General features: G+C 62.3%; 40 protein-coding genes and 1 tRNA gene. 16 read left to right on the top strand and 25 right to left on the bottom strand.

Annotated elements, in window-relative coordinates:
• A partial coding sequence (locus tag J7557_RS17945) for a DUF1150 family protein (protein ID WP_291421402.1) occupies positions 1 to 276 on the bottom strand: 276 nt, incomplete at its 3' end.
• Between the two features lie 17 nt (positions 277 to 293).
• Entirely contained in the window at positions 294 to 713 is a 420-nt protein-coding gene (locus J7557_RS17940) for an Hsp20 family protein (RefSeq protein WP_291421401.1), read from the bottom strand.
• Positions 714 to 829: 116 nt separating this feature from the next.
• Here J7557_RS17940 and J7557_RS17935 point away from each other — a divergent pair, with 116 nt between their 5' ends.
• Positions 830 to 1,681 carry a glycosyltransferase family A protein gene (locus tag J7557_RS17935; RefSeq protein WP_291421400.1) on the top strand — a complete coding sequence of 284 codons (852 nt, stop codon included), beginning with the start codon at positions 830 to 832 and terminating at the stop codon, positions 1,679 to 1,681.
• Here J7557_RS17935 and J7557_RS17930 read toward each other — a convergent pair.
• Positions 1,678 to 2,220 carry a TetR/AcrR family transcriptional regulator gene (locus tag J7557_RS17930; protein WP_291421399.1) on the bottom strand — a complete coding sequence of 181 codons (543 nt, stop codon included), beginning with the start codon at positions 2,218 to 2,220 and terminating at the stop codon, positions 1,678 to 1,680. The two genes, J7557_RS17935 and J7557_RS17930, sit on opposite strands and share 4 nt — an antisense overlap.
• An 85-nt stretch (positions 2,221 to 2,305) precedes the next feature.
• Between J7557_RS17930 and J7557_RS17925 the strand changes: the two genes are divergently transcribed.
• Positions 2,306 to 3,820 (top strand): MFS transporter, encoded by a 1,515-nt coding sequence (locus J7557_RS17925; protein WP_291421398.1) that lies wholly within the window; start codon positions 2,306 to 2,308, stop codon positions 3,818 to 3,820.
• Positions 3,821 to 3,874: 54 nt separating this feature from the next.
• Here J7557_RS17925 and J7557_RS17920 read toward each other — a convergent pair whose 3' ends face one another.
• Positions 3,875 to 4,186 (bottom strand): hypothetical protein, encoded by a 312-nt coding sequence (locus tag J7557_RS17920; protein WP_291421397.1) that lies wholly within the window; start codon positions 4,184 to 4,186, stop codon positions 3,875 to 3,877.
• Positions 4,187 to 4,473: 287 nt separating this feature from the next.
• Here J7557_RS17920 and rpmI point away from each other — a divergent pair, with 287 nt between their 5' ends.
• The 6 genes from rpmI to J7557_RS17890 all read left to right on the top strand — a co-directional run bounded on the left by rpmI (position 4,474) and on the right by J7557_RS17890 (position 11,239).
• Positions 4,474 to 4,674 carry a 50S ribosomal protein L35 gene (gene rpmI / locus J7557_RS17915; protein WP_291421396.1) on the top strand — a complete coding sequence of 67 codons (201 nt, stop codon included), beginning with the start codon at positions 4,474 to 4,476 and terminating at the stop codon, positions 4,672 to 4,674.
• Between the two features lie 19 nt (positions 4,675 to 4,693).
• Positions 4,694 to 5,095, top strand: a complete 402-nt coding sequence (gene rplT / locus J7557_RS17910) for a 50S ribosomal protein L20 (protein ID WP_291421395.1) — start codon at positions 4,694 to 4,696, stop codon at positions 5,093 to 5,095.
• Positions 5,096 to 5,208: 113 nt separating this feature from the next.
• Positions 5,209 to 6,339 (top strand): phenylalanine--tRNA ligase subunit alpha, encoded by a 1,131-nt coding sequence (gene pheS, locus J7557_RS17905; protein WP_291421394.1) that lies wholly within the window; start codon positions 5,209 to 5,211, stop codon positions 6,337 to 6,339.
• A gap of 6 nt (positions 6,340 to 6,345) precedes the next feature.
• On the top strand, positions 6,346 to 7,389 hold the full coding sequence (locus tag J7557_RS21510) for an ASCH domain-containing protein (protein ID WP_367272911.1): 1,044 nt from the start codon (positions 6,346 to 6,348) through the stop codon (positions 7,387 to 7,389).
• Between the two features lie 11 nt (positions 7,390 to 7,400).
• Positions 7,401 to 9,824, top strand: a complete 2,424-nt coding sequence (gene pheT, locus J7557_RS17895) for a phenylalanine--tRNA ligase subunit beta (protein WP_291421393.1) — start codon at positions 7,401 to 7,403, stop codon at positions 9,822 to 9,824.
• A 119-nt stretch (positions 9,825 to 9,943) separates the two neighbouring features.
• Complete coding sequence (locus J7557_RS17890) at positions 9,944 to 11,239, top strand: folylpolyglutamate synthase/dihydrofolate synthase family protein (RefSeq protein ID WP_291421392.1); 1,296 nt, start codon at positions 9,944 to 9,946, stop codon at positions 11,237 to 11,239.
• A gap of 6 nt (positions 11,240 to 11,245) precedes the next feature.
• On the opposite strand, the gene J7557_RS17885 is transcribed toward J7557_RS17890, so the two are convergent.
• The 17 genes from J7557_RS17885 to J7557_RS17805 form a co-directional block, all read right to left on the bottom strand.
• Positions 11,246 to 12,916 carry a glycoside hydrolase family 3 N-terminal domain-containing protein gene (locus J7557_RS17885; RefSeq protein ID WP_291421391.1) on the bottom strand — a complete coding sequence of 557 codons (1,671 nt, stop codon included), beginning with the start codon at positions 12,914 to 12,916 and terminating at the stop codon, positions 11,246 to 11,248.
• A 117-nt stretch (positions 12,917 to 13,033) separates the two neighbouring features.
• Complete coding sequence (gene trxA / locus J7557_RS17880; RefSeq protein ID WP_291421390.1) at positions 13,034 to 13,357, bottom strand: thioredoxin; 324 nt, start codon at positions 13,355 to 13,357, stop codon at positions 13,034 to 13,036.
• A gap of 148 nt (positions 13,358 to 13,505) precedes the next feature.
• Positions 13,506 to 13,829, bottom strand: a complete 324-nt coding sequence (gene trxA / locus J7557_RS17875) for a thioredoxin (protein ID WP_035084460.1) — start codon at positions 13,827 to 13,829, stop codon at positions 13,506 to 13,508.
• 79 nt (positions 13,830 to 13,908) lie between these two features.
• Entirely contained in the window at positions 13,909 to 17,340 is a 3,432-nt protein-coding gene (gene addA, locus J7557_RS17870; protein ID WP_291421389.1) for a double-strand break repair helicase AddA, read from the bottom strand.
• Positions 17,337 to 20,357, bottom strand: coding sequence for a double-strand break repair protein AddB (gene addB, locus J7557_RS17865; protein WP_291421388.1), 3,021 nt, complete (start codon positions 20,355 to 20,357; stop codon positions 17,337 to 17,339). Before addB ends, addA begins: the two co-directional genes overlap by 4 nt.
• Positions 20,354 to 21,049: a nucleotidyltransferase family protein gene (locus tag J7557_RS17860; RefSeq protein ID WP_291421387.1), complete on the bottom strand. Its 696-nt coding sequence runs from the start codon at positions 21,047 to 21,049 to the stop codon at positions 20,354 to 20,356. The genes addB and J7557_RS17860 overlap by 4 nt, the downstream gene beginning before the upstream one ends.
• Positions 21,050 to 21,223: 174 nt before the next feature.
• Entirely contained in the window at positions 21,224 to 23,716 is a 2,493-nt protein-coding gene (locus J7557_RS17855; RefSeq protein ID WP_291421386.1) for a methyl-accepting chemotaxis protein, read from the bottom strand.
• 99 nt (positions 23,717 to 23,815) lie between these two features.
• Entirely contained in the window at positions 23,816 to 24,790 is a 975-nt protein-coding gene (accD, locus tag J7557_RS17850; protein WP_291421385.1) for an acetyl-CoA carboxylase, carboxyltransferase subunit beta, read from the bottom strand.
• Positions 24,791 to 25,020: 230 nt separating this feature from the next.
• Entirely contained in the window at positions 25,021 to 25,845 is an 825-nt protein-coding gene (trpA, locus tag J7557_RS17845; RefSeq protein WP_291421384.1) for a tryptophan synthase subunit alpha, read from the bottom strand.
• Entirely contained in the window at positions 25,845 to 27,059 is a 1,215-nt protein-coding gene (gene trpB / locus J7557_RS17840; RefSeq protein WP_291421383.1) for a tryptophan synthase subunit beta, read from the bottom strand. Before trpB ends, trpA begins: the two co-directional genes overlap by 1 nt.
• Positions 27,060 to 27,105: 46 nt before the next feature.
• Positions 27,106 to 27,753 carry a phosphoribosylanthranilate isomerase gene (locus J7557_RS17835; protein ID WP_291421382.1) on the bottom strand — a complete coding sequence of 216 codons (648 nt, stop codon included), beginning with the start codon at positions 27,751 to 27,753 and terminating at the stop codon, positions 27,106 to 27,108.
• 55 nt (positions 27,754 to 27,808) lie between these two features.
• Positions 27,809 to 28,171 carry a LapA family protein gene (locus tag J7557_RS17830; RefSeq protein ID WP_291421381.1) on the bottom strand — a complete coding sequence of 121 codons (363 nt, stop codon included), beginning with the start codon at positions 28,169 to 28,171 and terminating at the stop codon, positions 27,809 to 27,811.
• A gap of 46 nt (positions 28,172 to 28,217) precedes the next feature.
• Positions 28,218 to 28,499, bottom strand: a complete 282-nt coding sequence (locus J7557_RS17825) for an integration host factor subunit beta (protein WP_035084445.1) — start codon at positions 28,497 to 28,499, stop codon at positions 28,218 to 28,220.
• Between the two features lie 37 nt (positions 28,500 to 28,536).
• Positions 28,537 to 29,481: a signal peptide peptidase SppA gene (gene sppA / locus J7557_RS17820; protein WP_291421380.1), complete on the bottom strand. Its 945-nt coding sequence runs from the start codon at positions 29,479 to 29,481 to the stop codon at positions 28,537 to 28,539.
• Between the two features lie 87 nt (positions 29,482 to 29,568).
• On the bottom strand, positions 29,569 to 30,072 hold the full coding sequence (locus J7557_RS17815) for a GNAT family N-acetyltransferase (protein WP_291421379.1): 504 nt from the start codon (positions 30,070 to 30,072) through the stop codon (positions 29,569 to 29,571).
• Positions 30,073 to 30,144: 72 nt separating this feature from the next.
• Positions 30,145 to 31,899 (bottom strand): 30S ribosomal protein S1, encoded by a 1,755-nt coding sequence (rpsA, locus tag J7557_RS17810; RefSeq protein ID WP_291421441.1) that lies wholly within the window; start codon positions 31,897 to 31,899, stop codon positions 30,145 to 30,147.
• A gap of 143 nt (positions 31,900 to 32,042) precedes the next feature.
• Positions 32,043 to 32,696 carry a d(CMP) kinase gene (locus tag J7557_RS17805; RefSeq protein ID WP_291421378.1) on the bottom strand — a complete coding sequence of 218 codons (654 nt, stop codon included), beginning with the start codon at positions 32,694 to 32,696 and terminating at the stop codon, positions 32,043 to 32,045.
• Positions 32,697 to 32,885: 189 nt separating this feature from the next.
• Between J7557_RS17805 and J7557_RS17800 the strand changes: the two genes are divergently transcribed.
• Positions 32,886 to 33,290: a TIGR02300 family protein gene (locus J7557_RS17800; protein WP_035084442.1), complete on the top strand. Its 405-nt coding sequence runs from the start codon at positions 32,886 to 32,888 to the stop codon at positions 33,288 to 33,290.
• A 139-nt stretch (positions 33,291 to 33,429) separates the two neighbouring features.
• Positions 33,430 to 33,505 (top strand) — tRNA-Ala (locus J7557_RS17795).
• A 77-nt stretch (positions 33,506 to 33,582) separates the two neighbouring features.
• On the opposite strand, the gene J7557_RS17790 is transcribed toward J7557_RS17795, so the two are convergent.
• Together J7557_RS17790 and J7557_RS17785 are read right to left on the bottom strand one after the other, a co-directional pair.
• Positions 33,583 to 34,218, bottom strand: a complete 636-nt coding sequence (locus J7557_RS17790; protein WP_291421377.1) for a hypothetical protein — start codon at positions 34,216 to 34,218, stop codon at positions 33,583 to 33,585.
• On the bottom strand, positions 34,167 to 34,883 hold the full coding sequence (locus J7557_RS17785) for a hypothetical protein (protein WP_291421376.1): 717 nt from the start codon (positions 34,881 to 34,883) through the stop codon (positions 34,167 to 34,169). Before J7557_RS17785 ends, J7557_RS17790 begins: the two co-directional genes overlap by 52 nt.
• Positions 34,884 to 35,046: 163 nt before the next feature.
• Here J7557_RS17785 and J7557_RS17780 point away from each other — a divergent pair, with 163 nt between their 5' ends.
• The 3 genes from J7557_RS17780 to J7557_RS17770 all read left to right on the top strand — a co-directional run bounded on the left by J7557_RS17780 (position 35,047) and on the right by J7557_RS17770 (position 38,908).
• Positions 35,047 to 36,813, top strand: coding sequence for an alpha/beta-hydrolase family protein (locus tag J7557_RS17780; RefSeq protein ID WP_291421375.1), 1,767 nt, complete (start codon positions 35,047 to 35,049; stop codon positions 36,811 to 36,813).
• 66 nt (positions 36,814 to 36,879) lie between these two features.
• Positions 36,880 to 38,022, top strand: a complete 1,143-nt coding sequence (locus J7557_RS17775; protein WP_291421374.1) for a crosslink repair DNA glycosylase YcaQ family protein — start codon at positions 36,880 to 36,882, stop codon at positions 38,020 to 38,022.
• Positions 38,023 to 38,218: 196 nt separating this feature from the next.
• Positions 38,219 to 38,908 carry a PadR family transcriptional regulator gene (locus J7557_RS17770; protein ID WP_291421373.1) on the top strand — a complete coding sequence of 230 codons (690 nt, stop codon included), beginning with the start codon at positions 38,219 to 38,221 and terminating at the stop codon, positions 38,906 to 38,908.
• 55 nt (positions 38,909 to 38,963) lie between these two features.
• On the opposite strand, the gene J7557_RS17765 is transcribed toward J7557_RS17770, so the two are convergent.
• Positions 38,964 to 39,656 carry a TetR/AcrR family transcriptional regulator gene (locus J7557_RS17765; RefSeq protein WP_291421372.1) on the bottom strand — a complete coding sequence of 231 codons (693 nt, stop codon included), beginning with the start codon at positions 39,654 to 39,656 and terminating at the stop codon, positions 38,964 to 38,966.
• Between the two features lie 330 nt (positions 39,657 to 39,986).
• Between J7557_RS17765 and J7557_RS17760 the strand changes: the two genes are divergently transcribed.
• The 3 genes from J7557_RS17760 (at position 39,987) to J7557_RS17750 (ending at position 43,297) form a co-directional block, all read left to right on the top strand.
• Complete coding sequence (locus J7557_RS17760) at positions 39,987 to 41,138, top strand: Gfo/Idh/MocA family oxidoreductase (RefSeq protein WP_291421371.1); 1,152 nt, start codon at positions 39,987 to 39,989, stop codon at positions 41,136 to 41,138.
• Positions 41,139 to 41,306: 168 nt separating this feature from the next.
• Positions 41,307 to 42,476, top strand: coding sequence for a dihydrodipicolinate synthase family protein (locus J7557_RS17755; protein WP_291421370.1), 1,170 nt, complete (start codon positions 41,307 to 41,309; stop codon positions 42,474 to 42,476).
• On the top strand, positions 42,473 to 43,297 hold the full coding sequence (locus tag J7557_RS17750; RefSeq protein WP_291421369.1) for a sugar phosphate isomerase/epimerase: 825 nt from the start codon (positions 42,473 to 42,475) through the stop codon (positions 43,295 to 43,297). Before J7557_RS17755 ends, J7557_RS17750 begins: the two co-directional genes overlap by 4 nt.
• 50 nt (positions 43,298 to 43,347) lie before the next feature.
• Here the strand turns inward: J7557_RS17750 and J7557_RS17745 are convergent, their stop codons facing one another.
• Positions 43,348 to 43,734 carry a DUF2147 domain-containing protein gene (locus J7557_RS17745; RefSeq protein ID WP_291421368.1) on the bottom strand — a complete coding sequence of 129 codons (387 nt, stop codon included), beginning with the start codon at positions 43,732 to 43,734 and terminating at the stop codon, positions 43,348 to 43,350.
• Between the last annotated feature and the right edge of the window lie 141 nt (positions 43,735 to 43,875).

Genomic DNA, 43,875 nt, shown 5'->3' with positions numbered 1-43,875 from the left:
AGTTGCAAGCCCCAGATTCTTGTCGCCGAGCCATTCGGTGACGGCATCTTCCGTATCGGCCACCATCAGCGGCGTGCCGTCGGCGGACATGACGAGCTGATAAAGCTCGGTGTCGTTGAATTCTGCGTCGTGGATCATGTGCGAGAGCACGAGGCCGGAGACCGGCTTGATATAGGCCACCGCGCTGCCGCCAAGGGCAGCGAACTGGGCTTCGGTCAGGTGCCGAAGCGGGTGCACATCGGCCGGAACGGCGTCGGTATTGCGTCTATCCATCATTTTTTTGGCCCTTTCCTTTACAGCGAGCGAATGTCGATACGGCGGGCAAGCTTGGGCGCGCGAGGACGCTCAAGAGCAATAACGAGCATGCCATGGCTCAGAGTTGCATCTTTCACGATCATTCCATCGGCGAGGAGGAAGGTGCGCTGGAATTGCCTGGCGGCAATGCCCCGGTGCAGGAATTCCCGCCCCGGCTCATCCTTCTGCTTTCCGCGAACATTGAGCTGGTTGTCCTCGCTCATCACTTCCAGCTCAGATTCGGAGAACCCGGCAACCGCTATGGAGATGATGAAGCGTTCCGACCCGTCTTCGCCGACGGTGCGCTCGATATTGTAAGGGGGGTAGCCGTCCGCAGACCGGGCAAGCCGATCGATCCTTTCCTCAAAGCTGTCAAAGCCGAGAAGAAAAGGCGCGGAAAAGACCGATATACGCGACATCTACGCCGTCCTTGTTCAAGCAAGCAACGAATACTGTCGACCCAAAGTTCTGGCATCGACAGGCTGACGCAGATATGGGTCCTATGGCCTGCCTGTTCAAGCCTGAGAGGCCTCTCATGAGCCAGTCCCAGACCGTCGCTGTCATCACTCCTGCCTTTCGGGCCCAGGACACCCTGCCCACCACGGTGCAAAGCGTGCTCGCCCAAACCCATGCGGACTGGCAGCATTTTGTCATTGCCGATGACGGGTTCGACTATGCGGCGTTTCTCGATGGGCAGGGCCTGCGCGACGAGCGGCAGGTTTTCATGACCAGTGGCGGCACGGGCACCGGTGCGTCACGGACGCGAAACGTGGCGCTGGAACAGTTGACCGTGCCCTATGTCGCCATTCTCGATGCCGATGATCGCCTGAAACCGCAAAAGCTGGAACTGGCCGTCGCGGCGCTACAAAACCATGCGATCGTGACGACAGCGCTCGATGTCATGACGATGGAATTCGATCACCTGCGCTATGTCGGCGATGGCCCCGACCGGGAACTGACGCCGGGCGAGCACAAATGGGTGAGCCTTTCCATGGATTCCATGGTGGTCTGGGATCGGACGAAGACCGACGCCCGCTATGATCCGACGCTGAGCAATATGACGGACCTGGAATTGCTGCTGCAGCTTTATGGCAGGGCGCCGCTCTCCATGCATCTGGGTACGCCGCTGCATGACTACATCAAGCGCGATGGCTCGATGAGCAATGGCAAGGATGTGGCGGCAGGGATGATTGCCAGTAAAACCGAAATCCTGCGGCGGCTCGAAGCCGGCTTCTATGGGCTTTCGGCGGTGAATGTGGCTGGTGTCGCGCGATTCCTGCGCGTGTCGCTGGCAGCCGAGGCGGCTTACAATGCGGCGCTGGCGGAGCAGCCGGGCCTGCTGTTCGAAAATCACATCGAACCGATGCTGAAAGCGGCGCGCGCCTAGTCGAGCAAAAGCTCAAGAACGTCGGCGTGGATGTCCTGCCAGTCCTTTTCGCTGATCGGATAAAAATCGAAACCGCGCAGGGTGGCTGCGCCTTCGACCGCAAGCAGCGCCAGGCGCGCGCGGCGGCCTGCCGAGGTCGTCAGGTCGAGCCGGCTCATGACTTCGGCATAATAGTCCTGGGCGCCTTTGCGATATTGCGGCGAGCGCATGAAATTGGCGATCAGGGCCAGCGAGCGTTCGGTGACCAGTTCGCTTGCCCCCTTGCTGCCCAGCACATGGGCCCGCACCCGGTTTTCCGGTGTATCGCCGGCTGAAGCCAGAAAGGCGTCACCGATCGCATCCATGGCCGCGAAGGCACGGGTGAAGAGCGCGTCGATCAGCGCGTCCTTGCTGGGAAAAGCATAGAGCACGCCGCCCTTGCTCACGCCGGCTTCGGCGGCGACGGCATCCATCGTCAACTGGCCCGCGCCGTCCCGCAGCACTACGCGCTCGGCTGCATCGAGCAGGGCGCCGCGATCAATTGTCTGTTTTCGGCCCATAACGCCCTCTTTTCAATCCGTCCAGACGGATTTATATAGCCAGCCATCCGGCAGCGATAGGCTTGTCTGCCAAGAGGAACTGAAAATGTCATCCCCGCGCAACCGCTGGCTGGTGCTTTTGGCCGTCATGCTGGCTTTTCTTCCTGTCGTCATCGACATGACGATCCTGCACATCGCCGTGCCCTCCCTGACGCTGGCCCTCGGCGCGAGTGGCACCGAGATTCTGTGGATCATCGATATCTACCCGCTGATGATGGCGGGTCTGCTCGTGCCCATGGGCACTCTGGCCGACCGCGTCGGGCATCGGCGCATGCTTCTTACCGGCCTTCTGGTCTTTTTGGCCGCGTCCGTCTTTGCCGCCTTTGCACCAAATGCCGCGACGCTCATCGGCGCCCGCGTGGCCCTAGCCTTTGGCGCCTCGATGATCATGCCCAATGTGCTGGCCATCATTCGCCAGACCTTTGAGGATTCGAGGGAACGCGCCTTGGCGTTGGGCCTCTGGGGTACGGTCGGATCGGCCGGCGCGGCATTGGGCCCGCTGGCCGGCGGCGCCTTGCTCGAGCATTTCTGGTGGGGTTCTGTCTTCCTCATCAACGTGCCTGTCATGATGGTGGTCTGGCCGCTGGCCTTCTTTGTCATTCCCAAGCGCGCGGTGACCGCCAGCGGCAACTGGACCATCGGCCAGGCACTGGTGTTGATCGCCGGTCTGATTGCGACCGTCTATGCCATCAAATCCGGCTTCAAAGCGGGTAGTTCGCCCGCGGTGACTGGTATCACCCTTGTTGCCGGCATCGGCCTTCTCGCCTGGTTCGTGCGCCAGCAGATGCGGGCTGCCGAACCCATGCTCGACCTCAGCCTCTTTTCCCGCCCGGCGATCAGCATGGGCATGGTCATGGCCCTGGTGGTCTGCGGTTCGCTGGCAGGCGTTGAGCTGACGGTGGCGCAGGAACTGCAGTTCGTTGTCGGCTATAGCCCGCTGCAAGCCGGTCTTTTCATGCTGCCGCTGGTCATTGCCTCGGGCATTGGCGGACCGCTCGCCGGCCTTGCCGTGGGCTATGCGGGGCTACGTATAGTGGCTGTGGTTTCGCTGGCGGTTGCGGCGCTGAGCCTGGCTGGGCTGGGGTTCAGCGACTTTCACAATCCCGGTTTTGGCGTGATCTTGTTGATGGTCGCACTCGGGCTTGCCCTGAGCATAGGTCTCACCGCATCGTCGATCGCCATCATGTCGAGCGCCCCTGCGGAAAAGGCTGGTGTTGCGGGTTCGCTCGAAGGCACGGGCTATGAACTGGGGGCGGGCCTGGGCATCACCTTCTTCGGCGTGCTGCTGGCCTCAAGCTATTCGAGCGCCCTGCGCATCCCTGCCGATCTGGCGCAGAACCTGCCCGAGGGGGCAGCACACTCGATCGGGGAAACCATGTATGCGGCTGAACAGCTCGGGGCCGCAGGTGCCCCGCTGGTCGAAGCCGCGCGAATGGCGTTTTCGGATGCCCATGGCATGGTGTTGTTGAGTGCGGCGAGCCTGATCGGCCTGCTTGCTGTCGCGGTCTTTGTCGCGCTGCGGCACTATCGCGATGCTGATGCCACGGCAACAGCGCATTGATCGCAAGAAAAAGGGCGGCCGATTGGCCGCCCGCTTTCAAGATGAACGCCGCGCTCAGAGCGCGTAAAGCGTCACGCTTGCGCCGTCGTCGCTCCCATCAATGCCAACGATCTGGTTCAGCGTAAAACCCTGCTCCTGGATCGAACGGCTGATGGCCGGATTGTTCTTGATGCGCTGGTGCAGCGCGGCCACGTCGACGTCGATGGCGAGCGAACGGGCCTCGGCCGGGTTGACCGTCAGCACCGTGGCATAACTGGCATCGTCGAGCGACTGCAGCGAAACATTGGTATCAAAAGGGTTGGCCATGGCGGCGCCGGCAGAGGTGGCAAGGATTGCGGCAACGGCAACAGCTTTGATAAGACGCATGATAGTCTCCTGTTTGGAATTTACTGCTCTTTTTGGGAGCATGCAGGACTACGCCTGAGACCGTTGTCGGGTTTCATGAATGTTCGGTAAGGTGGAACACTGATTTGTGTGTGATCCATCTGCGCATTCAATCGTAGGCACGCACCAGCGCCAGAGGCCCTTGCCTTTACCCGTCATTCCCCCTATAGAGCGCCATCTCCGGATCGCCCGGCCAAAAGGCATGCCGTGGCGGTCTTTGAAAGCGATGGGCTCGCAAGAGCCTGTTAAGACCAATAAGGACCCGCAAAATGCCCAAGATGAAGACCAAATCCGGCGCCAAGAAGCGTTTCAGCTTCACCGCTACGGGTAAGGTGAAGGCCGGCGTCGCCGGCAAGCGCCACCGCCTGATCAGCCACAACGCCAAGTACATCCGCACCAACCGCGGCACCAAGATTCTGTCCAAGGGCGACGCGAATCTGGTGAAGTGGTACATGCCGTACAACCGCTAAGCTGGAAGGACACTAAAGAATGGCACGCGTAAAAAGAGGCGTAACCGCCCACGCCCGTCACAAGAAGGTCTTGAAGGCCGCCGAGGGCTATTATGGCCGTCGTAAGTCTACGATCCGTATCGCCAAGCAGGCCGTCGAAAAGGCCGGCCAGTACGCGTATCGCGATCGTCGCGTCAAGAAGCGCAACTTCCGCGCTCTCTGGATCCAGCGTATCAACGCTGCCGTGCGCGAATACGGCCTGACCTATAACCGATTTATCGACGGCCTCAGCAAGGCTGAGGTTGCCGTCGACCGTAAGGTGCTGTCCGATCTCGCGATCACCCAGCCCGAAGCGTTCGGCGCCCTGGTCACCAAGGCCAAGGCTGCTCTGGCGTATCTTGCAGACGTGGACACCGTTACCCACGCCCGCGTTACCGCCTAAGCTAAACCTACCTCGCTGAGGTCGAAATTGCGCCTTGCGCCACCCCGAAAGGGGCTGGCGCGGGGCGTTTTGTTTTGGTCTAACCGCACCTGAATTTTCACCGAGAGCTCCCCATGTCCTTGGAAACCCAGATTGAAACCCTGCGCGCCGAATTGAGCGCTGCGATCGCCACTGCCGACACCGAAGCCGCGCTCGATACCGTGCGTGTCGCGGCCCTCGGCAAGAAGGGTTCCGTCTCGGCCCTGCTCGGTACTTTGGGCTCCATGGCTGCAGAAGACCGGAAAAGCGCGGGCCCGGCGATCAACGGCCTCAAGAACGATATTGCTGGCCTCATCGAAGCGCGCAGCGTGGAACTGAAGGGCGCAGCGCTCGAGGCCCGGCTCAAGGCCGAGACTGTCGATGTGACCCTGCCGCTGCCGCCGGCGCCGACCGCCAAGGGCCGCATCCACCCGATTTCGCAGACCATCGACGAAATCACCGCCATCTTCTCGGACATGGGTTTTGCCATTGCCGAAGGGCCGGATATCGAGACCGACTACTTCAATTTCACCGCGCTGAATTTCCCCGAGGGTCACCCGGCGCGCGAAATGCACGACACCTTCTTCATGAAGCCCGGCCCGGACGGGGTGAAGAAGGTTTTGCGCACTCACACCTCGCCTGTGCAGGTACGTGTGATGCAGAAGACCAACGAAAAGCCGGCTGCGTCCTACCTGACCCCATCGCAGGATCCGCCGATCCGCGTCGTCATGCCCGGCCGCACCTATCGCAATGATAGTGACCAGACGCACACGCCGATGTTCCACCAGGTGGAAGGCCTCGTGATCGACAAGGATTCGCACATTGGCCAGCTCCGCTGGGTGCTCGAAGAATTCCTGAAGGCGTTCTTCGAGGTCCCGAGCGTTACCCTGCGCTTCCGCCCGAGCTTCTTCCCCTTCACCGAGCCGTCGATGGAAGTCGATGTTCAGTGCGACCGCTCGGGGTCGGAAGTGAAGATCGGCGAAGGCAATGATTGGCTCGAAATTCTGGGCTGCGGCATGGTGCATCCCAATGTGCTGCGCAATGCCGGTCTCGATCCCGACGTCTACCAGGGCTTTGCCTGGGGCATGGGCATCGATCGCCTCGCCATGTTGAAATATGGCATGCCCGACCTTCGCGCCTTCTTCGACGCCGACCAGCGCTGGATCGAGCATTATGGGTTCCGCCCGCTCGATCTGCCGACGCTGTTTGGTGGGCTTTCGAGCTAAGCTGAGATGGCCGCGCTCCCGCCCGAATATGCCAATGCCATCACCTTCAGCTTCGGCGACTCGCCGGAGCTCAACGAGGAATTGCTTGGCTTGGTGCTCGCCGGCAAAAAGACCGCGACCTGCGGGGCGCTGCGCGACTATGAGGAGGGCAAGGAAGCCATGCCCGTGGTCGGGCGGCGCGATGTCGTGCTCAACGGCGCGGGCGAGCCGGCGGCGGTGATCGAGACGCTGTCGATCGAGATCATGGCCTTCGATGCCGTCGACCCGAGCTTCACCGACCTTGAAGGCGAAGGTCCCTACGCCAAATGGCGCACGGAGCACGAGGCTTACTTCTCGCGCACTGGCGGCTTTGCGCCAGACATGCAGGTTGTATGTGAAAAATTCCGGCTGGTGACGGTGCTGCCGGCGGGCCGTGAACTCTACAATCGCGTGGCGCGGCCGATCTTTGTCGTGACCGACATCGAATCCGATGGTCCGACGCCGCTGCACAATTCCATGCTGAGCTTTGCTTCGGTGGCTATCGAAGCTGACGGCACGCGGCATGGCGAGTTCGAGGCCGTGCTAAAGCCCAAGGCTAACCGCACACAGAACGAAATGACCATGGACTGGTGGAAGACCCAGCCCGAGGCCTGGAAGGCGGCGACCGAGGGTGCCGAAGACCCAGCAATTGTCATGCCGCGCTTTGCCGACTGGGTGGAAAGCCTGCCCGGCCCCAAGGTTTTTGTCGCCGCACCGATGATTTTCGATGGTCTCTGGATGGACCATTATCTCGATGAATATGCCGGCACGCGGGCGCTGAGCGGTCCCTTCAAGGGGCGTCAGATTTTTCGCGGGGGCGGCGTCTGCCTCTACACCATGGCCGGAACGCTGCGCGGCGCGCCCTATCTCGATTGGGGCATGAGCAAGCTGCCGGCCGAATTTTATGGCCATATTCCCCATACCCACCGAGCCATCGACGATGCCCGCGGCTTTGCCAATGTGCTCGTCGAACTCTTTCAACTTTCGTCCGCGCTGCCGCCGATCAACGGCAGCAAGAGTGACTTCCGCTAAGGTCCCAAAACATGAAATTCACGCTTGATTGGCTCAAGGAACATCTCGAGACCACGGCCTCGACCGAAGAGATCGGCAAGGCGCTGACCATGATCGGCCTTGAAGTGGAAGGCATTGAAAGCCAAGGCAAGGCGCTCGAAAAGTTCGTCATTGCCCATGTGGTTGAGGCCAAGCCCCATCCCAATTCCGACCATCTCAATATCTGCAAGGTGGATGCAGGGACCGGCGAACTGATCGACGTTGTCTGCGGCGCGCCGAACGTGAAGACGGGCATGAAGAGCGTCTTCGCTTTCCCCGGCACCTATATTCCGGGCAAGGATTTTGAGCTGAAGGGTGGCGTCGTCATTCGCGGTGCACCGTCGAACGGCATGCTCTGCTCGGCTGCCGAGCTGCAGCTTTCCAACGACCATGACGGCATCATCACCCTGCCCGACGATGCGCCGATCGGCCAAAAATATGTCGACTATGCTGGCATCAATGGCGTGGTTTTCGATATCTCCATCACGCCCAATCGCGGCGATGCGACCGGTGTCTACGGCGTGGCGCGCGATCTCGCCGCCTTTGGCCTGGGCACGCTGAAGACGACCGATTTTTCCCCGGTGCCATCCAAGGGCAAGAGCCCGATTGCGCCGCTGCCGCATCAGTTTTCGGGCGATGAGCCCAAGGCGATCCGGAAGTTTGCCGGGCGCTATATCGCCAATGTGAAGAACGGCCCGTCGCCGGACTGGCTGCAGGCGCGCCTGCGGTCGGTGGGCCTGCGTCCGATCAACACCATTGTCGATATCACCAACCTCGTCTCGCTCGGCTGGGGCCGGCCGCTGCACGCCTATGACGCCGACAAGGTCGAAGGCACCATGGTGCTGCGCAATGCGCGCAGCGAAGAGTTCGATGCGCTCGACAACAAGATCTATACGCTCGACGAGACCATGACGGTTATCGCCGACGACAAGGGTCCGCTCTGCCTCGGCGGCATCATGGGCGGTATTCGCTCGGGCGTGACCGACGAGACCACCAATATCTTCATGGAATGCGCGAGCTGGGACCCGGAACTGATCGCGCGCTCCGGTCGCAAGACCGGTATTGTGTCCGATGCGCGCTATCGTCTCGAACGTTCGGTTGATCCGGCTCTTACGGAACCGGGCATGGAACTGGCGACGCGCCTGGTGCTCGAACTCTGCGGCGGCGAGCCGATGGAGCCGGCGATCTCGGGCGAAGACGTCTTTGCCAACACCACGGTGGAATTCCCGCTCGGCGAAGTGCGCCGTCTGACGGGCCTCGAAGTGTCGCCGGAGAAGATCGAAGCTATTCTCGCAGCGCTCGGTTTCGTCGCCGAGGGTTCGGGCGACAAGCGCACGGTAAAGGTGCCGAGCTGGCGCCCGGATGTCACCCAGAAGGCTGACCTCGTCGAAGAGGTCATGCGCATGGTTGGCGTCGACAATGTGCCGGTGGAGCCGCTGGCGCGTCTCAACCACGTGGCACCGCGTATTCTGACCACCATCCAGAACCGTCGTCGCATTGCCCGTCGCGTTCTGGCTTCGCGCGGTCTTGATGAGGCTGTGACGTGGTCCTTCATTTCCAATGCCGAAGCCACGCGCTTTGGCGGCGGTACGGAAGATCGGCAGCTCGCCAATGCCATCGCCTCCGACATGACCGACATGCGGCCATCGCTGTTGCCGGGCCTGCTGGCCGGTGCGCGGCGCAATGCCAATCGCGGCTTCGCCGATGTGAGCCTCTTCGAAGTCGGCCAGATATTCCTCTCCGACAAGCCCGAAGGCCAGCACACCTATGCTTCGGGCGTGCGCACCGGCACCGCCAAGATCGATGGCGCTGGTCGCCATTGGTCGGGCAAGGCCGAGGCCGTTTCTGTTTGGGATGCCAAGGCCGATCTTGCTGCGGTGCTCGATGCGCTGGGTGTCGATGTCGACAAAGTGCAGGTGCTGCCAGAAGCTGCGAGCTGGAGCCATCCGGGTCGTGGCGGGCGGTTTGCGCTGGGTCCGAAAGTGACGCTCGGCTGGTTCGGCGAGCTGCATCCGGCGCTGGCGGCGGAGCTCGATATTTCGGGGCCGGTTGCAGCCTTCGAAATCGACCTCGATGCCCTGCCGGAAGCGCGCAAGAAGGCGACCAAGACCAAGCCGGCGATTGACTTGAGCCAGTTCCAGCCGGTTTCCCGCGATTTTGCTTTCGTGATGGACAAGGGCGTTGCGGCAGCGACGATCCTGCGGGCGGCCAAGGGTGCGGACAAGGCGCTTATCACCGATGTCGGTATCTTCGACGTCTTTGAAGGTGTGCACGTCGGCGAGGGCAAGAAGTCCGTAGCCATCGAAGTAACCCTGCAGCCGCGCGACCGCACGCTGACCGATGAAGACATCGAAAAGGTGTCCTCTGCGATTGTTGCAGCCGTGACCAAGACGACCGGCGGCGAACTGCGGAAGTAGTTCGCTCGTCCATCTACGGTGTCATTCCCGCGAAAGCGGGAATCTCTGTTTCGAAACGGAGGTCCCCGCTTTCGCGGGGATGGCAGTTCCGTGGGTGCTTTTGCATTGGAGACAAACCAGTGTCCCGTACCGACGCCATTCTGAAACGCCTGTCTGGGCTGCATCCGAAACTGATCGATCTCAGTCTCGATCGTATGCTGCCGCTCCTGGAAAAGCTGGGCAATCCGCAGGATCGCCTGCCGCCCACGATCCATGTGGCGGGGACCAATGCCAAGGGCTCGACGATTGCCTATCTCCGCGCTTTCCTCGAAGCGGCGGGCAAGAAGGTGCATGTCTATAACTCGCCCCACCTTGTGCGCTTCAACGAGCGCATTCGGCTGGCGAGCGAGCTGGTTTCCACCCGAAAACTCAATGCCGCGTTGGAAGAGGTGGAAGCGATCAATGCCGGGGCCGGGATCACCTTCTTTGAGGTGACGACGGTGACAGCATTCAAGCTTTTTGCTGAGACGCCGGCCGATTTTCTGCTGCTCGAAACCGGCATGGGCGGGACTTACGACACGACCAATGTCGTAAAACATCCGTTGGGCACGATCATCACGCCGGTCGATTTCGACCATCAGGGTTTTCTGGGCAAGACGATTGCCGAGATCGCGTCCAACAAGGCCGGCATTCTGAAGCGCGGCTCCAAATCGGTGATGGGTATCCAGCGCGACGAAGGGCACAAGGTGCTCGAGCGCGCGGCGCATCGGCTGGGGATCACGCCGCTCTGGCAGAGCGAGGATTTTCATGGGTCGGCGCAGGATGGACGGCTCGTCTATACCGACGAGGCTGGCATGCTCGATCTGCCGCCGCCGGCGCTGCTCGGCCCGCACCAGTTCGACAATGCAGCCCTGGCCATTGCGGCGGCGCGGCACTTTGAATTGCCGGCCGATGAAACGGCGATTGCCGAAGGCTTGCGCAAAGTAACCTGGCCGGCGCGCATGCAGCCGATCCGTGAGGGCAAGCTCCGGGAAATGCTGCCGGCGGGGCATGAGCTTTGGCTCGATGGCGGACACAATACGCATGGCGCTAAGGCGCTGGCGCGGACCATTGTCGAATTCGATCGTGCCCGTCCGGCGCCGCTGGTGCTGATTATGGGCATGATGAATACGCGAGATCCCGGCGAGTTTCTGGAAGCTTTTGGTGACTTCAAGCCGCAGGTATTGGCGCTGACCATTCCGGGCGAGCAGAACGCTCATCCGGCGGAACACATCGTGTCTCGCGCGACCGATGTCGGCTTTGATGCACGGCCACTGCGCTCGATCGTGATGGCGCTGAAGGCGGCCGCGGAGGTGCCCAATGCCCGGGTGCTGATCTGTGGATCGCTCTATCTGGCCGGCGACGTGCTCGCGAAAAACGGCACGCCGCCGAACTGATCGGCTTTAGTACTTCGCCTGCTCACTACCACAGAACGGGTCGACTGGGCTGGTGCCGGTGAAAGGCACCCGGCCGAGAAGCGTGTCGAGAACAGCCTCCTGGATCGCATCGCTCGAGCCATACGCGTTGATATAGGTCGACACGCGCGGCGCGTCGTAGAGGTAGTAGGGGAAGCCGAGCGACACCATCAACGTCGGCACTTCGTGCCAGTGGCGGTGCATGGCGCCGAAGACCGAGCCGGTGAGGCGCTTCCAATCGAGGAAAATGCGGCTGCGGGTGAGGAGGGTTTCCTCGGCGAGAAGATAGAGCACGAGGTCGTAATCAGCAGCACGGACGGCGAGGTCCGGCGTGTGAACGGTCACCTCAAAGCCTTCCTGCGTCAGGCGATCGGGCAGCGAGAGCGGGATCGGCATGGGCGCGAAGGGCTGCACGGCGCCGGTCGAGTAGATCAGCACGCGCTTGTATTTTGCGGGAGACAGCGGCAGCAGATTGGCCGTGTCCTTCACCAGCGTCGGCATGCGCGCCGTCACCTCTTTCGCCTTGGCGAGTTTTTCCGTCGTCGCGACGATGCGGCTGGCCGTATCGAGATTAGGCTCGGGACGCTCCTTGTGGAGCCCCAGCGCTGCCTTGAGGGCCAGTACGCGCGTAACCGCCTCGTCGACACGCTCCTGCGTCAGGCGGCCGTCGGCTACGGCTTTGACGAGGCGCATCAGGTCGCCATTGGGATCGTCCGAGAACAGGATAACGTCGCAGCCGGCGATAACCAGTTCGGGCAGGGTTTCATCGCGTGGACCCCAATCGCCGAGGCCGGCCATGGGGGTGGCATCGGAGACGATGAGGCCCTGGAAGCCGAGGCGTTCGCGGAGGAGGGTTTCGTTGAGGAGGCGGCTCAGCGAAGCCGGGCGGAAGGCTTCCGAGGTCGCTTCAGGATCAAGCTCACGCACAAAGTCCGGGAAAGCGATGTGCGCAGACATGACGCTCAAAACGCCGGCATCGATGGCCGAGCGATAGAGCCGACCGAATTGTTCTTCCCATTCAGCAATGGTCAACGGATTGATCGTGGTGACGAGGTGCTGGTCGCGGTCGTCATAACCTTCGCCGGGCCAGTGTTTTACGGTCGCGGCGACGCCATTGGCCTGAAAGGCGGCGATCTGGGCCAGGGCGTGGCGTTCGATCTTGTCGATGTCGCTGCCATAGGAGCGGGTGCCGACAATGGCGCTGCGCCAGGCAGCGTTGATGTCGATGACCGGGGTAAAACTCCAGTTGAGCCCGACAGCGCGCGCTTCCTCGGCCATGATGGTGGAGATGGCGGTGGTCGCTTCCACGTCGTCGACGGCGGCAAGGCCGAGCGGGTTTGGCACCGAGGTGCCGAAAGGCAGGCTCATGCGGCTGCCTTCGAGATCGGCGCTGACCAGCATGGGCGCGGGGCCAGCGGTGTCGAGCTGGCGGGCAAAGCTGATTTCGCTGGCGAGATCATCGGAATAGATGCGGGTAATGCCGCCGGGACGGAAGGCTTTTACCGCTTCGAGAGCGTCGTCGACTGGGCCGCGGACGAGAAGCACGAAAAGTTGGGCCAGCTTGTCGCGCGGGGCAAGACCGTCCCGGGTCGCATGCACCCAGGCGATGGCCTCGTCGTCGAGGTTGAAGGGCGCTGCAGACAAGTCGATAGGGGCCAAGGCATTCTCTCCAGACGGGCAGTCATAGGGTGCGATAGTGCTAGCAGAGCCTGCTGGGCTCTGCCACTGCCCAACCTCACGGGTTTGTGAGGCGAATCTATGGAGCGGGGAGAGGGCTCATGCGGCGTGCGATTCCAACCACTTGATGAGCTGGACGCGGCTTTGTCCCGCCCCAACTTTCACGTCCACCGGCGCGCCATCCTTGAAGATGATCAGCGTCGGCATGGCGCGAACATTGTAGGCGACAGTGATTCCGGGATTGGAGTCGACGTCCAGTTTGACGATCTTGAAATCGGCAGCCAGCTCTTCGGCGAGCGCGTCGATGGTGGGCGCCATGGCCTTGCAGGGCGGGCACCACTCGGCCCAGAAATCGACGAGCACCGGACGGTCGGATTCAAGAACTTCGGCGGTAAAATTGCTGTCGCTGACATGGAGGGCCATGGGTCACCTTTCATCGGCTATGGGCGATGAAGTTAGGCGCGATTGCCGGCCGAGGGAAGAAATGGCGTTTTATGCTTTTGAGCCGCCAAACAAAAAAGCACCGCCGGACAGGTCCGGCGGTGCTTTGCATTAGTTATATCGCTCACTCTTAGGCGGCGTGGCCTTCGAGCCACTTGGTGAGGCCAGCCTTGGGGGTGCCGGCACCGATCTTCATGTCGGCGGCTTCGCCGTTCTTGAAGAGAATCATGGTCGGGATGGAGCGGACGCCGTACTTCACGGTGGTCGACGGGTTTTCGTCGACATTGAGCTTGACGATCTTCACCTTGCCCGAGAGTTCCTGGGAGAGCTCATCAAGGACGGGGGCGATCGCCCGGCAGGGCCCGCACCACTCGGCCCAGAAGTCAACCAGAACGGGCTCTTGGGAGTTGAGGACTTCCTCGCCAAACGTGGCGTCGGAAACGTGCTTCGTCATTTATTGTGCCTTTTGGGTTGAAAGCGGTGGGTTGTTTGCTCCCAAAGCTGGTGAGAGTCCAGCCTTAGGACAAGATCGTTCACTTGAGGGTGAAATTCCCACGCGCTTGTTCGAGAAGCTCAGACGGCAAATTCATCAATGATTCCAACTCGGTCCACAGAATTGCCGCGCGAACGGTCCGGCCGGGGAACAGCTGGCTTGCAACCAGCGCATAAAGCGAGAGTTGCGTAACGTACCTCGGAGGTACGTCGACAGGCGTTTTCGGCGCCGTTGCGTCGGACTTGTAGTCGATCACCAACACGCTGTGGTCGTCAACTACAAGCCTGTCTATACGCCCCGAGAGGCGGATGGGTTCCCCGTCGCGAATAACGTCGACGAGAAACGGCACTTCGGCGCGGCTGTCCGCCCCGAAGAGATAGGCGAATTCCAGGCTATCGAGAATGGACAGGGCTTTTGGAGCGAGGCGCGCCTGTTCCTTCGGCATGTCGGGCAACAGCACTTCGAGGGCGTGGGGAATCACCCTTGGCCAGAGGCCACGATCGATCCGGCCCAGATGCTGCAACAGGGCATGAAGGGCGATGCCGGATTTTCTCGCCGTCTCGGCGTCGCGCACGCGTTCGGCGGCGGTGGCGAGCGCGGGTTCATCGCTGCGGGTTTCATGGGCGCGGGAGGGAGACGTGGTGGCCGGTGGGACAAAGGCGGGCAAGGGCTGAGGCTCAACCCAGCGCGCAGGTTTCGCGCTGATGGCCGCGTCGCCTGCAATCGCCGCCGGCTGCGGGCGAACGATGGGATAGACGAGGGCGGAGGTGCCGTATGAAGATTCCACAATTTCGGCCTTGTCCGAAAGGGCCGATTCTATGGCCTCATACCAGGTGCCATCGAGCTTGCCGTTTTGGGTCAGGGCGCCGGTCACGTAGAGTTCGTCTTCGGCGCGGGTCATGGCGACATAGAGTTTGCGCCAATATTCCTGCGCCAGATTGGCGTCGGTCTTTTCCTTGATCTCCAGCGTGGCCGGGACGTGCTGGGCCTTGTTGGAGGCGTGGATGAGGAGCGGGCCCGGATTGTCGGAGACGATATAGATCGGGCTGCCGACCTGTTTTGCGGCGGGTTTGCTCGCAGCGTCGGCCATGATGACCACGGGCGCTTCAAGGCCCTTGGCGCCATGCACCGTCATGACGCGAACGCCGCCGCCGCCTTCGGCCAACTCACGCTTGATCGAGATATCGCGCTGGCGCATGTCGGCGGCAAAACCCTGCAGCGAGGGTTGTGCGTTCTGCTCGTGATTGAGCGCCAGTTCCAGAAATTCGGAAATGACTTCGTCGACTTCCGTGCCGAGCCGGGCATGGAAGCGTTTTAGGCCCTGATCGGCATAGAGAACCCGCGTCAAGAACTCGAATGGGCGTTCAAAGTCGAGATTGGCGCGCCAGACTGTGAGGCGTTCGGCAGCGGCGCGGGCCGCCGGCTGAGCCGAGGCGAGAAGCGCGGACCAGAGGGTCTGCCGGTCGGCGCGAGTGCTGGCGAGATTATAGAGATCGTCCTCGGAAAAATCGAAGAGCGGCGAGCGGAGGAGCGCGGCGAGTTGCAGATCGTCGGCTGGATTGAGCAGCACGTCGATCAGCGCCAGGAGATCGAGCACGGCGATGTGGCCGGTGACGGCCAGCCGGTCGGCGCCAGGGGTCGGCACGTGAAAGAGGCGCAGGGCGCGGATCACTTCCTGGAACAGGGCACTGCGCGACTGGACGAGAATAAGAATGTCGTCGGCTGTAACAGCGCGGCCGCGCTGGGTCAGCGGGCGCCGGTCGTCGATCCAGCTTCTGATTTCGCGGGCAATGCGCATGGCGACTTGCCGGGCGGCGCTTTGTTCGGCTTCCAGCGGTTCGAGCGGCCATTGGCCATCGCCGGCTTCGGATTTTTGCGCCTGGATCGGTGGCCAGAGGGTAACGGAGCCGCCCGGCTGGCTGCGGGCGGCAGTGTGCAGTACAGGATCGGCGGCGAGGAGAGCCAACTGGATGTCCGAGCGGGCGCAAACCTTGTCGACGGCGTCGAGAATGCCCGAGAGCGTGCGAAAACTGGTGTGGAGGGGCAGGCGGGCAAAGGTCATTTCGGCCGCTTCCGCGCGGCGGGCGAAATCGTAGCCGGTTGTGCCAAAGAGGGAAGGCTGTGCACCCTGGAACGAATAGATCGACTGTTTCTGGTCGCCCACGGCGAAGACCGAGCGCGGGCGGCGCGCGGCGCCTTCGCCGACGAAGAATTCGGCGGCCAGAGCCTTTACCACGCGCCATTGCTGGTCATTGGTGTCCTGGCTTTCATCCACGAGGATGTGCTCTATGCCGGCATCGAGCTTGTACTGCACCCAGGGGCCGATCTCGAGATTGTCGAGGAGATCGCCGAGGCGGGTGACGAGATCGTCGAAATCGAGCAGGGCCCGGCGGCGCTTGTCGTTTTCATAGCGGCGTGCAATGGCGACCAGGATGTCGAGCACGGCATTGCTGCGCTCGACGAGGCGGGCGCCGCGGATCTTTTCGTCGAGCGCAATAAGACGGTCCTGTTCCCGGGTCAGGAGCTCGAACAGGTGCGGATGGGCGTGCCGTTCGGTCTTGGTGAGGAGATTGGTGCGGGGTTTTCCCTCGGTGGTGAAGAACGCGGCGTGCAGCGTGTCTTTATCCGGGCGCTCGGGATCGAGTCGGGCAAGGACATCAAGGCATTTGCGGTGGCCATGGGGATTGCCGCCCAGTGACGAGATCAGATGGCGCAGGACGTCGGGTGTCAGGAGCGTATCGCGCACCGTGATTTCGATGAGGTCGGCCGCACTCTCGCTGCCGGTGCCCGCAAGGCGTTTCAAGCGCGCCTTGGCGCCTTCAGGGTCGGCCAGAAGCGGTTTCAGCCGCGCGCCTTTGGAGAGCGCCGCGCCGATGGCTTCGCCGATATGGTGATCGCTAAGGAGCTGAAACAGCGTTTCGACCGCTTGGCCATTAGCGCCCCCGCGAAGCCCGTCGGCCAGCACACTTTCGCGGGCGGCGAGGACGAGCTGGACCTGCTGGTCTTCCTCGATCACCGAGAAATCGAAGGGGACCCCGGCTTCGATGGGAAAGCGATGCAGCACCGCCTCGCAAAAGGCATGAATGGTGAGAATGCGCAATCCGCCGGGGGTTTCGAGGGCGCGGGCGAAAAGGGTGCGGGCGGCGTGGAGAGTTTTGGCATCGGGCGGCGTGCCGAGGAGGTCAGTCAGCTTCTTGCGCAGTTCACCTTCTTCGATGACAGCCCATTCGGCCAGTTGCTGGGAGACGCGCTTGCGCATCTCGGCGGCGGCTGCCTTGGTATAGGTGAGGCAGAGGATGGATTCGGGTTTTACCCCGGCCAGTAGTAGCCGCAGCACGCGGCGGGTGAGCACGAAGGTTTTGCCCGAGCCGGCATTCGCCTCCACCCAGATCGAATGGCTGGGATCGGTGGCAAGGCTTTGCGACCGGCTGGTGTCGGAGGGGACAACTAACTTTCCGCGTTCTGTGCTCATGCCTCGTCCTCCCCACCATCGACGCTTGTCCATTCGGCGACGCGCGCCAGATGGTCATAGGGACCGGCAAAGCGTTGGCCGGCGAGCGGCAATAGCCGCGCCGGCATGGGGGTATCGCGGAAGAGGAAATGGTCGATATGGCTTTGCAGGCGACGATTGATCTCGTCTGCCGCTTCCATCAGCGGCATGCCTTCTGACGCCCTGAAGGCCGAAGGCACAAAAGCCTCGGGACCGAGGCCGATCTTCACATAGGTGAGGGCGCTGGTCGGGGCAGCGGTGATGCCCTCCATGGCGCCGGCCTGGGTCATGACGGCTTCCATCAGCAATTGTGGCGCCTCAAAGGCTTTCATCATCGCCGGGGTGGGCGGCGAGCCGGTCTTGAAATCGAGAATCTCCACGGTGCCATCGGTCATCTCGTCGACGCGGTCGGCCTGGCCGGTGATTTCAAAGGCTTCGGCGAGGTGAAGCGGCATCTTGCCTTTGATTTCGGCATGGCGCTGGCGCACGCGGGGCTGGCGCTCGCGCTCAAAAGCCAAAAACTGCCCGGCGGCGGTGCCGAAACGCTTGAGCCAGATGTCGCGGCGTTCGCCGATGGCTTCAAGGCCGGAAAAGGCGTCGGCGGCGATGGCAATGAGTGTCTCAAAGGCGTCGGTCGCGGTGGGGTCGTGCCCCTCCTCGACGAAGCGGGCAAAGGCATCGTGGATGATGGTGCCGCGCTCGCGCGCATCGGGCACGTCGCCCAAGGGATCAAGCTGGCGCAGTTTCAGGACGTGTTTTGCATAGAGATCATAGGGCGATCGCATCAGCGTCTCGACCTCGGTGACCGAGAGTTTTCGCGGGCGGATGCCGGCGGGCGGATTGGGCGACGGGCGAGCGGCCGGAGTTATCGTGTCGACAGCGTCGATAGCGCGGGAGGCTTCGATCCAGCCGCGGCCGCGCTGGCGCATGGCTTTGGCAGCGTCCTCGCCGGCAAAGGCATCGAGCCGCTGTACGAGGCGCGAGGGTAGCGACGGGCTGGTGCCGATGCGATCGGCATAGGCAATGATGACATCCGCATTGCCCATGGCCTGGGCGAAATCGTGGGCGGCGAGACCCTGCAACCGTTCGGGCGGCTCGAGGCCGGTGGCGAGGCGCATGCCGCGGCTGAGCCAGGGACCGGGATCGGCGGGCTCGGGCCAGATGTCTTCGTTGAGGGCGCCGAGGATCATCAGATCGGGCGACATCAATCGCGCTTCGATCTGGCCCCAGATGGCGATATCTTTGCGGCTATCGAGCCGGTTGCGCACCTGAAAACCCTGCATAAGGGCGGAAAGCACGGCATCGAGCCCAGCGGGGGCGAAAGCATGGCCCTCGCCCGTCAGCTTGGCCATTTCATCGGCCCAGGCCTGCAACTCATCGCGTCCGCGCACCGGGGCACCAGCGGCAACACGATCGACCGCACTGACAATGGCGCCGGCCAGATCAGCGGCACGGATCAGCGGGGTGGCGAGAAGCCGGGTGAGCGGGGCGAGGCCAGCGGAAATGTCGTCGAGCAGCGCGAGGATTGCCGGGGCGCGGGACTCGTGGAGGCGCCGCGCTGCACCTTTCGGGGGCTCGATGATGTGTTCGGCCAGAGCCGCGCGCAGGCCGTCAAGCCCGGGGCCAGGTCTTTGGCCGCGCAGCAGGGCCAGTTCGATATCGTCGGCAAGGTTGGAAATCTCGGCGCGGCTGCGGCCGAAAAGGCTGGCGCGATTGCGGAGGAGCGAGATGAGGTCGACGGCGGCGCATTGATTGACGGCCAATGTGAGAATCTGGCGGGCGAGGCGGCCGATGGTCGACTGAAACAACGGCGCACCGGCGGCGTCGTCGACGACCACGCCAAAACGCGAGAGTTCGGCGGCGATGCGGCGGGCGAGATTCCGGTCGGGCGTGATGATACCGACAGTCTGTTTGTTGGCGAGGGCATCGCGTGCGGCGATGGCAATGGCCCGGGCCTCCTCGTCCTCGTGGCGTGCGGCGATGACCGAAACGCCGGCGAGCGCGGCGTCGCGGGTTTCTGCCTCGGGGCGCTGCTCGGCCCAGAGGGCTGTTTCCGAGGTCAGGGCTAGGGCGCGGTGGAGAAGTGGGGTGCGGGGATGTTCGGCTGGAGCGAGTTCGATCACCTCTGCCGGGCCGGCGCCTAGGGTGCGAAGCAGTTTTGCCAGGTGATATTGCGGATGGCCGTGGGGGCTCTGATCGGGGTCGAGGAGGGCGGCATGGGTGTCGGACGACATTGTCGTGTCGAGGCCCGGCAGGACGAGGGCGCCACGCGGCAGGCGTTCGAGGGCCTTGAGGAGGCGCGCGGTGGCTGGGATGGAGCCGGTGGAGCCGGCGGCGATGACGGGACGATCGCCATAGATCAGCGGCGCGCCTTCGGCTTGCCGGTCGAGCCGGGCGCCGCGGAGCTGCGACGGGTCGGCGCGCTTTCTGTCCTCCAGCATCAGCGGCCAGGCGGAGAGGGCGATATCGAGGAAGGTGAGAGTCTGCTGCCAATAGGCACCAAGTTCCGGGCCGAGCTGATCGCCAAGGGCGCGCAATTCTCCCGGACCGCGTTCAGCAATAGCGAGGTCGTCAAAGACATGGGCCAGCGAGTCGGCCATGGAGAAGATTTCCGCTGCGGTCGGTGGCGTCGAGAACGCCTGCCCACCGGCGGGGCTATGGGCCCAGGCGGCAACGAGCCGCGAGAGGATCAGGCGGCGTTCCAGCGTCGTCGCGGCCGGCAGGCTTGGTGGCGCATCGAAGGGCGGCAGGAACGGCTCTTCGTCGCCCTCGTCGCCACCAAAGGTGCGGATATCGGGCAGGAGGCCGGTGAAGCTGGAATGCCTGGAAAATGCTTCCGCCAGGGCCTGTCGGGCGCGCTGGGTGGGCAGAATGATGGTGACATCGCTGAGCCAGAACGGATTGTCGCGGGGCCAATCGCCAAGCAAACGGCCGTCCATGACCGCTTCCGCCAGGGTGGGGAGGAAGGGGGAATGCGGTGCAATCGAAAAGATGCTCATGAAGCGCCCAAAAGGCGTTCGGCTTCGGCGAGGCCAGTGGGATCGCCGACATGGAACCAGGGCGCGTCGAGGACGACGCCCTTCAGCGTTTCACGTTCGAGTGCGGCTTCGAGGAGGGGATAGAGGGAGAGTTCTCCGTCTGGCGTGTCGGCAAAGATTTCGCGGCCGAGCAGCAGCACGCCGCCATAGATGACCGGAGCGCCATAGTCGCGGGTGACGAGGCCATCGGGAGCGAGGCAGAAATCGTGGCTGCGGGAAAACCCGGTGGCGCGGCGGGGCTGGACGCAGAGCATGACGATGTCTTCGGGGCCCGTATGGCGGGCTATCATGCGCTTGAGCGGCTGGTCGCTGCCTTGGGGCCAGAAGGCGTCTGTGTTCATGACGAAAAAGGGATCGGAATGAAGCATGGGCAAAGCTCGCTTCACGCCGCCGCCGGTGCCCAGAAGTTCGTCCTCGCGGCTGACTTTTACGAGACCGCCGAAATGGGCCAGAACCTGATCGGCGCGATAGTGGGCATTTGCGGTGAATCGCTTTGCCCCTTCCGCCCTGGCATTGCCGATAACGCGCTCTATAAGCGGTATGCCGGCCACTGGAATGAGCGGCTTTGGCAGCGTGTCGGTCAAGGGGCGCATGCGGGTGCCGAGGCCGGCGGCCAGCAGCATCACGTCAGGGAATCGCTCGGGGGTATCCATGCGGGGATAGAACCGGGCAGGGGGGTGGTTGTCCAGTGTGGTTGCCGTTCTCGCCGCTGTGTCGTTCCCGCGAAAGCGGAAAGCCCCATTTCAAAACGGAGATCCCGCTTTCGCGGGGATGACACAGTGCAAGTTTGCGGGTCGGCGAGTGCCGGGCGGCGCTACGGCGTGATGTCAGAATTCCGACCAGTCTTCCAGTTTTGGCGCAGCATTGCCGCTACTGCGGCGCAGATAGGTGTTGGCAACGGACTTCAGCTTGTCCTGCATCCCCCTAATGCTGCGGGTCGTTTCGGCTTCGCGCACTGGATGGGTGGAAACCGTGAACTGCTCGACGATCTCGTCGAGGCGAACGGCCTGGCCTTCGGTCTGTTCGATGGCAGCGTTGGTTTCTTCGACAAGGGCCGCATTGTGTTGGGTCATTTCGTCCATCTGGCGGACGGCAATGGTGACTTCCTCAATGGCGGACGCCTGGGTGCGGCTGCCCCGGGCGATGGCTTCGAGGTCGGCCGTGTTTTCGCGGATGGCGTCGAGCATGCCGGCGAGCTTTCCGGCCGCAGCGCCCACGAGCTGGGTGCCGCCTTTCACTTCGCTGGCCGACTGCTCGATGAGCAATTTGACGTCGGCCGAGGCGCTGGCGGCGGATTGGGCGAGGCGACGCACTTCGACCGCGACCACGGCAAAACCCTTGCCGGCTTCACCGGCGCGCGCAGCTTCCACCGAGGCGTTGAGGGCAAGCAGATTGGTCTGGAAGGCGATGTCGTCGATCAGCCCGATGATGTTGGAAATCTTGGCCGAGGAGGCAGTGATTCGATCCATGGCCTTGGTCGCCTCATTCATTACCTCGCCCCCCTCTTCGGCGGCCTGGGAGACGTTACGGGCCTTTTTGCTGGCGGCTTCCGCCTTGCCGGCATTGTCGAGCACGGTTGAGGCAAGCTGCTCCATCGTGGCCGAGGTTTCTTCAATGGTCGCGGCCTGGCGGGTCGTGCGTTCGGACAGATCGTTCGCACCCGAAAGAATTTCGCCGGTAGCGCGTTTCAGCGTGCCGGAGGTGGCGCGGAGCTGGCCGACGATGTCCCCGAGGCGTTCGGCCACGGCATTGGTGTCGTCCTTGAGGCGGGCAAAGGCGCCCTGATAGTCGCCATTGACGCGGTGGGTGAGGTCGGTGTCGGCCAGCGCCGAGAGGACGGAGCCGGTTTCAGAAAGGCCGCGGTCGACGGTTTCGACGAGGCGATTGACGGAGCGGGCGAGCGTATTGAGTTCTGTATCAGGGAATTTGGCTTCGACGCGGCGGGTGAAATCGCCTGAGACGGCAGCTTCCACGACATCGCCAAAGGCGCGCTGCAGCGTCACCATCATCTCGGCGCGCTCGGCCTGGTTGCGTAGGGCCTGGGCGGCTTCGGCTTCGGTCAACTGGCTGATCTTGCGACCGTTCTCGCGGAACACTTCCACTGCACGGGCCATGGCGCCCAGCTCGTCGCTGCGGGCGGTGCCGGGGACGTCAGCATCGAAATCGCCGGATGCGACGGTTTCCATCGTGCCGGTGAGGCGGGTGATCGGCTTGGTGATGGAGCGCGAGAAGAGGAGGCTCAGGACGGCCACAACAGCGAGGAGGCCTGCGCCGATGGCCAGCATCATGTTGCGCATCTCGGCGACGGGGGCCAGGACCTCGTCCTGAGCCATGACGGCGACGGCGGCCCAGGGCTCGCCCTTGGTGGCAATCGGCGCGCTGGCGACCAGCATCGGGGTCGCGCGATAGTCGGTGGTTTCCCCGATCGTGTGGGCACCCGCGATCGCGGCATTCAGCACGGGACCGGCAAAGCCGGTGACCAGCGCATCATTGTCAGGGGTAAAGATGGAGTCCGAACGCAGAAGGCCGTTGGAGCCGACGACGATGACTTCGCCGCTTTCGCCAAGGCCAGTGCGGTCACCCACGACGCCATCAAGGACGGTGGAGGGGAGCTGATAGGCGACGACGCCGATCTTGCGGCCTTGGGCGTTGAAGACCGCTTTGGCAAAGAAGCTCGCGGGAAGGCCTGCGGCCGGGGCATAGGGCTCGAAATCGGCAAAGGCCATGTCATTGTCGTTTTCGATGGCGACCGCCCCAGCGAAAACGCGGCCAAGGCCGGTCGAGGCAAGAGGGCTGCCCTCGGCAAGACTGGTGCCGAATTCCTGGCCCTTGGTCAACGAGTAGACGACAAAGCCCTTCAGATCCATCAGGTAGAAGTCGCGATAGCTCCGAGCGGTCGCCTTGTTGCGAAAAACCGGATGGAAGCGCGTATGCGTGACGTCATAGGCGCCGGTGGTGCCCAACGTGTCGAGGGCCGACAGATTGTCCTTGTTGGGATTGTCGTCGACGTAAAGTTTGCGGACTTCAGCGGTCGGATCGACCTTGAACTGCAGCCAGGCACCGGCAAAGTCGCGCAGGGCTTGCTGCGTATCGGCCGAACGCGAGGTGGCGATGAGGTCTTCCTCGACGCCGTGAATATAGGAGGAGACCTGGCGGGCGCGTTCCGAGGCGAGGGTGGAAAGGGTGTTTTCCGCCGAGGCCCGCAGCGCCTGGGAGCCGATGAGATAGCTCGCCAGGCCGACGCCGACACTGACCAGAAGAGCGGAGCCAAGCAGGGCCAGGGGCAGTTTCCGGGCAATCGGCAGGGAGAAGCGGCGCATCTGTGTCCTCGCAAGGGCGCACGCCCGGCCGATTCCCGTCGGCTGGGCGAACTAATTTGCGCGAGGTTAGGCGAACGCCGTTAAGTGCCGGTAAAGGCTCTATTCAGCATGTGCGGCGGCCGGCGCGAGATCGTCGTCGCCCTCCGCAGCCACGGCTGCGTCCCGCAGGCTCGATTGCGCCGCGATGGCCTTGCTGGTCGAGCTCGAAAGCTCGTCATTGGCCGGGGCGCGGGTCAGAATGCTGGCGAGCGAGCCGATGGTCGAGCGCAGGTTGTGGCGGTGGACGACCATGTCGACCATGCCGTGCTCGTAGAGATATTCCGAGCGCTGAAAACCCTTGGGGAGCTTTTCGCGGATGGTCTGCTCAATGACGCGCTGGCCGGCAAAGCCGATCAGGGCGCCGGGCTCTGCAATGTGGACGTCGCCCAGCATCGCATAGGATGCGGTGACGCCGCCGGTGGTCGGATTGGTGATGACGACGAAGAAGGGTAGCCCGGCTTCGCGCAGGCGCAGTACGGCAACGGTGGTACGCGGCATCTGCATCAGCGAGAGCACGCCTTCCTGCATGCGGGCGCCGCCCGAGGACACGAAGAGCACGAAGGGCGTCTTGCGCTCGACGGCAGTTTCAAGACCGGTGATGATGCCCTGGCCGGCAGCCATGCCGAGCGAGCCACCCATGAAGTCGAAATCCTGCACCGCGACGGTGATGTCGCGCTTGTAGAGTTTGCCGGTGGCGACGATGACGCTGTCCTCGAAACCGGTCTTGGCGCGGTTTTCCTTGAGGCGGTCGGTATAGCGCTTCTGGTCGCGGAATTTTAAGGGATCGACCGGGACCGAGGCGACCGGCACGAGGTCATAGGCGCCGTCGTCGAAGAAGGTGTTCAGCCGATCGGTCGGCTTGATCTTCATGTGGTAGCCGGAATTCGGCACGACCCACTGATTGGCTTCGAGATCGCGATAGAACACCATCTCGCCGGATTCGGGGTCTTTCACCCAAAGGTTTTCCGGCGTGTCGCGCTTGTTGGTGAGGAACGAGCGGATTTTGGGGCGGACGAAATTGTCGATCCAGTTCATGGCGCGGCCTTTTTCGCGGTGATCTCGGGGGCGCTTTGTGAAACGCCTGTGGACGTCACCTAAACGTCAATTGTGGCAATTCTTATCAGGTGGGAAGGCCAGCGGCAAAGGCAAGAGACGCGCTATGCACAGTACCGACCTTGTCGTCATCGCCCGGCTTGTCCGGGCAATCCATCTCGCCTCCGCATGGACCACCGGGACAGGCCTGGTGGTGACGATGGAAAGTTTACTTATGCTCTAGACCGCTTGAGCCCACCGGCCAGGTCCGCCACGAGGTCGCGGACGGCGGCGACGGTCTTGTCGGTGGCCTTGCCATCGACCAGCGATTTTCCAACTGCGTCCACCAGCACCGTACCCACGGCTATGCCGTCGGCATGGCGGCCGATCTCGGCGGCGTCATCGGCAGTCTTGATACCAAACCCGACGATGACGGGCAGGTCGGTATGCGCCTTGATGCGCTGCACGGCCTCGCCGACGGCGCCGCGCGACTTGATGGCAGCGCCGGTCACACCGTTCATCGACACGTAGTAGACAAAGCCCGAGGTGTTCTCGAGCACGGTCGGCAGGCGGACATCGTCGGTGGTGGGCGTTGTCAGGCGAATGAAATTGAGACCAGCCTTCAGCGCCGGAATGCAGAGTTCATTGTCTTCCTCGGCCGGCAGGTCGACGATGATCAGGCCATCGACGCCCGCTTCCTTGGCTAGGGTCAGGAACTTGTCGACGCCGAGGCTGTAGATGGGATTGTAGTAGCCCATCAGCACGACCGGGGTGGTCTCGTCCTTGCGGCGGAATTCTTCGACCATGCCCAGAACGCCGCGCAGCGTCTGCCCGGCCTTGAGGGCGCGCTGGCCACCCATCTGGATGGCGACGCCATCGGCCATGGGGTCGGAAAAGGGCAGGCCCAGTTCGATGATGTCGGCACCGGCCTGCGGCAGGGCGTTCATGATCGCCTGGCCGGTCGCAAGATCAGGATCGCCACCCATGACATAGGCCGCGAGCAGGGGGCGATTGGCGGCCTTGGCGGCGGCGAAAGTGCGGTCGATACGGGTGGTCATTATTTTAGCAGCCCCAGATACTTGCCGACGCTTTCCACGTCCTTGTCGCCGCGACCCGAGAGGCACAGCACGACGGATTTGTCCGGGCCGAGGGTCGGCGCCAGTTTGATCACCTGCGCAAGTCCATGCGCGGATTCAAGCGCGGGAATGATGCCTTCCATCCTGGTGCAGAGCTGGAAAGCTTCGAGCGCTTCATTGTCGGTGATCGGCACATAAGTCACGCGCTTGCTATCGTGGAGGTAGGAGTGCTCCGGGCCAACGCCGGGATAGTCGAGGCCGGCGGAAATGGAATGGCCTTCCAGGATCTGGCCGTCCTTGTCCTGCAGCAGGTAGGTGCGGTTGCCGTGCAGCACGCCGGGGCGGCCGCCGGTCATCGAGGCGGCATGGCCGTTTTCGACCTCGATGCCATGGCCGCCAGCTTCGGCGCCATAGATGGCGACTTCGGGATCATCGAGAAAGGCATGAAAAGTGCCGATGGCATTGGAGCCGCCGCCGACACAGGCGACCACAGCGTCAGGCAGCTTGCCCTCGAGCTCGCGGAATTGCTCCTTCAGCTCGGTGCCGATGACCGACTGAAAATCTCGAACCATTTCCGGATAGGGATGCGGACCGGCCGCGGTGCCGATCAGGTAGTAAGTGTTTTCGACATTGGTAACCCAGTCGCGCAGCGCCTCGTTCATGGCGTCCTTGAGCGTACCGGCACCGGCGGTGACCGGACGGACTTCGGCGCCGAGCATCTTCATGCGGAGAACGTTGGGCATCTGCCGCTCGACGTCGGTGGCGCCCATGAAGATGGTGCAGGGGAGGTCGAACTTGGCGCAGACCGTCGCCGTCGCCACGCCATGCTGGCCGGCGCCGGTTTCGGCAATGATGCGGGTTTTGCCCATGCGCTTGGCGAGGAGAATCTGGCCGAGGCAATTGTTGATCTTGTGCGAGCCGGTATGGTTCAGCTCTTCGCGCTTGAACCAGACTTTTGCGCCGCCCAGATGCTTGCTGAGGCGCTCGGCGTAGTAGAGCGGGCTCGGACGGCCGGTATAGTGGGTGGCGAGATCCTTGATCTCAGCCTGATAGGCGGGATCGACCTTGGCGGCCCGATATTCCTTTTCAAGATCAAGGATCAGCGGCATCAGGGTTTCGGCGACGAAACGTCCGCCATAGAGCCCGAAGCGGCCGTGCTCGTCGGGGCCATTGCGCAGGGAATTCGTGCCGTCCATTTGAGGTCCTCTCGGCGCCGCCGAGAGAAAACCCGGCAAACGATCCTTAGCCGGCCGCCCTGGCGTTGCGGATGAACGCCTCGATCAGCCTCTTGTCCTTTTCGCCGGGTGCCCGCTCGACGCCCGAAGACACGTCTATGCCAAAAGGCGAAACGGTTCTTACGGCTTCAGCGACGTTGTCCGGCGTCAGGCCACCGGAAAGCATGAAGGGCACGGACGGGTCAAGCGCCTTGAGGAGCGACCAGTCAAAACTTTCGCCCAATCCGCCGGGCCGGTCCGAGCCTTTTGGCGGCTTGGCGTCGAGAAGGATGCGGTCGGCGACGTCGGTAAAACCAGTAACTTGCGCCACGTCCTCTGCCGTGCCGATGGGCAGCGCCTTCATGATCTCGACGCCAGCCTCGGCGCGAATGGCTTCGACACGATGCGGGGTTTCGGGGCCATGGAGCTGAATCCAGTCAGGACCGAGCGCGGCGACCTCGGCGACCGAGCTATTGTCCGGATTGACCAGCACGACGCAGCTTTCGACCTGCCCGCGGGCAGCGGAAATCAGTTCGCCCAGCATTTCGATAGGTACATGGCGAGGCGAGCGGGCAAAATGCATGAAGCCGATCATGTCGGCACCGGCGGCAATGGCCGCGTCGAGCATGGCAAAGGTCTTGATGCCGCAGATTTTGATGATCAGGGGGTCGGCCATCGCGTGGTCGGAACTCGGCTCTCGGAGCTAGAAGGAGTGGGGCAGGGGCATGCGATCACCGCAGGTCCAGGATTTCGTCGACTTCGGAAAGGGCATTGTTGCCGCCCTGTCCCTGGCGCCGGCGCTGGGCTTCCAGCTCCGAATTCAGCGCCTGTGCTTCGCGACGCCACTGGCGCTCGCGCTTGCGGTGCTGGCCTTGCGCAAACCAGGTCGCGGTGCCGCCGAGCAGAACCCCGATCAGCAGCACGATATAGAGGACGACAAAGAGCGGAATGCCATAGCCGGCGGCATCGGCCGAAGCCGGAGCGCCGAAGGGATTGAGGTTGATGGCGACCAATTGCCGGTTGGCGAGGGCAAAGGCCACCAATACCGCGCAAAGCGGCACCAGAACCAGCCAACCAACGATCTTGCTGACCATAAGTCTTCCGAACTATTCGAGGGCCCGTCAGGCGCCGATCACGATCTTACTCGCGATTGAGGCGCTCGCGGATTTCCTTGCCGGCCTTGAACTGCGGCACGTACTTTTCCTCGACATCGACCTGTTCGCCGGTGCGAGGGTTGCGCCCGACGCGAGCCGGACGGTTTTTCACGGAAAAGGCGCCGAAGCCGCGCAATTCGACACGGTCACCGCGCGCCATGGCATCCCCGATCTGGTCGAGAATGGCATTGACGATGTTTTCGATGTCGCGCTGGAAGAGATGCGGATTCTCTGCGGCGAGCTTCTCGACAAGTTCAGACTTGATCATGGAAGGCTCCGGTCTCCAAGACGCTCATCCCCTTGCCTCAGGGGTTCGTTCCAACCTGCCAAAGCGAAACCAAACCGTCAAGCATCACAGGACCTTCCGCAGGAAGTCCCAATGCCGCACGGGCCGATCCGCCGAGCAATTGGCCGACCCAGCCAAAGCCTTCGTCGGGCAGCGGCCAGGCGGAAATGACGGGGAGATCTTCGGTGACGCCCTTCTCGCTTTCGAGCCAGGCTATCGCTTCGGTTTCGCCGCCCAAGGCGTCGATGAGCTGGTTTTCAAGCGCGACGCGGCCGGTGACGATGCGGCCATCGGCTAGCGCGAGGGCCGTCGGACGGGGGATATTGCGGCGTTCCGCCACGATATCGACGAACCAGACAAAGCTGTCTTCGACAAGGGCCGCAAGCGAAGCGCGCGGTGCGCCATCCAGCGGCTCGTTGAAATCGGGTTCTGCCTTGAGCGGTCCGGAAGCCACCTTGTCGAGGTCGATGCCGATGGTGTCGAGGAGTTTTCCGGCATTGACGTGCTGGTAGAGCACGCCGATCGAGCCCACGATCGAAAGGCGCCGGGCAAAAATGTGATCGGTGCCGATGGCGGTCATATAGGCAGCAGAGGCGCCAAGCTCGTTGATGACCGACACCGTGGGCTTTTCGGCGCTCAGCCGCCGGAGGGATTCGTAGAGCTCCTCGCCGCCCGCCGTGGTGCCGCCGGGCGAGTTGATGGCGACGATCACGGCTTTCACCTTGTCGTCCTCGATCAAACGCGAAAAGACTTTTTGCCGGGCGGCATTGGTTGAAATGGTGCCATCGATGGTGATCCGCGCGATGATGTCGCCGGTTGCGCTGGGCTTGGCAAAGCGGCCAAAGAGCGCGAGAACAACGGCAACGGCGGCGACAAGGGCAAAAATGCGCCAGCGCCCGCGCGAGCGCCTGAATGTGTCTGCGGCCAGCGCTTCATGGGCTTGTGAGGGAGGTATCTGGGTCACGGCGCGGTCCTGCAATATTTCGTCTGGGACCATACACGCATCAGGCAAAACGGCCAGATGCTTTGGGCCGGCTGCGGCGTTCCGCGCCTAGAGCATTTTTACCATGTAGCGCGCGGCATCTTCATAGGCGGCAAGCTTTTCGGTCAATTCCGGGCGGTCTTCGGCGACAAAACCATGCTTTTCCCAGAACGGCATGGAGCCGTTGACGGCAACGAGACTCATGGTCGGAAAACCCATGGCCTTCGCATGCTTGGTGAGGGCGGCGATGATCTGGCCGGCAGCGCCGACGCCGCGCGTCACAGGCAGCAAGGCAAGATCGTGGATGTAAAAAGTGTCCGGCTGATCGGGCAGCGCGCCGATCAGCGCGTTAAGTGCGGGCAGCGATCCGCGTGTCCAAGGATGGCTCAAGACATAACCGGCAGGCTTTTCAGCGACTTCGAGCAAGTAGCAGCCATTGCGATAAAGCGTGTGCTTTTCGGCAAGCACCTCGTCGGCTTCGAAAAAGCCCGGATGGACTTTAGCCGCAATGCTCGAGACCGCGTCGAGGTCATAGCCGCTCATGGCGCGCCAGGAGACATCCCTGAAAAGCATGACATTGATCCCCAAACAAAACGACCCGCGCTGATAGAGCGCGGGCCGAAAGATTGCAAATAAGCGTGACGCTTACTTTTCGTCGCGGCCCTTGAGGGCGGCGCCGAGGATGTCGCCGAGCGAAGCGCCCGAGTCCGACGAACCGAAGTTCGCAACGGCTTCACGTTCTTCGGCGATTTCGAGCGCCTTGATCGAGAGCTGGATGCGGCCGGTCTTGCGGTCGTACTGGGTGACGCGAGCGTCGACCTTTTCGCCCTTGGAGAAACGTTCCGGACGCTGGTCGTTGCGGTCGCGGCTGAGGTCAGCACGACGGATGAACGAGGTCACTTCGCTGTCAGCGATGCGCACTTCAATGCCGCCTTCGTTGACGTCGATGACTTCAGTGGTGACCACGGCGTTCTTGCGCAGGCCACCGGCTTCGCCGCCAGCAGCTGCACTCGATTCGGCGAGGTCATCAGCAGCGAGCTGCTTGATACCGAGCGAGATACGTTCCTTCTCGACGTCGACGTCGAGAACCTTGGCCTTGACGATGTCGCCACGGTTATAGTCGTCGAGAGCGACTTCACCGGACTTCTGCCAATCGAGGTCGGAGAGGTGAACCATGCCGTCCACATCGCCTTCGAGGCCGATGAAGAGACCAAATTCGGTCTTGTTCTTGACTTCGCCTTCGATGGTGGCGCCAACCGGGTTCTTCTCGGCGAAAGCTTCCCATGGATTCTGCAGGGTCTGCTTGAGACCGAGCGAGATGCGGCGCTTGTCCGGATCGACTTCGAGCACGACGACGTCGACTTCCTGCGAGGTCGAGACGATCTTGCCCGGGTGGACGTTCTTCTTGGTCCAGCTCATTTCCGAAACGTGGATCAGGCCTTCGATGCCCGGCTCCAGTTCGACGAATGCGCCGTAGTCAGTGATGTTGGTCACGCGGCCAGAGAACTTGGCACCGATCGGGTACTTGGCTTCGATGCCTTCCCAGGGATCAGCCTGGAGCTGCTTCATGCCGAGCGAGATACGGTGGGATTCGTGGTTGATGCGAACGATCTGGACCTTGATGGTCTCGCCGATCGTGAGCACTTCGGACGGGTGATTGACGCGACGCCATGCGATATCGGTGACGTGCAGCAGGCCGTCGATGCCGCCGAGGTCAACGAACGCACCATAATCGGTGATGTTCTTGACCACGCCGTCGACAACCTGGCCCTCTTCGAGCTGCTGGACGATTTCCGAACGCTGTTCGGCGCGCGATTCTTCGAGGATGGCGCGACGCGAAACGACGATATTGCCGCGACGCTTGTCCATCTTCAGGATCTGGAACGGTTGCGGCACGTTCATGAGCGGAGCGATATCGCGGATCGGACGGATATCGACCTGCGAACGCGGCAGGAAGGCCACGGCGCCTTCCAGATCGACGGTGAAACCACCCTTGACCTGGTTGAAGATCGTGCCTTCAACGCGCTCATTGGCGTTGTACTTCTCTTCGAGCTTGACCCAGCTCTCTTCGCGGCGGGCCTTCTCACGCGAGAGGACAGCTTCGCCCATGGCGTTTTCGACGCGGTCGACATAGACCTCGACGTCCGAACCGATGGTGATGGTGCCGTCGCGGCCGGCCTGGCCGAATTCCTTCAGCGGGACGCGGCCTTCGGTCTTGAGACCAACGTCGATGATGGCCAGGTCTTTTTCGATGGCGACGACTTTGCCACGAACAACGGTGCCTTCAGCGGCATCGTTGTCGACAAAGGAGTCGAGCAGCATCGATTCAAAATCTTCTTTAGTCACAGTTTGCTGTGCCAAACTTTTTCTCCGTTGCGCCGGTCGTTGAGGGTTGCTGATCCCATTGAGAATTCGGGTCCGCTTCAGCACAAATGCCGAAGCCGGCGCACGGAGCACCGTTTCTCTGATAGGACGATTGTTTAGTCTGTTTCCGGGCCAAGGCTTTGGATGATGGCCGGAGCCCAACAGCCTCAAGGAGGAAATTAGGAGAACTGACGTTCCCCTGCCTTGAGCGCCATGGCCTCATCGACAATCGCGATGGCAGCGCGGAGTGCGGCCTCTATACTCAGTTGCGTCGTATCGAGCAAGTGCGCGTCGTCCGACTTGTAGAAACCACCATTGGGATTGAGCATGTCGCGCGCATCCCGCTCTTCTATCTGGTGATAGAGGGCATATCGATCAACCACCTCGCCGCGCGCCTCGAACTGGCGGGCCCGACGCTCCATGCGCGCCTTGCTGTCGGCCTGGATGAAAAGTTTTACGTCTGCGTCGGGGCAGATTTTCGTGCCGATATCACGGCCATCGAGCACCGCGCCGCCCGGCTGGAGGGCAAAATTGCGCTGGAAATTGAAGAGGGCTTTTCGCACCTCGGCGATGACGGCGACCTTTGAGGCCAGCGTGCCGGCCCTGGCGCTGGTCAAGATATCGAGATCGACAAGGTGCGCGGCATCGAGTTTTTGTGCCGCATTGACGGCTTCGGCCTCGAATTCGGCTTTGTCTTCAAAGGCTTCCACGGCCACACCGACGGCGCGGTAGAGAAGGCCGGTATCGAGATGCGGCAGCTGGTAGTGTCGCGCCAGGCCCTGGGCCAGGGTACCCTTGCCTGAAGCGGCCGGTCCGTCGACGGCGATGATCATGACCTTTACCCCGGCGCTTGGCATATCATCGACCGCCTTAGCATGGCTCGGCCTAACGGGGCCACCCTTGCTTCTCCCGCATTTAGGATTTGACACAACCCGGCTTTGCACCTAACCGGACTGGCCGAATATCAGGCGCGGCCGCGGCGGCCAGCCACAGGCATTTTCCCCTATCGACGAGGCATGTAAATGGCCAACGAACGCGGCACGAAACGTACCGATCCCGATACCGGCAAGAAGTTCTACGATCTGAACATGGATCCGATCGTCTCGCCCTATACCGGCAAGTCCTACCCCCGCTCCTATTTCGACACCCTCGCCGTCGGCAAGGCGTCGACCGCATCGCGCAAGATCGACGATGAGGATGAGGTCGAGGAAGAAGAAGAGGCCGAGGACACCAACGCTCCTGAAATCGTCAGCCTCGAGGATGCCGATGCCGAAGAGAGCGGCGGCGACGAGGAAATCCCTGATGTCGACGATGTCGAAGTCGACGAAGAGCTGGGCGACGATGAAGAAGACGTGTTCCTCGAAGAGGAAGACGACGACGCCGATGACGGCCTTGGTTTTGACGTCGGCGACGACGAAGACCGCTGATTTCATTTGATTTTTTCCGCCGGGGAGGGTTTTCCCCGGTGGATGAAAAAAGTGTCATTTAGGCACTTGCGTTGTCCGGAATCATCCTCTAGGTTCCGCCTCGCTTCGGACGGCCAAGCGCCTCCGAGACCCACGGAATGGGGCCATAGCTCAGCTGGGAGAGCGCTTGCATGGCATGCAAGAGGTCAGCGGTTCGATCCCGCTTGGCTCCACCATTTCCTCAAGATCGTTGGCAGACTGGTAGCGTCGAGCGCGGTTTTCGCGCGAATGCGTTGTGGTCCGGTTGTGCCTTTCAGCAACACGCCTCGCCTAGCCCAATTCTGCCGAAAGCGGCGGCCACCCCATAGAGGCCGGCGAAGGCTTTTGCGACTTCGGGATCGACCGACTGCAGTTTCCGTCCGGCCAGGCTCATGGCCGCTTCGAACTGGCGGGGGTCGGTGCGATAGTAGACGCCCGCCGTGTTCGCGAGGGCCAGCATGGCGTTTGCCGCCTGTTCCTCCCATCGCCCGTCCGCTGCCATGACCAGGTCGCGGGGGATCATGGGGATCGGGAAGGGCTTTATCGCCTCCCCGTGCACTTCGTTGGAGAGATAGGGGTAGTAGCTGGGCATATATCCCGCAGAGCACGCGACGAGGGAAAAGAGCGCCTGCTCGCCATCGATATTGAGGATGAAGCTGCCGTCGACGATCTCATCCCTGTCGAAGGGTTCGGCCCCGACAAAGGCCTCGCACTCGCCCTCCCGCATGGTCGTTGCGTGTGGTGGGGCGGCCATGGCGCTGCCGCTCTCGAGGAAATCGCCCTCTACGGCGTCGGCGAGCTTGCCGAGCCTGCCAAACCGTTCCGAATTCTGAGCGAAGGCATATCCCGCAAGCGCACCTACACCGAGGCACGCGAGCGATACTGAAACCAGGCCAATCCAAGCGCGCATGACAGCACTCCCCATATCAGGAAAATAGAATGCCACCGGCTGGCCTCTGCGCCGGACAGTGGCTTGATCGGCGGTGGTGGCAGGGCATCGACGACGAGTTCGGACGTCATTGTTCCCGGGCGGCAATTGGCGGCAACCGCCTCGGGAAACGCGAAGTTCCGGATGATGATTCCGGGATTGCTGGTGCCAAGCCCGGCCGGAATCCAGTCCGCGCCCGCCCGGCCCGCCAGATCGCCGACGAGACAGCCGCCCTCATGCGGAAGGGAAACGTTCACCTGCTCGGCCCTGGCAAGGGAAGCATATATAATCGCCTTGTCGCCGGCCGAATCCCGAGGCTGCCAATATTGGATGGCGCTGAGGTCGAATACGACGCGCACCAGCAGAACCAGGGTAGCGGTGGCAAGGATGATCGCCCCACGGCTCAGCCACGCTTTGCGTCTGAGGGCGGCCTTTTGTTGTGCGTTTGGAAAGCCGGTCCGCGTTGCGCGCCACCGACCCAGAAAATGCGATGCGGCAATCAGGCTAACAGTTGCACCGGCCAGCATCAGCCCGACGCGCAGATAAAGGTCCAACTGCCAGAGGGTCTGCACGGCCGCCACGGTTCCGCCCAGGATCGGCACCCAGACGGCCCATGCGTTCAGAACCGCAGATATGACGCCCTTCATGGTCGCCCTCCCCAAAAGGCACCATTGACCGCAAGAGCCTATGGCAGGGCGGCTCCGGCCGCCAGCCGGATTTATCCCGATTGCGCCAATGCGTGATGGCCCGGTTGTGTCATAGGGCCAGTTTTCTATACTGGTCGGCAAGAACCAGTCGGGGACACCCCCCTTGTCATCGAGTATCAGTCCGCATTCGTCCGAAACCGAGCCCCGTTGGCGTCGCCTTGTGCGCTTTGCGGGCCGGCGACTTGATACGCTCTCGGCCGGTGGATGGCTTTTTGGGCTGCTCTTTGCCGCGCTGTCGCTGACGCCATCGCTCATTCCGCGCAATGTGGTCGTGCAGGGAATTCTGTGCGGCTGCGCTTTTGCTGCCGGCTATGGCATCGGGGTTTTTCTCGAGTGGCTGTGGAATTTCCTGGAGCTGCGCTGGCCCAATAGGCGGATAGCGCGCTGGACCGGGCGGATCTGCGCCGGGGCCTGCCTGATCCTCACCATTGCCTTTCTCTGGTTCTGGACCGGCTGGCAAAATTCCATCCGCGCCGGCATGGGCGAAGCCCCGCTCGAAGCGACGCAGCCCTTGCTGGTGGCGCTGATTGCGCTTTTGCCGGCGGCGCTGCTGGTGGGCATTGGGACGCTGATCGTTCATGGCGTGCGCCTCGTGGCGCGCTGGCTTGGGCGATTGATTCCGCCGCGCGTGGCGCTGGTGGGGGCGATGGTCCTCGTGGGCCTCGCGACGGCAACGGTGGGCGATGGCGTCATTGCGCGCGGACTGTTTCTGGCGGCCGATCGTTTTTATGGCAATTTCGACCGGCTGGTGGGCATATCCGATCCGCCGCCGACCGATCCCCTCCATTCAGGCAGCCCGCAATCCCTTGTCAGGTGGGACACGATCGGCATTGATGCCCGCGTCTATGTCGAGACGGGCCCGACGGCGGAGGAAATTGCCGAACTCACCAGAAAACCGGCGGAGACGCCGCTGCGCGTCTATGTCGGGCTGCGCTCGGCCGAAACGCCCGAGGAGCGCGCGGCATTGGCGATCAGGGAAATGGACCGGGTCGGCGCCTTCGATCGCTCGGTGCTGGTGCTGATCATGCCGGTGGGCACCGGCTGGGTGGAGCCTGCCGCCGTCGACACGTTGGAATTCCTCCATGGCGGGGATGTGGCCAGCGTTGCCGTGCAATATTCCTATCTGACGAGCTGGCTGTCGTTGGTTTCCGAACCCGATATCGGGGTCGAGACGGCGCGGGCGCTGTTCAACGCGGTCTATGAACGCTGGACCGAGATGCCGCATGACCGGCGGCCAAAGCTTTATCTCCATGGCCTCAGCCTCGGTGCCTATAGTTCGGCGGCCTCGGCGCAGCTTTACGACATTTTGGGCGATCCTTTTGATGGCGCGCTCTGGGTGGGGCCGCCCTTTGCCAGCGCTGCCTGGCGCACCACGACGGCCAATCGCGATCCCGGTTCGCCCTTCTGGCGGCCGCGCATCGGGCAGGAGACCACGGTACGCTTCGCCAATACGGGCGATGATCTCGACGACGCGGAAGTCTGGGGGCCGCTGCGCATCGTCTATCTGCAATATCCTTCGGACCCCATTGTCTTCTTCGATTGGGCGCTGCCCTATCGCGAGCCGGCCTGGCTCAGCGGCGAGCGGGCGCCTTCGGTCTCGCCGCTGCTTAACTGGTATCCGGTCGTCACCTTCCTGCAACTGGCACTCGACATGGCGCTGGCCCAGACCGCGCCCATCGGCTTTGGGCATGTCTATGCGCCGCAGGACTATTTTGATGGCTGGGTGGCGGTCACCGACCCGCAGGATTTTTCGCCGGCAGAACTTGAGGCGCTGGAGGCAAAGCTGACCCGGCATGGGCCGCGGGCGCTGATCGAGGGTGGCTGGTTCCGCACAACCAGCCCGTTGCTGCCAATTAGCCTCCTGCCATAATCGGGTTTGACGCAAGATATCCTTCTGGCATCTCTTCGATTCCGTGCCGGACAAGGACTTTGCGACGTGGCTAGAAAACCCATCACAATAAGCGCCGAAAAAGCGCGAAAAATCTGGCTCAGGGCGCAGCGACTCGATGAGGAGGCGCCATTCGATTCCGGTCCTGCGGCCTCCGCGGCGGCGATCGCGCATCTGGGCTATGTGCAGATCGACACGATCAATGTGATCGAGCGCTGCCACCATCACATTCTTTTTTCCCGCATACCCGATTATCGGCGGACCGATCTCGCGCATCTGCAGAGCGTCGATAAATCGATCCTCGAATATTGGACGCACGCGCTGAGCTATGTGCCGGCCGCCGACCTGCGCTTTTTCGTGCCGGCGATGAAAGCCTATCGAGAAAAGCCGAGCGCCTGGTTCGGCACGGTGAGCAAGGCGGAAATCGCGGCGATGAAGAAACGGCTGCGCATGGAAGGGCCGCTCTCCATTCGCGATATCGACGACGATGAGCTGGTCGACAAGGACCACCCCTGGGCGAGCCGAAAGCCGTCAAAGCGCGTGCTGCAACTGATGTTCTATCAGGGCCATGTGGCGATTTCGGCGCGCGAGGGCATGCTCAAGACCTACGACCTGATTGACCGGCATTTCGGCTGGGAAGCGAGTCCCAAGCCGGCTACGGAACGGCAGATCACGGCCTATCTGCTGGATCGGGCGCTGAAGAGCCAGGGCATCGTGAGCCTCGATTCCATCTGCCATCTCAATGCACCGGCCAAGAAGGCGGTGCGCGAATTGATCGAAGCGCGGGTGAAGCGGCGGGACCTGGTGCCGGTGGTCATTGAAGGCGCAGAGAGGGTGCCGCACTGGGCAGAGCCGGCTGTGCTGGAGGCGGTGACGGCGCCGTCAGGCCGGGTGCATGTGTTGTCGCCGTTTGATCCGCTGATTATCCAGCGCAAGCGGCTCAAGATTTTCTTTGGCTATGACCACCTGTTCGAAGCCTATTTGCCGGCGGCAAAGCGGGTCTATGGCTATTTCGCGCTGCCGGTGCTGGTGGGCGATCGGGTTGTGGCCGCGGTGGATTTGAAGACGGATCGGGCGGCAGGAAAACTGCTGGTGCAGAAATGGACCTGGCTCGAAGAGGTTGGGGCTGAGGAGAAGTCGGCGGTGGACGCGGAACTGGGGCGGTTCGAGAGGTTTCAACTGGGGGTGTAGGTTCGCGCCGAAATCCCCCCTCCCATCCTCCGCCATCAGGGGGGAGGATGGGAGGGGGTGACTGCTGCGGGCGTGATTGGCGCCGAGAAAGACCTGCTGCCGATCACATTACGATTCTTTCATAAGATATATCTTGAAAGCAGATTGGGTCGTTCCAACCTCATTGTTCAGGTACAAAACATATCGGAGACACATCATGTCTTACTGGCGCAATGGCGAACCCAATTGGCGGCGTTTCGAGCAGATGGCTCGTCGCGGCTGGGGCAAATTCCAGAATTTCAGCGAAGAGGATCTGGGCAATATCGGCGGCAATTTCCGCGTGGGGCGCATGCTCGCCTCGGGCGATGTGCGGCTTGTGGCGCTCTATCTCATCGAGCAGCAGCCGCGGCATGGCTATGACCTGATCAAGGCCATCGAGGAGCGCTCCAATGGCGTCTATTCGCCGAGCCCCGGCATCGTCTATCCGGCGCTGACCTATCTTGAAGAAGCGGGCTTCGTGACCTCGTCGGCCGAGGGCAACAAGAAGCTCTATACGATCACCGAGGAAGGCCGGGCGCATCTGAATGAAAACCGCGAGGCCGTGGCTTCCACATTGGATTTCCTGGCCCGGACTGGCGAGCAGTTCAACCGGTTCCGCGAATTCGTGCGGGCGGATTGGCCCTTTGGTGGGCGGCCGGAAGATGGCAATGAGCCGCAGCATCGCGGGGGTGAAGACCGGCCGCTGCACGATGCCGTGCCGGAGCTGGATCAGGCTCGGAAGGCTCTGAAATCAGCGATCCGTAAGGCGCGGCATGGCTCGGAGGAGCATCAGCGCCGGGCGGCAGAGATTCTGCGTCGCGCCGCCGCGGAAGTGGATGCGCTGGGCGAGGATGACGTGGATCTCTGATCCAATGCGAGTGCAGAGCCCTCGGGTCAAGCCCGAGGGTAGCGCGCAGTGGTGATTAAGCGCCCGGCTTGGTTTTGAGATAATCCAGCACCATCTGCACGGCATGGGCTTCGCGCTCCTGCACCATGGCGACGCTGCTGAGGTCGCGTTCAAAGATCACGGACAGCGTCGCCGTGTTGGACACGTAGAAGAAGCCCAGTGCCGCAACGGAAATGTAGAGCTGCACCGGGTCGACATCGCGCCTAAACGTGTTCGCCTCGCTGCCCCGGGCGATGATTTCGGCGATCTGGCCGACGAGCGGGGAATGCAGTGCCTTGATGTCGGGCAGGGTTTTGAGGAACCGCGCATTTTCGATGTTTTCCGTGCCGAGGAGGCGCGGGAACCAGGGATTGGCGAGAAAATGCCGGAAGGTGAAGCGCACCAGGCGGTCCATGGCCTGGGTCGGATCATATTGATCGAGCGATAGCGCACGTTCGCCCTTGCGGATCTCCTGATAGGCGTCGAGCAGCACGGCCCGGTAGAGATCTTCCTTGTTGCCAAAATAGTGGTAGAGCAGCCGCTTGTTGGCGCCGGCGCGCTCGGCAATGGCGTCGACGCGGGCGCCTTCAAAACCGCGATCGGCAAATTCTACGCGGGCGGCCGACAGAATTGAAGCCTTGGTTTTCGCCGAATTGCGCGTGCGCTTGGGGGCCGGCTCCGGCTTGCTGTGGGGCGGCTCGGCCGCGGCGGTTGAACTTGTGTCTGACACGTCTTGGTACCGCCGGATCTTTTACGGGGCGCGGGAAGTCGGGTTGGCCAATAGCAGCCGCATTCCAGGCGGTAAAGCAGCGCCATGGTGGCGCCGGCAGGCAAAGCCTTGCCCCATGGCTCGATCCCGCCCCGCTTCTCCCTGCCGCTTTGGGTCATTGACCGGAGTCTGGGACGCACCCCGCCCCCTGTCAAGTACAAGTAACCGGACGGTGCTATACCGAGAGTCTCATTCATCGCATTTTTGCGGCATGATCTGGCTTGACGCTGTCGGGAGCGGGCGATATGCAAGTAACCAATCAGTTACACCGCAAAGCGGCTGGAGGAGCATATGGCGGAACAGCGTATCGGCATCATCATGCATGGCGTCACGGGGCGCATGGGCTATAACCAGCATCTGGTGCGCTCTATTCTCGCGATCCGGGATCAGGGCGGCATTGCGCTCGCCAATGGCGATCGCCTGGTCGTCGACCCGATCATCGTCGGTCGCGACCGCGATAAGATCGAGCGCTTGGCCAAGAAGCACAATATTGCGCGCTGGGGCACGGACCTCGACGTGGCTTTGGCCAATCCCGATGACACGATCTTTTTCGATGCCGGTACGACGCTGATGCGCGCGGGCCTCCTCGAAAAGGCCCTTGCTGCCGGCAAGCACGTCTATTGCGAAAAGCCGACTTCGGATGATCTCGAAGTTGCCGTGAACCTGGCGAAGACCGCCCGCGCTTCTGGTTTGAAACATGGCGTGGTGCAGGACAAGCTGTTCCTGCCGGGCCTGATGAAGATCAAGATGCTGCGCGATAGCGGGTTCTTCGGCGACATCCTCTCGGTACGCGGCGAATTCGGCTATTGGGTGTTTGAAGGCGACTGGCAGAAGGCGCAACGGCCGAGCTGGAACTATCGCAAGAACGATGGCGGCGGCATCATCCTCGATATGCTCTGCCACTGGCGCTATGTGCTCGATAATCTCTTCGGCGAAGTGAAGGCCGTCTCCTGCCTCGGCGCGACGCATATCCCGGAACGCGTCGACGAAAACGGCAAGCGCTTCAAGGCCGATACCGACGATGCGGCCTATGCGACCTTCGAACTCGAAGGTGGTGTGGTGGCCCAGATCAATTCGAGCTGGACGACGCGTGTCCGCCGCGACGATCTCGTGACTTTCCACGTCGATGGCACCCATGGCTCTGCCGTGGCAGGCCTTCACAAATGCTGGACCCAGCATCGCGTCAATACGCCCAAGCCGGTCTGGAACCCCGACCAGCCGCAGACCATGAACTTCTTCAACGACTGGGAAGAAGTTCCGGACAACTGGCCGGCCGATAACGGTTTCAAGGTGCAGTGGGAAATGTTCCTGCGCCACGTGGCCGAGGATGCGCCATGGCCCTATGGCCTCGAAGCCGGCGCCAAGGGCGTGCAGCTGGCCGAACTCGGCTTGAAGAGCTGGGCCGAGCGCCGCTGGCTCGATGTGCCGAAGCTGGAATTTTGATCAGCGCCGGACGGGAAACACCCCCTCACCCGTCTCGGCCTCCGGCCGATCCACCCTCTCCCCGATGGGGAGAGGAATGGGGGCACCGAGTTTGAACGGCCGCCGGCCCATTCTTCTCCCCATCGGGGAGAAGGTGGCGCGCAGCGCCGGATGAGGGGGACACCCACCATGCCGACCATCAACCTGCCCAATCCCGACCGCTCCATCACGCCCTATACGCTGACCGGCGATCCCATCCCCTTCGTCAAATTCAAATCGGCCGATTTTCCGCGCATCGCCTATTCGGCGGCGCATGTCGTGGCCGATCCCCTGGCATCAAACGATCCCTGGCTGACCCCGGCAATCGATTGGGACACGACGCTCAAATTCCGCCATCGCATGTGGGATCTCGGCCTTGGCGTTGCCGAAGCCATGGATACCGCCCAGCGCGGCATGGGGCTGACCTGGACGGAAGCCAAGGAGCTTATTCGCCGGGCGCAAGCCGAAGCGCGGACGCGTGATGATTCGCTCATTGCCTATGGCGCCGGCACCGATCACCTGGCCCCCGGCCCCGATGTCACCATTGACGATATTCTGCGCGCTTATGACGAGCAGGTCGGCTTTGTGGAAGGCGAAGGCGGCCGTGTCATTCTGATGGCAAGCCGCGCGCTTGCAGCGGCGGCCAAGTCGCCGGACGATTATGCCCGCGTCTATGGCCATGTGCTGTCCAATGTAAAACAGCCGGTGATCATGCACTGGCTCGGGGAAATGTTCGATCCGGCGCTGCAGGGCTATTGGGGCAATATCGACCACGACGCAGCCATGGATGTCTGTCTCGATGTCATCGCTGCCAATGCCGACAAGGTGGACGGCATCAAAATCTCGCTGTTGTCCGCGGAAAAAGAGATCGCCATGCGTCGCCGTCTGCCGGCAGGCGTAAAAATGTATACGGGCGACGATTTCAACTATGCCGAACTGATCGCCGGCGACGACCAGGGCTTTTCCCATGCCCTGCTGGGCATTTTTGACGCGATTGCGCCGGCCGCCTCGGCGGGCCTTGCCGCGCTCGGTCGCGGCGATAGCAATGAGTTCTTCGATATCTTGGAACCCACGGTGCCGCTCAGCCGCCATATCTTTGCGGCGCCGACCCGGTTCTATAAGACCGGCGTCGTCTTCCTCGCTTATCTCAACAGGCTGCAGGACCATTTCCAGATGATCGGCGGGCAGCAGTCGACCCGCTCGGTGCAGCACCTTTCCGAGCTTTTCCGCTTGGCCGACAAGGCTCGCGTGCTGGCCGACCCGGAGCTGGCGACGGCACGGATGAAGGCTGTCCTGCAGGTGAATGGAGTTGCGGCATGACCGAAAGAAAGATTTCGCTCAATCTCGCCACGACGCGTCAGCAATGGGGTTTTGCCGAAGCGGTGGATGGGTGCCTGCGTGCCGGGATCACCGCCATTTCGCCCTGGCGCGACCAGATCGCGGCCATCGGCCTTGATGAGGCGGCGCGCATCGTCAAAACCAACAAGCTGCAGGTAACAGGCGTTTGCCGCGGCGGCATGTTTCCGGCGGAAACGGCCGAGGGGCGACAGAAGCAGATCGACGACAATCTGCGCGCCATTGATGAGGCGGCGGCGCTCAATGCCGATTGCCTGGTGCTCGTCGTCGGCGGCCTGCCGGGCTCGTCCAAGGACCTGCCGGCGGCCCGCCAGATGGTGAGCGATGGTATTGCCGCCATGTTGCCCCATGCCAAGGCTTCAGGCGTAAAGATCGCCATCGAACCGCTTCACCCAATGTATGCTGCCGACCGGGCCTGCGTGAACACCTTGGATCAGGCGCTCGATATCTGCGAAACGCTGGGCGAAACCGTTGGTGTGGCGATTGACGTCTATCATGTCTGGTGGGACCCGAACCTGGCGCAGGCCATCGCCCGGGCTGGGCGGATGAAGCGCATCTTTGCGCACCATATCTGCGATTGGCTGGTGCCGACGAGGGACATGCTGCTCGATCGCGGTATGATGGGCGATGGGGTCATTGACCTGAAGGCCATTCGGAGAATGATCGAGGAGGCAGGCTTTTTCGGTCCGCAGGAAGTCGAGATTTTCTCTCAGGACAATTGGTGGAAGCGGCCGGGCGATGAAGTGCTGGCGACGATCAAGGAGCGCGTCGCGACCGTCTGCTGAAACAAAAAAAGGCCCCGGCAAACCGGGGCCTTTTCATTAGCAAAGAGCTCTTACGAGACCTTCTCGTAGGTCAGGGTCTGGCACAGGATGGCTGCGCGGCAGCCCGTGATCGTGAGGGTATTGGTATCCTTCACTTCCACGATCGCCTTGGCGGTGCTGCCGTTCATGGCAATCTGACCTTCCCACTTGTTGGGCGCGGTCTGTTCGGCCGAGACAACCTGCTTATTCACGAAAGCCAGGTTTTCTTCGGTCCGCGAATTACCCTGCACATCGTTGAGAATACCGCAAAGCTGGGTGCCATCACCGCAGGTCGAGAAAGTAAAGGTCGTGCCCCACTTGTCCTTCCAAACGCCGTCCGGATTGGCGGCGGATTGGGCCATGGCGGGTGCTGCAAGGGCAGCGAGGGCGATAGTCGTGGCTGCAAATGCCTTGAACATGATCGTTCTCCAGCAAAAAGGGCATAGCTACGCCATGCGTTATGATTGAACGGAAAAAGTTATGCCTGGAAAACGTGGCAAGGATCGGATCGGTTGCCGATTATAGAGAAATGTGAACGGCTTGCGCGGGACTCTCAAACC

Source organism: Devosia sp. (genome assembly GCF_017744655.1).
GTDB lineage: Bacteria > Pseudomonadota > Alphaproteobacteria > Rhizobiales > Devosiaceae > Devosia.
This window is presented reverse-complemented; position numbering and strand designations above follow the sequence as displayed.

What these genes read in the sequence shown, in the direction of transcription:
- addB (WP_291421388.1), bottom strand. Translation starts at nt 20,357, where the DNA reads ATGAGCATCTTTTCGATTGCACCGCATTCCCCCTTCCTCCCCACCCTG.
- J7557_RS17930 (WP_291421399.1), bottom strand. Translation starts at nt 2,220, where the DNA reads ATGGGCCGAAAACAGACAATTGATCGCGGCGCCCTGCTCGATGCAGCC.
- J7557_RS17935 (WP_291421400.1), top strand. Translation starts at nt 830, where the DNA reads ATGAGCCAGTCCCAGACCGTCGCTGTCATCACTCCTGCCTTTCGGGCC.
- J7557_RS17805 (WP_291421378.1), bottom strand. Translation starts at nt 32,696, where the DNA reads ATGATCATCGCCGTCGACGGACCGGCCGCTTCAGGCAAGGGTACCCTG.
- J7557_RS17815 (WP_291421379.1), bottom strand. Translation starts at nt 30,072, where the DNA reads ATGCTTTTCAGGGATGTCTCCTGGCGCGCCATGAGCGGCTATGACCTC.
- J7557_RS17835 (WP_291421382.1), bottom strand. Translation starts at nt 27,753, where the DNA reads ATGGCCGACCCCCTGATCATCAAAATCTGCGGCATCAAGACCTTTGCC.
- J7557_RS17855 (WP_291421386.1), bottom strand. Translation starts at nt 23,716, where the DNA reads ATGCGCCGCTTCTCCCTGCCGATTGCCCGGAAACTGCCCCTGGCCCTG.
- J7557_RS17925 (WP_291421398.1), top strand. Translation starts at nt 2,306, where the DNA reads ATGTCATCCCCGCGCAACCGCTGGCTGGTGCTTTTGGCCGTCATGCTG.
- J7557_RS17750 (WP_291421369.1), top strand. Translation starts at nt 42,473, where the DNA reads ATGACCGAAAGAAAGATTTCGCTCAATCTCGCCACGACGCGTCAGCAA.
- J7557_RS17860 (WP_291421387.1), bottom strand. Translation starts at nt 21,049, where the DNA reads ATGGATACCCCCGAGCGATTCCCTGACGTGATGCTGCTGGCCGCCGGC.
- pheS (WP_291421394.1), top strand. Translation starts at nt 5,209, where the DNA reads ATGTCCTTGGAAACCCAGATTGAAACCCTGCGCGCCGAATTGAGCGCT.
- J7557_RS21510 (WP_367272911.1), top strand. Translation starts at nt 6,346, where the DNA reads ATGGCCGCGCTCCCGCCCGAATATGCCAATGCCATCACCTTCAGCTTC.
- J7557_RS17785 (WP_291421376.1), bottom strand. Translation starts at nt 34,883, where the DNA reads ATGAAGGGCGTCATATCTGCGGTTCTGAACGCATGGGCCGTCTGGGTG.
- J7557_RS17800 (WP_035084442.1), top strand. Translation starts at nt 32,886, where the DNA reads ATGGCCAACGAACGCGGCACGAAACGTACCGATCCCGATACCGGCAAG.
- trxA (WP_291421390.1), bottom strand. Translation starts at nt 13,357, where the DNA reads ATGGCCCTCCATGTCAGCGACAGCAATTTTACCGCCGAAGTTCTTGAA.
- J7557_RS17920 (WP_291421397.1), bottom strand. Translation starts at nt 4,186, where the DNA reads ATGCGTCTTATCAAAGCTGTTGCCGTTGCCGCAATCCTTGCCACCTCT.
- J7557_RS17745 (WP_291421368.1), bottom strand. Translation starts at nt 43,734, where the DNA reads ATGTTCAAGGCATTTGCAGCCACGACTATCGCCCTCGCTGCCCTTGCA.
- pheT (WP_291421393.1), top strand. Translation starts at nt 7,401, where the DNA reads ATGAAATTCACGCTTGATTGGCTCAAGGAACATCTCGAGACCACGGCC.
- trpB (WP_291421383.1), bottom strand. Translation starts at nt 27,059, where the DNA reads ATGGACGGCACGAATTCCCTGCGCAATGGCCCCGACGAGCACGGCCGC.
- J7557_RS17790 (WP_291421377.1), bottom strand. Translation starts at nt 34,218, where the DNA reads ATGCGCGCTTGGATTGGCCTGGTTTCAGTATCGCTCGCGTGCCTCGGT.
- trpA (WP_291421384.1), bottom strand. Translation starts at nt 25,845, where the DNA reads ATGACCACCCGTATCGACCGCACTTTCGCCGCCGCCAAGGCCGCCAAT.
- trxA (WP_035084460.1), bottom strand. Translation starts at nt 13,829, where the DNA reads ATGACGAAGCACGTTTCCGACGCCACGTTTGGCGAGGAAGTCCTCAAC.
- addA (WP_291421389.1), bottom strand. Translation starts at nt 17,340, where the DNA reads ATGAGCACAGAACGCGGAAAGTTAGTTGTCCCCTCCGACACCAGCCGG.
- accD (WP_291421385.1), bottom strand. Translation starts at nt 24,790, where the DNA reads ATGAACTGGATCGACAATTTCGTCCGCCCCAAAATCCGCTCGTTCCTC.
- rplT (WP_291421395.1), top strand. Translation starts at nt 4,694, where the DNA reads ATGGCACGCGTAAAAAGAGGCGTAACCGCCCACGCCCGTCACAAGAAG.
- J7557_RS17940 (WP_291421401.1), bottom strand. Translation starts at nt 713, where the DNA reads ATGTCGCGTATATCGGTCTTTTCCGCGCCTTTTCTTCTCGGCTTTGAC.
- J7557_RS17760 (WP_291421371.1), top strand. Translation starts at nt 39,987, where the DNA reads ATGGCGGAACAGCGTATCGGCATCATCATGCATGGCGTCACGGGGCGC.
- rpmI (WP_291421396.1), top strand. Translation starts at nt 4,474, where the DNA reads ATGCCCAAGATGAAGACCAAATCCGGCGCCAAGAAGCGTTTCAGCTTC.
- J7557_RS17830 (WP_291421381.1), bottom strand. Translation starts at nt 28,171, where the DNA reads ATGGTCAGCAAGATCGTTGGTTGGCTGGTTCTGGTGCCGCTTTGCGCG.
- J7557_RS17825 (WP_035084445.1), bottom strand. Translation starts at nt 28,499, where the DNA reads ATGATCAAGTCTGAACTTGTCGAGAAGCTCGCCGCAGAGAATCCGCAT.
- J7557_RS17755 (WP_291421370.1), top strand. Translation starts at nt 41,307, where the DNA reads ATGCCGACCATCAACCTGCCCAATCCCGACCGCTCCATCACGCCCTAT.
- J7557_RS17770 (WP_291421373.1), top strand. Translation starts at nt 38,219, where the DNA reads ATGTCTTACTGGCGCAATGGCGAACCCAATTGGCGGCGTTTCGAGCAG.